Annotated in this window: 56 protein-coding genes (2 of these 56 cut by a window edge); 44 read left to right on the top strand and 12 right to left on the bottom strand. The window is 41.5% G+C overall.

What is annotated here, in order from left to right; all coding sequences use genetic code 11:
- From pseC to HLM86_RS16280, 30 genes are all read left to right on the top strand, one after another.
- Nucleotides 1–705, top strand: the 3' portion of a protein-coding gene (pseC, locus tag HLM86_RS16425; protein WP_170883218.1) for a UDP-4-amino-4,6-dideoxy-N-acetyl-beta-L-altrosamine transaminase. 471 nt of this gene lie to the left of the window's left edge; 705 of the gene's 1,176 nt are visible here — the last part of the coding sequence; its start codon lies beyond the left edge, outside the window; it ends in the stop codon at nt 703–705.
- An 11-nt stretch (nt 706–716) separates the two neighbouring features.
- Nucleotides 717–1,871 (top strand): N-acetyl sugar amidotransferase, encoded by a 1,155-nt coding sequence (locus tag HLM86_RS16420; protein ID WP_170883220.1) that lies wholly within the window; start codon nt 717–719, stop codon nt 1,869–1,871.
- Between the two features lie 19 nt (nt 1,872–1,890).
- Nucleotides 1,891–2,505 (top strand): imidazole glycerol phosphate synthase subunit HisH, encoded by a 615-nt coding sequence (hisH, locus tag HLM86_RS16415; protein WP_170883222.1) that lies wholly within the window; start codon nt 1,891–1,893, stop codon nt 2,503–2,505.
- A gap of 3 nt (nt 2,506–2,508) precedes the next feature.
- A complete protein-coding gene (hisF, locus tag HLM86_RS16410; protein ID WP_170883224.1) occupies nt 2,509–3,264 on the top strand; it encodes an imidazole glycerol phosphate synthase subunit HisF in 756 nt (251 codons plus the stop codon).
- Nucleotides 3,265–3,269: 5 nt separating this feature from the next.
- Nucleotides 3,270–3,953 carry a pseudaminic acid cytidylyltransferase gene (gene pseF / locus HLM86_RS16405; RefSeq protein WP_170883226.1) on the top strand — a complete coding sequence of 228 codons (684 nt, stop codon included), beginning with the start codon at nt 3,270–3,272 and terminating at the stop codon, nt 3,951–3,953.
- Between the two features lie 7 nt (nt 3,954–3,960).
- Entirely contained in the window at nt 3,961–5,457 is a 1,497-nt protein-coding gene (gene pseG, locus HLM86_RS16400; RefSeq protein ID WP_170883228.1) for a UDP-2,4-diacetamido-2,4,6-trideoxy-beta-L-altropyranose hydrolase, read from the top strand.
- A gap of 10 nt (nt 5,458–5,467) precedes the next feature.
- On the top strand, nt 5,468–6,520 hold the full coding sequence (gene pseI / locus HLM86_RS16395; protein WP_170883230.1) for a pseudaminic acid synthase: 1,053 nt from the start codon (nt 5,468–5,470) through the stop codon (nt 6,518–6,520).
- A 132-nt stretch (nt 6,521–6,652) separates the two neighbouring features.
- Nucleotides 6,653–7,657 carry an acyltransferase family protein gene (locus HLM86_RS16390; protein WP_170883232.1) on the top strand — a complete coding sequence of 335 codons (1,005 nt, stop codon included), beginning with the start codon at nt 6,653–6,655 and terminating at the stop codon, nt 7,655–7,657.
- 31 nt (nt 7,658–7,688) lie between these two features.
- The gene (locus HLM86_RS16385) at nt 7,689–8,324 is read left to right on the top strand and encodes a LicD family protein (protein WP_170883234.1); all 636 of its coding nucleotides are present in this window, start codon (nt 7,689–7,691) and stop codon (nt 8,322–8,324) included.
- Nucleotides 8,317–9,396, top strand: coding sequence for a pyridoxal-phosphate-dependent aminotransferase family protein (locus tag HLM86_RS16380; protein WP_170883236.1), 1,080 nt, complete (start codon nt 8,317–8,319; stop codon nt 9,394–9,396). Before HLM86_RS16385 ends, HLM86_RS16380 begins: the two co-directional genes overlap by 8 nt.
- On the top strand, nt 9,393–10,115 hold the full coding sequence (locus HLM86_RS16375) for a phosphocholine cytidylyltransferase family protein (protein ID WP_170883237.1): 723 nt from the start codon (nt 9,393–9,395) through the stop codon (nt 10,113–10,115). Before HLM86_RS16380 ends, HLM86_RS16375 begins: the two co-directional genes overlap by 4 nt.
- A 235-nt stretch (nt 10,116–10,350) precedes the next feature.
- Complete coding sequence (locus HLM86_RS16370; RefSeq protein WP_170883238.1) at nt 10,351–12,129, top strand: ABC transporter ATP-binding protein; 1,779 nt, start codon at nt 10,351–10,353, stop codon at nt 12,127–12,129.
- The gene (locus tag HLM86_RS16365) at nt 12,119–13,657 is read left to right on the top strand and encodes a capsular polysaccharide export protein, LipB/KpsS family (protein ID WP_170883240.1); all 1,539 of its coding nucleotides are present in this window, start codon (nt 12,119–12,121) and stop codon (nt 13,655–13,657) included. Before HLM86_RS16370 ends, HLM86_RS16365 begins: the two co-directional genes overlap by 11 nt.
- Entirely contained in the window at nt 13,650–14,510 is an 861-nt protein-coding gene (locus tag HLM86_RS16360; RefSeq protein WP_170883242.1) for a glycosyltransferase, read from the top strand. The genes HLM86_RS16365 and HLM86_RS16360 overlap by 8 nt, the downstream gene beginning before the upstream one ends.
- Nucleotides 14,507–15,694: a hypothetical protein gene (locus HLM86_RS16355; protein ID WP_170883244.1), complete on the top strand. Its 1,188-nt coding sequence runs from the start codon at nt 14,507–14,509 to the stop codon at nt 15,692–15,694. Before HLM86_RS16360 ends, HLM86_RS16355 begins: the two co-directional genes overlap by 4 nt.
- A gap of 172 nt (nt 15,695–15,866) precedes the next feature.
- Nucleotides 15,867–16,736 (top strand): alpha-1,2-fucosyltransferase, encoded by an 870-nt coding sequence (locus tag HLM86_RS16350; RefSeq protein ID WP_170883246.1) that lies wholly within the window; start codon nt 15,867–15,869, stop codon nt 16,734–16,736.
- 21 nt (nt 16,737–16,757) lie between these two features.
- Nucleotides 16,758–17,558, top strand: coding sequence for a glycosyltransferase family 2 protein (locus tag HLM86_RS16345; RefSeq protein ID WP_170883247.1), 801 nt, complete (start codon nt 16,758–16,760; stop codon nt 17,556–17,558).
- A gap of 79 nt (nt 17,559–17,637) precedes the next feature.
- Nucleotides 17,638–18,762 carry a GDP-mannose 4,6-dehydratase gene (gmd, locus tag HLM86_RS16340; protein ID WP_170883249.1) on the top strand — a complete coding sequence of 375 codons (1,125 nt, stop codon included), beginning with the start codon at nt 17,638–17,640 and terminating at the stop codon, nt 18,760–18,762.
- A gap of 17 nt (nt 18,763–18,779) precedes the next feature.
- Nucleotides 18,780–19,739, top strand: a complete 960-nt coding sequence (gene fcl / locus HLM86_RS16335) for a GDP-L-fucose synthase (protein WP_290312416.1) — start codon at nt 18,780–18,782, stop codon at nt 19,737–19,739.
- Nucleotides 19,740–19,825: 86 nt separating this feature from the next.
- The gene (locus HLM86_RS16330; RefSeq protein ID WP_170883254.1) at nt 19,826–20,284 is read left to right on the top strand and encodes a GDP-mannose mannosyl hydrolase; all 459 of its coding nucleotides are present in this window, start codon (nt 19,826–19,828) and stop codon (nt 20,282–20,284) included.
- A gap of 35 nt (nt 20,285–20,319) precedes the next feature.
- A complete protein-coding gene (locus HLM86_RS16325; RefSeq protein WP_170883256.1) occupies nt 20,320–21,744 on the top strand; it encodes a mannose-1-phosphate guanylyltransferase/mannose-6-phosphate isomerase in 1,425 nt (474 codons plus the stop codon).
- Between the two features lie 9 nt (nt 21,745–21,753).
- The gene (locus HLM86_RS16320; protein ID WP_170883258.1) at nt 21,754–23,130 is read left to right on the top strand and encodes a phosphohexomutase domain-containing protein; all 1,377 of its coding nucleotides are present in this window, start codon (nt 21,754–21,756) and stop codon (nt 23,128–23,130) included.
- 22 nt (nt 23,131–23,152) lie between these two features.
- Complete coding sequence (gene rfbB / locus HLM86_RS16315) at nt 23,153–24,217, top strand: dTDP-glucose 4,6-dehydratase (protein ID WP_170883260.1); 1,065 nt, start codon at nt 23,153–23,155, stop codon at nt 24,215–24,217.
- Nucleotides 24,218–24,221: 4 nt separating this feature from the next.
- Nucleotides 24,222–25,109: a glucose-1-phosphate thymidylyltransferase RfbA gene (gene rfbA, locus HLM86_RS16310; RefSeq protein ID WP_170883262.1), complete on the top strand. Its 888-nt coding sequence runs from the start codon at nt 24,222–24,224 to the stop codon at nt 25,107–25,109.
- Nucleotides 25,109–25,993, top strand: coding sequence for a dTDP-4-dehydrorhamnose reductase (gene rfbD, locus HLM86_RS16305; protein WP_170883265.1), 885 nt, complete (start codon nt 25,109–25,111; stop codon nt 25,991–25,993). Before rfbA ends, rfbD begins: the two co-directional genes overlap by 1 nt.
- Before the next feature lies 1 nt (nt 25,994).
- Entirely contained in the window at nt 25,995–26,543 is a 549-nt protein-coding gene (gene rfbC, locus HLM86_RS16300; RefSeq protein ID WP_170883267.1) for a dTDP-4-dehydrorhamnose 3,5-epimerase, read from the top strand.
- 2 nt (nt 26,544–26,545) lie between these two features.
- Nucleotides 26,546–27,457, top strand: a complete 912-nt coding sequence (locus HLM86_RS16295) for a glycosyltransferase (protein WP_170883269.1) — start codon at nt 26,546–26,548, stop codon at nt 27,455–27,457.
- Nucleotides 27,457–28,377: an NAD-dependent epimerase/dehydratase family protein gene (locus tag HLM86_RS16290; protein ID WP_170883271.1), complete on the top strand. Its 921-nt coding sequence runs from the start codon at nt 27,457–27,459 to the stop codon at nt 28,375–28,377. The genes HLM86_RS16295 and HLM86_RS16290 overlap by 1 nt, the downstream gene beginning before the upstream one ends.
- Nucleotides 28,361–28,909: a sugar transferase gene (locus HLM86_RS16285; RefSeq protein ID WP_170883273.1), complete on the top strand. Its 549-nt coding sequence runs from the start codon at nt 28,361–28,363 to the stop codon at nt 28,907–28,909. Before HLM86_RS16290 ends, HLM86_RS16285 begins: the two co-directional genes overlap by 17 nt.
- Before the next feature lie 40 nt (nt 28,910–28,949).
- Entirely contained in the window at nt 28,950–30,887 is a 1,938-nt protein-coding gene (locus tag HLM86_RS16280; protein WP_170883275.1) for a polysaccharide biosynthesis protein, read from the top strand.
- Between the two features lie 29 nt (nt 30,888–30,916).
- On the opposite strand, the gene pssA is transcribed toward HLM86_RS16280, so the two are convergent.
- Nucleotides 30,917–32,257 carry a CDP-diacylglycerol--serine O-phosphatidyltransferase gene (pssA, locus tag HLM86_RS16275; RefSeq protein WP_170883277.1) on the bottom strand — a complete coding sequence of 447 codons (1,341 nt, stop codon included), beginning with the start codon at nt 32,255–32,257 and terminating at the stop codon, nt 30,917–30,919.
- A gap of 96 nt (nt 32,258–32,353) precedes the next feature.
- Complete coding sequence (locus HLM86_RS16270) at nt 32,354–32,788, bottom strand: GNAT family N-acetyltransferase (protein ID WP_170883279.1); 435 nt, start codon at nt 32,786–32,788, stop codon at nt 32,354–32,356.
- A 59-nt stretch (nt 32,789–32,847) separates the two neighbouring features.
- On the opposite strand from HLM86_RS16270, the gene murB reads away from it, so the two are divergent.
- The 6 genes from murB (at nt 32,848) to groL (ending at nt 38,983) form a co-directional block, all read left to right on the top strand.
- Nucleotides 32,848–33,894, top strand: a complete 1,047-nt coding sequence (gene murB, locus HLM86_RS16265) for a UDP-N-acetylmuramate dehydrogenase (protein ID WP_170883281.1) — start codon at nt 32,848–32,850, stop codon at nt 33,892–33,894.
- Entirely contained in the window at nt 33,891–34,853 is a 963-nt protein-coding gene (birA, locus tag HLM86_RS16260) for a bifunctional biotin--[acetyl-CoA-carboxylase] ligase/biotin operon repressor BirA (protein ID WP_170883282.1), read from the top strand. The genes murB and birA overlap by 4 nt, the downstream gene beginning before the upstream one ends.
- A 281-nt stretch (nt 34,854–35,134) precedes the next feature.
- Nucleotides 35,135–35,467 carry a DUF3135 domain-containing protein gene (locus tag HLM86_RS16255; protein WP_170883284.1) on the top strand — a complete coding sequence of 111 codons (333 nt, stop codon included), beginning with the start codon at nt 35,135–35,137 and terminating at the stop codon, nt 35,465–35,467.
- A gap of 110 nt (nt 35,468–35,577) precedes the next feature.
- Nucleotides 35,578–36,729 carry an LPS O-antigen chain length determinant protein WzzB gene (locus HLM86_RS16250; RefSeq protein WP_170883286.1) on the top strand — a complete coding sequence of 384 codons (1,152 nt, stop codon included), beginning with the start codon at nt 35,578–35,580 and terminating at the stop codon, nt 36,727–36,729.
- Nucleotides 36,730–36,973: 244 nt separating this feature from the next.
- Complete coding sequence (locus HLM86_RS16245; protein ID WP_076588984.1) at nt 36,974–37,267, top strand: co-chaperone GroES; 294 nt, start codon at nt 36,974–36,976, stop codon at nt 37,265–37,267.
- Between the two features lie 69 nt (nt 37,268–37,336).
- Complete coding sequence (gene groL, locus HLM86_RS16240; RefSeq protein WP_076588985.1) at nt 37,337–38,983, top strand: chaperonin GroEL; 1,647 nt, start codon at nt 37,337–37,339, stop codon at nt 38,981–38,983.
- Nucleotides 38,984–39,622: 639 nt separating this feature from the next.
- On the opposite strand, the gene glpX is transcribed toward groL, so the two are convergent.
- Complete coding sequence (glpX, locus tag HLM86_RS16235; RefSeq protein ID WP_170883288.1) at nt 39,623–40,609, bottom strand: class II fructose-bisphosphatase; 987 nt, start codon at nt 40,607–40,609, stop codon at nt 39,623–39,625.
- Nucleotides 40,610–40,907: 298 nt separating this feature from the next.
- Between glpX and zapB the strand changes: the two genes are divergently transcribed.
- A complete protein-coding gene (gene zapB, locus HLM86_RS16230; protein ID WP_076588976.1) occupies nt 40,908–41,150 on the top strand; it encodes a cell division protein ZapB in 243 nt (80 codons plus the stop codon).
- 64 nt (nt 41,151–41,214) lie between these two features.
- Here zapB and metF read toward each other — a convergent pair whose 3' ends face one another.
- The 3 genes from metF to HLM86_RS16215 all read right to left on the bottom strand — a co-directional run bounded on the left by metF (nt 41,215) and on the right by HLM86_RS16215 (nt 45,904).
- A complete protein-coding gene (gene metF / locus HLM86_RS16225) occupies nt 41,215–42,105 on the bottom strand; it encodes a methylenetetrahydrofolate reductase (protein ID WP_076588975.1) in 891 nt (296 codons plus the stop codon).
- A 221-nt stretch (nt 42,106–42,326) separates the two neighbouring features.
- Nucleotides 42,327–44,738, bottom strand: a complete 2,412-nt coding sequence (locus HLM86_RS16220) for a bifunctional aspartate kinase/homoserine dehydrogenase II (RefSeq protein WP_170883290.1) — start codon at nt 44,736–44,738, stop codon at nt 42,327–42,329.
- On the bottom strand, nt 44,735–45,904 hold the full coding sequence (locus HLM86_RS16215) for an O-succinylhomoserine (thiol)-lyase (RefSeq protein ID WP_170883292.1): 1,170 nt from the start codon (nt 45,902–45,904) through the stop codon (nt 44,735–44,737). The genes HLM86_RS16220 and HLM86_RS16215 overlap by 4 nt, the downstream gene beginning before the upstream one ends.
- Nucleotides 45,905–46,124: 220 nt before the next feature.
- Here HLM86_RS16215 and metJ point away from each other — a divergent pair, with 220 nt between their 5' ends.
- The gene (metJ, locus tag HLM86_RS16210; protein WP_076588972.1) at nt 46,125–46,442 is read left to right on the top strand and encodes a met regulon transcriptional regulator MetJ; all 318 of its coding nucleotides are present in this window, start codon (nt 46,125–46,127) and stop codon (nt 46,440–46,442) included.
- Between the two features lie 85 nt (nt 46,443–46,527).
- On the opposite strand, the gene HLM86_RS16205 is transcribed toward metJ, so the two are convergent.
- Together HLM86_RS16205 and rpmE are read right to left on the bottom strand one after the other, a co-directional pair.
- Nucleotides 46,528–47,805: a malic enzyme-like NAD(P)-binding protein gene (locus tag HLM86_RS16205; protein ID WP_076588971.1), complete on the bottom strand. Its 1,278-nt coding sequence runs from the start codon at nt 47,803–47,805 to the stop codon at nt 46,528–46,530.
- A 223-nt stretch (nt 47,806–48,028) separates the two neighbouring features.
- Complete coding sequence (gene rpmE, locus HLM86_RS16200; protein ID WP_076588970.1) at nt 48,029–48,247, bottom strand: 50S ribosomal protein L31; 219 nt, start codon at nt 48,245–48,247, stop codon at nt 48,029–48,031.
- A 291-nt stretch (nt 48,248–48,538) separates the two neighbouring features.
- Here rpmE and priA point away from each other — a divergent pair, with 291 nt between their 5' ends.
- From priA to HLM86_RS16170, 6 genes are all read left to right on the top strand, one after another.
- On the top strand, nt 48,539–50,740 hold the full coding sequence (gene priA, locus HLM86_RS16195; protein WP_170883294.1) for a primosomal protein N': 2,202 nt from the start codon (nt 48,539–48,541) through the stop codon (nt 50,738–50,740).
- A 244-nt stretch (nt 50,741–50,984) separates the two neighbouring features.
- Entirely contained in the window at nt 50,985–51,992 is a 1,008-nt protein-coding gene (cytR, locus tag HLM86_RS16190) for a DNA-binding transcriptional regulator CytR (protein ID WP_076588968.1), read from the top strand.
- A 116-nt stretch (nt 51,993–52,108) separates the two neighbouring features.
- Nucleotides 52,109–52,651: an SPOR domain-containing protein gene (locus HLM86_RS16185; protein WP_170883296.1), complete on the top strand. Its 543-nt coding sequence runs from the start codon at nt 52,109–52,111 to the stop codon at nt 52,649–52,651.
- Nucleotides 52,652–52,884: 233 nt separating this feature from the next.
- On the top strand, nt 52,885–53,427 hold the full coding sequence (gene hslV / locus HLM86_RS16180; RefSeq protein WP_076588966.1) for an ATP-dependent protease subunit HslV: 543 nt from the start codon (nt 52,885–52,887) through the stop codon (nt 53,425–53,427).
- A 37-nt stretch (nt 53,428–53,464) separates the two neighbouring features.
- Nucleotides 53,465–54,796 (top strand): ATP-dependent protease ATPase subunit HslU, encoded by a 1,332-nt coding sequence (gene hslU, locus HLM86_RS16175; protein WP_076588965.1) that lies wholly within the window; start codon nt 53,465–53,467, stop codon nt 54,794–54,796.
- Between the two features lie 175 nt (nt 54,797–54,971).
- Nucleotides 54,972–55,655 (top strand): nitroreductase family protein, encoded by a 684-nt coding sequence (locus HLM86_RS16170; RefSeq protein ID WP_170883297.1) that lies wholly within the window; start codon nt 54,972–54,974, stop codon nt 55,653–55,655.
- 53 nt (nt 55,656–55,708) lie between these two features.
- On the opposite strand, the gene frdD is transcribed toward HLM86_RS16170, so the two are convergent.
- The 4 genes in view from frdD to frdA are tightly spaced (at most 10 nt apart) and all read right to left on the bottom strand, a layout consistent with a single transcriptional unit that may run on beyond the window.
- Complete coding sequence (gene frdD, locus HLM86_RS16165) at nt 55,709–56,083, bottom strand: fumarate reductase subunit FrdD (protein WP_076588963.1); 375 nt, start codon at nt 56,081–56,083, stop codon at nt 55,709–55,711.
- 10 nt (nt 56,084–56,093) lie between these two features.
- Nucleotides 56,094–56,477, bottom strand: a complete 384-nt coding sequence (gene frdC, locus HLM86_RS16160) for a fumarate reductase subunit FrdC (RefSeq protein WP_170883299.1) — start codon at nt 56,475–56,477, stop codon at nt 56,094–56,096.
- On the bottom strand, nt 56,474–57,238 hold the full coding sequence (locus HLM86_RS16155) for a succinate dehydrogenase/fumarate reductase iron-sulfur subunit (RefSeq protein ID WP_076588961.1): 765 nt from the start codon (nt 57,236–57,238) through the stop codon (nt 56,474–56,476). The genes frdC and HLM86_RS16155 overlap by 4 nt, the downstream gene beginning before the upstream one ends.
- Nucleotides 57,238–57,671, bottom strand: the 3' end of a protein-coding gene (frdA, locus tag HLM86_RS16150; protein ID WP_170883301.1) for a fumarate reductase (quinol) flavoprotein subunit. 1,369 nt of this gene lie beyond the right edge of the window; only the last 434 of its 1,803 coding nucleotides appear in the window; the start codon falls outside the window, past its right edge; its stop codon occupies nt 57,238–57,240. The genes HLM86_RS16155 and frdA overlap by 1 nt, the downstream gene beginning before the upstream one ends.

The following is a 57,671-nucleotide window of genomic DNA, read 5'->3' as shown; positions in this document are numbered from 1 at the left end:
ATTATTGAAGACGCTTCTCATGCTATTGGAGGGCGGTATCATGATAAACCGGTCGGAAATTGTGAATATTCTGATATTACGGTCTTTAGTTTTCATCCCGTCAAAATTGTCACAACAGCGGAAGGTGGTGCAGCACTTACGAATAGAGAAGAGCTCGCTAATAAAATGATGCTGTTGCGTAGTCACGGTATTACTCGAGAATCAGACTTGATGACAGAGCCTTCTCATGGGGGATGGTACTATCAGCAAGTTGAATTGGGATTCAACTACCGAATGACAGAGTTACAAGCAGCTTTGGGTGTTAGTCAAATGCGCAGGCTTGATAAATTTGTTGCAGCTCGTCATGAACTTTCTGAGCGATATACCCAACTACTCTCCGGGCAGCCTGTTATTCTACCTCACCAATTGGAGAATACTTATTCAGGGTTGCACTTATTTGTAGTGAGGTTAAAGCTGAATGAAATTTCCTTAAGCCATCGTCAAGTCTTTGATGAATTACGCGCCAGTGGTATAGGGGTTAATTTACACTATATACCGGTTCATATCCAACCTTATTATCGAGATATGGGTTTCTCTATAGGCGATTTTCCCGAGTCGGAACGTTATTACCAAGAAGCGATATCATTGCCAATGTTTCATGGAATGACTAAAGCTCAGCAAGATATAGTTGTTAATACGCTAAAACATATTTTGAACAAGAAATAGCAGGCTAAGTAATGAAGAAAATAAAATATTGTAATACATGTATGTACCCAGAAACTAAACCAGACCTTTGGTTTAATGAAGATGGTAAGTGTAGTGCTTGTATTAATTATGAAGAACGCTCAGAGATTAACTGGGCTGAGCGAAAAAAAGAATTCAATGAAATAACAAATCGCTATAAGTCTATTGATGGTTCCAATTATGATTGTATTATTCCAGTCAGTGGAGGGAAAGATAGTACATTTCAGGTAATTCGGGTTCTACAGTCGGGTTTAAACCCACTATGTGTCACTGCTGAAACCGATTCCTTGTCAGAAATCGGTCGTCGTAATTTAGAAAATTTGAAAAAACTGGGTGTTGATCACGTCAATGTGACGACCAATCCTAAGGTACGTCGAAAGTTATCGAGATTGGCTTTGCGTGAAGTCGGTGATATTCAATGGGCTGAACATGTGACTATATTCACGATTCCAATTCAGGTCGCTGTAGAAAAAAACATCCCACTAATAATTTGGGGTGAAAACTCTCAGCATGAGTATGGAGGCCCGGCTTCTGCCGCAGAAAATAATGTCCTAGACCGCCGTTGGTTAGAAGAGTTTGGTGGGATGTTAGGTATGCGTATTACGGATCTTATTGGACAGGATGGTATTACTCGTAGTGACTTAATTCCATACTTTTATCCTTCAGATGAGAGCCTCAAACGAGTTGGTGTGACGGGTGTTTTTCTGGGTTATTACTTTCCTTGGGATGGTTACAACAACACGTTACTTGCTCAAGCCTACGGTTTTGAAACGTACCCAACGCCTACGGAAGGCAGCTTAGTCAATTACGAAAATTTGGACAATTTCTATCACCGGATCCATGACTACTTTAAATATATTAAGTATGGATTTGGTCGTTCTACTGATCAGGCCAACAATCATATTAGGCGTGGGCGCTTAGAAAGAAATGATATCGTTGATTTCTTAAAAGAAAATGATGGTAGTTATCCTTCTGTCTACCTTGGGCGATCATTGGAGAGTGTACTGGACGAAATTGATATCTCTAAGAGCGAGTTTGATGAAATCTGTGATCGATTCACGAACAAGAAACTGTTCAAAGTCGACCGCAAAGGTAACCTAGTGCGAGATAAGAAAGGGAACCTAATCAAACTCAACTACGATAACTAACATTAGTGAATAAATTTTAATGACAGTGTCAATAGTCGATTACGGAATGGGTAACATAGGCTCGGTAGTCCGAGCCATCAAAGCGTGCGGGTTTGAATCGTCAATCGCATCCACTGCAGAAGATATAATGCAAGCTGATAAGCTTATCTTACCAGGGGTTGGTTCTTATACTAGAGCCATGCAAGAACTAAGATCCAGAGGATTAGTGGATGCGATTGTTGAGTCCGCTTCCGTTGATGATATTCCAGTACTAGGAATATGTCTTGGTATGCAGATCTTATCAACCCTAGGGCATGAGCATGGCGAAACTAAGGGCTTGAACCTGATACCTGGAGAAATTGTAAGGTTATCGCCCAATGACAAGAGGTCACGAGTACCTCATGTTGGGTGGAATACGGTTAGTTCTGTGTGCAAATCTCCACTTTTCGAAGATGTTCCAGATGAAAGTGATTTCTATTTTGTGCATAGCTATCATTATGTTGTAGAAGATAAAAATCATATTCTAGCTTATTCAGAGCACGGCGGTGACTTTGTCTGTGCAGTGCAAAAAGGAAATGTTTTTGGTACTCAGTTCCACCCTGAAAAAAGCCAAAAATTGGGTCTAGGGTTACTAAAGAATTTTTTGGAACTGTAAGTAATGTTAAAACGTCGAATTATTCCTACTATGTTGTATGCGGATTTTGGTCTCGTTAAAGGGGAAGGATTTAACTCTTGGCGTCGCACAGGATCGGTAATACAAACAGTTAAAATCTACAATATGCGCAATGTGGATGAACTTGTATTTTTTGATATCAAAGCGACAAGTGAAAACAGAGAGCCTGACTATAAGTTAATTCACGATATTGCAGATGAGTGTTTTATGCCTCTTTCTGTAGGTGGCGGAATTAAAACTGTAGAGCAAATCAGAAAAGTTCTCTTGGCCGGTGCAGATAAGGTTGTCCTCAATACATCGGCAATTGAAAATCCAGAGCTAATTAGAGAGGCATCAGAAACATTTGGCTGCCAATGTATCATCGTTTCTCTTGATGTCAAAAAAGAGAACGGTTTATATAAAGTATTTACTCATTCTGGAAGTAAAGAGTCCTCTTATTCATTTTTAGAAGCGGCCAAACTAGTCGAAGCTCATGGTGCTGGTGAACTATTAGTTACGCGAATAGAGACTGATGGATGCCTTTCTGGATATGATTATGATTTATTTAAAAGAGCTGTTGAATTGGTGAATATTCCGGTCATTGGGAACGGAGGCGCTAAAGACTATCAAGATATGTGCGATGCTTTTGATGAAACAGGCGTTGATGCGTTAGCAGCAGCGGCAATATTTCATTTTACGGAGCAAACTCCCAATGAAGCTAAACGCTTTTTAGCTGGTAAAGGAATCAAAGTAAGGAATTGAGCATCTTGAAGATTGCAATTATCCCGGCGCGAGGAGGTAGTAAGCGGATCCCTCGTAAAAATATTAAGTATTTTCATGGGAAACCTATGATTGCCTATTCGATTGAAGCCGCTTTAGCCTCAGAATGTTTTGATCGAGTTATTGTTTCGACAGACGACCCTGAGATTGCTCAAGTAGCACGAAGTTATGGTGCCGAGGTTCCTTTTACAAGACCAGATGAATTTTCAGATGATTATGCGACTACGATGGATGTCATTCATCACGCTATAGGGTGGTGTAATGATAATGGGTGGCCGATTGAAGATATTTGCTGTCTTTACGCAACGGCACCGTTCGTGAAAGCGGAATCCTTACGCGAAGGCTACAGGATACTTAAAGAACATCAGTGTGAATTTGTATTTAGCGCAACTACTTTTCCATTTTCAATCCAACGTGCGATTAAGCTTTCTTCTAGCGGCGCTGTTTCTATGGTGACACCGGAGCACGAGCAAACTCGATCTCAGGATTTAGAAGAAACGTACCATGATGCGGGTCAGTTCTATTGGGGAAAGAAAGTGGCTTTTTTTGAGAAAAAGTCAATATTTTCTCCTCACTCTCGAGTTGTCTTATTACCTAGATGTCATGTTCAAGATATTGATACACCAGAAGATTGGGCTTTGGCAGAAGCACTATTCGCGGTGATGAATTAGATATAGTATGAAGATAGTTTTTCGAGTTGACGCTTCCAGAACGATAGGTAGTGGTCATATGATGCGTTGTCTCGTACTTGGCGAGGCTTTGAAGGACAGAGGTGCTATTGTTGAATTCGCTTGTTTGGAGCAGCAAGGGGATATGATCGCCTACGTAGAAGAACGTGGTTTCTGTGTCTTGCGGCTGACGGTACCTACTGATGTATTAACGGCCAAATATGAAAATGATTACGCTGCTTGGTTATTGAGACCAGCGTCAGAGGACGCTTGGGATTTCGTCAATGTTGTTGTGTCTGCAGATATTGTAATCACTGACCATTATGGAATAGATGCTGAGTGGCAACGCTACGTAGCTCAAAAATTGAACTGCTTCATGGTTGCCATTGACGATTTGGTCCGTTATCACTTTGCAGACATGGTTATCGATCAAACTCTGGGTCGGAAAGTTTCTGAATACGCTAGGGGTCCCCTCGTCCTTACAGGCAGTGACTATGCGATTTTAGGTCGACAGTTCTTGAGACAGAGACCACTCGCGCGAGATCGTGTATTTCCTATTGATTCCCCAAGCATTTTGGTATCAATGGGGGGGATTGATAATCCCAATGCTACACTGAGAGTTTTAAAAGCTTTACATGGGCGTGTTAATGCACGATTTACTGTGCTGCTAAGTCAAAGAGCCCCTCACTATAATGAAGTAAAAAAATGGTGTGCGCAGCACGGAAATGTTTATCATAAAGATTTTGAGCGAGATATGGCGAGTCTTATGCTTAGGCATGACGTAGCAATTGGCGCTCCCGGTACCACGTGTTGGGAAAGAGCTTGTCTTGGGCTTCCTAGCATTTTGATTCCACTTGCTGACAATCAAAAAACGATTTGTTGGCAGCTTGTTGAATATTCTGCCGCGGTTAAAGTTTCTTTGAATGAAATCGAATCAAAGTTATTAGGTACATATGAATACCTGTTGGAGGAATGGAAAGCCTTTTCAGAAACGAGCTTTAAGCTTTGTGATGGACGGGGAACAGATAGGCTGATATTGGAGATGAAACAATTGGTAGAAATTGGTTTAACAGATTTTAAATTGAGATTTGCGACCGACTCCGATATTAAAACAGTATACCAGTGGCAGTGCCATCCGAAAACTCGTCAATACGCAGTTTCGCCAGAGATACCGTCATGGCAAACTCACAATGCTTGGATGATGAAAAAACTAGAGAGTACGACCGATTACTTTTACATTATTCTCGACAGTCACTCTGATCAAAAGCTTGGTGTGGTGAGGCTAGACCATTTGGAATTTGAGACCTACCTAGTTTCCATTTTCTTAGCTCCTGAGTGTTACGGAAAAGGTGTAGCGACGTCAGCTCTTTCCCTCATTGATAAACTACATCCAGATCTGACTTTAAAAGCGACTGTACTTAAAGCCAATGTAGCCTCACAAAATCTATTCAAAAAAGCACATTACGTTAAGATAGACACTGAAACGTTTGTACGAAAACCTATTTAGCGAGACTTATATGCAACCATATATTTTAATTGATGGTAGAAAAATTGGCCCCGAATTTACTCCCTACATCATTGCTGAGCTATCCGCTAATCATAATGGTGATATTAATCGAGCATTCCAAATTATGGAAGAAGCTAAGAATGCGGGTGCGGATGCAATAAAACTACAGACTTACACTCATGATACGATTACGATGGATTGCGACAACGAGGAATTTCAAATCAAAGGTGGGCTATGGGATGGTCAAAGTTTGTACAACCTGTACAAAAATGCTCACATGCCATGGGAATGGCATAAGCCATTGTTTAAAAAGGCAAAAGAGTTAGGGATAACGATTTTTAGTTCACCATTTGATTTTTCGGCAGTCGATTTATTGGAAGAGCTCGACGCTCCGGCATACAAAATAGCATCATTTGAAGTCATCGATCTCCCACTGATAAAGCGTGTAGCTCAAACAGGGAAACCCATGATCATTTCAACGGGAATGGCTAATAAAAAGGAAATTGCCGAAGCGATAGATACAGCGAGAGAGAATGGATGTGAGGAGTTAGTTGTTCTTCACTGTGTTAGTGGCTATCCCGCACCAGCAGAACAATATAATTTAAAAACGATCACCGATATTAGCGAACAATTTGGTGTACTTTCGGGACTTTCAGATCATACGATTGATAATGCAACCGCGGTCGCTGCCGTGGCTATGGGAGCATGTTTGATAGAAAAGCATGTTACGATGGATCGAAATGGTGGTGGTGCCGATGACAGTTTTTCACTCGAGCCTATGGAGCTAAAAGCGCTTTGTAAAGATACTGCTACGGCTTGGAAAGCCTTAGGTTCAATTAACTATGAACGAACTGAAGCGGAAAAAGGTAATGTTCAATTTCGACGCTCGCTCTATATTATTAAAGATATACAAGCTGGCGAAGCTTTAACTAAAGAGAACGTCAAAAGTATTAGACCGGGATTTGGATTGGCTCCAAAGCATTATGAAGAAATTTTAGGAAAAAAAGCTAAGACATATTTGAGTAGAGGAACCGCGTTGTCCTTTAGCGTTATAAAGGAATAAAGGAATAAAGGAATAAAGGAATAAAGGAATAAAGGAATAAAGGAATAAAGGAATAAAACATAGCAATGAGAAAATAACATGGCATTATAAATCAAAGACTTAAAGTTAAAAATAAAGTGAGGAAATAAATCTATGAGAATAGAAAAAATTGATATCGTAAAAGGAATTGGAATGTTATGTATTATACTTTCACATTGCTTTATTTCAGGAACCCTACTTCATAAATGGTTATACTCCTTTCATATACCGCTATTCTTTTTTGTTTCTGGGCTTTTTTACAAACAGAGAAGTATTAAAGAGTTAACCAAAACGAGATTCAACACATTAATAAAACCATATTTTTTCTTTTCATTGGCATCCTTAGGTTTACTCATATTATTTAGTTTCATTAGTAGCTCCATTGTACTTTCTCAGCAAGATTTAATCGACAAGTCAATAGGATTATTTTATGCGAATGGATATGGTGAGTGGATGTTTAATATCACGTTATGGTTTCTTCCATGTTTGTTTGTTTTAGAGTCTCTATATAATGCTATAAATCGTGTAGCTTTAGAAAAGTATGTGCATATAATCGTTGTAGTGGCCGTCTTACTCGGGTATCTAGTAAGTAAATATTCAGCCCTCAAGCTCCCAGTAAGCATTGACATTGCTTTCGTCGCTTTGGGTTTTTATCATTTTGGCTGTGTAGCCAAAGATTTTATTTTGAAAAGTAACTCATTGGGAGTGGTTACATTTTTAATTACTTTCACTCTCTCTTGGTATTTGATCAGTTACTCAGAACTCGTCAACATGTCACATCGTGAGTATGGAGAATTGCTTGAGCTCTACATTCAGGGTGTAATTGGGACAATAATGATAATTTCATTATCTAATATAATCGCAAAGTCCTCTTTACTTTCTTATATCGGAAGGAACTCTCTTGTTATTCTTGGTACGCATACTGTAATCATTTCTTTATTTATGGGAATCTTGCCAAAGATAGGAATTAGTTACTCTAGTGATATTGAAAAATCCATACAAGCGTTTCTATTGTGCACATTTACTCTTCCTATCGTAATATTTGTTCTCAACAATAAGTTTGGTTACTTCCTTGGGAAAAAAGAAGTTAATAGAGGAAAGTGCGTAGAATGGAAATGACATTACAAGTTATAATATTATGAGAAATGCAATGATAAAAAAGTACGTTCACAGTGCAATGTTTTTTATTAAAAAAATATTTAGCAATCAATTTATTGAGTACCATTTCTTTGATTTTGACATAAATAAGCCACTACCAGAAAATTCGTATATTGTTATGGATGAATGTTGCGAGATCTTGTCAAACCTGAAAATAAAGTACCGTCTTACTGACGGGACGGTACTTGGTTTATATAGAGAAGGCTCGTTTATTGCCCATGACAATGACATTGATGTGGATGTTTTCGATATTGAAGTGGGAGATGTATCTAGAATCGTAAACGAGTTTAAACAAAGTGGATACAAAATAGGAAGAATTGCTAGACATTTAAATCTTACACAGCAAATAGTTTTTTATAATAAAGAAAATGTAATTTTTGATATCTTGTTTTGGTATCAAAATGATGACTTATATGAAAACCACTCGGAAAGAGGGTACGTAAGAAAGCAGGAACTAAGATATTTCCAAAAACTAGATGTCATTAAGTTTAAATCTAAAAAGTACTTTATTCCAGGAGATATTGAAGACTGGCTTGTGGCTAGATATGGACCAGATTGGAAAGTCCCAAAGACCTATAAGGGAGATTGGAAAGACGACTGTTTTGACTTGGAACTAATCGATGAATAATAAATTTTATAATTTCACACCGGGTCCCGTACCCATGGAAGAGTCAGTTAGAGAGGTCCTTACACATGAACTTCCCTATTTTAGGACAAAAGAATTCTCTAAGCTCACGTTAAAGTGTAAACAGAATCTGTTGAAGATGTTTAATGCGGGTCCAAACTCAGATGTTATATTTTTGAGTGCGACGGGCACTGCCGCAATGGAAGCTTCTATTTTGAACTTAGTCCTCCCAGAGCATAACAGTCTAGTAATTAATGGGGGAGGTTTTGCCCAACGATTTATAGATATACTAAATAGGCACAAGAAAAGTGTTCAAAGTATAAGTCTGAACTGTGGAGATGCGACTGTACCCGTTGGCTTAGATCTAGATAATGTAGATAACCTTATTGTCAACGGACACGAAACGACAACTGGTGCTCTTTACAACCTTTCTGACTTGGGGGCTCTTTGTAAGCAGACAAACTGCAAGTTTATTGTCGATGGGATAAGTATGGCAGTAACGGATGAAATTGATATTCTCCGTGACGGTATAGACTGCCTAATAATTAGCTCGCATAAAGCTTTTGGTCTCCACCCTGGAATGTCTTTCATAATATTAAGTGAAGGTGTCATACCTACTATCCAGCAGAGCGAAGGTGTACCCCTATATTTTGATTTTTCCCTATACCTTAGAGATATAGATAGAGGGCAATTACCATTTACGCCGTCGATCAGCGTGTTAATTCAACTAAACGCATTTTTTGATGACTGGTTTGATAAGGGCAATGACTTCTACATTGAAAGAGCAAAAGAGTTATCTTTATACTTTAGAACTCAAATTTTGGAAAAGAAATTACCTTTGTATGAATATGCTAACCGATTGCCAAATGCAATGACTTCAGTCGAGGTAGGAACTGGAATGAATGCACGCGATATTGTGGAGCGGCTGATAGAAAAAAATATATTTGTTGCCCCTTCAGGAGGAGAGTTAGAAAGTAGAATATTTCGAGTTTCTCATATGGGAAATCAAACGAAAAAAGATATTGATGTTTTGATCCGAGAACTTACAGTTATTACCAAAGGAATAAATGAATGAAAGCAATATTAATGGCAGCTGGCGTTGGTAGTAGGATCTCAAGACATATTGATGGAAAACCAAAGTGCTTACTAGAAGTAAATGGAAATACTCTAATTGAGCGGACGTGTAGGTTATTAAGAGAGTTTGGTGTTTATGATATCTCAGTTGTTGTTGGCTATCGGTCAGAGCTGATAGTTGAATGCTTAGGGGATGGCGTAAAATTTTACAAGAATCCATTCTATCGCGTTACCAATTCGATTGCCTCACTTTGGTTCGCGAAGCAAGAATTGGAAACTGATGAGGATGTTATTGTATTAAATGCAGATCTCTTTTTTGAAAGGAACGCACTGGAAAGGTTGATAAACAATAATAATAAGAGCAATAACAGTATACTATTAGCTGATAGTAGTCGCATTGAAGATGCAGATTATCGTTTTAATTACCAAGGTAATCATCTGTTAAAATATGGAAAAGAACTCTCAGTGGAAGAGACTACTGGGGAATATGTAGGTATTGGCCTCCTAAGTGGAACTATGATAAAGAAATTCCGAGAGAGTCTAATTGAGCTTGTTGAGGTAAAAGGAGATAATGGTCTCTGGTGGGAAAATGTGATATATAACTTTGTACCTAATGAATCCCTCATTTATGTGGAAGATATTAAGGGAATTTTTTGGGCTGAAATGGATTATATTGAAGACTACGAACGTACATTAGATTATGTTTCAAAATATGACTGACTCTTATGTTATAATACTAGGTTCCATGATATAAAGAGTTTAAGTTTAAGTTTAAGTTTAAGTTTAAGTTTAAGTTTAAGTTTAAGTTTAAGTTTAAGTTTAAGTTTAAGTTTAAGTTTGAGCCAAATACATGTGATTTTTCTATCTTCTGTTTTAATATTATAAAATATATTAAGTTTTATTCTATGATAATCTATTGATCTTTCTAGGCCAATTGATTTTTAAGGGTCGGTAAATGCTCGCAATAATTAGAAATGTTTTTTCTATTCTGTTAGTAAATAAAAAGAAAGATTTTTATGTCCTAGTAGTTCTCATGTTTCTACTATCAATTCTCGAACTCATTGGTTTGGGGGTTTTAATTCCTGTGATTAGTACGCTGTCTGATCCAGGTAAAATTAATAATAATGAATATTTTGTCTTGATTAATGAACTGCTTGGATTTTCTGGAGAGCATAGTGCTATATTTTTAATGCTGTTTTTTTTGGTTGCTTTCTATATTTTAAAAGCCATATCTACACTGGTTATTATATTTAAGCAGCAGGTTTTTGTTAATCGAATGTTTACAGACTTGTCCGTGAATATTTTATCCCATAATATGTCCTTAAAGTTTTCTGAGTTTAAGAATAAGGATACATCTAGCTATCTTAAGGATATAGTGAGTAGTAGTGCATATCTTTCCTTGTGTACTTTTAATATTCTTCAACTCGTAACTGAGACATTTGTTTTACTCTCTATAATAGTGTTCCTTTATTTCTATGTTGGTCTAGTTAAGGTTCTATATTTATTAAGTGCTGTTCTGGTTTTAGGTTGGTTGTTTAAGTCTGTTACCAGAAATATATCTTTTTATGGTCAGCAGAGAGACAGTGTAATGCATGAGATTACTAAGTCTGCAACTGAAGCATTAAATGGATATAGGGAGATTCGTAATAATGACGTTCTTGAAAATGTAATTGGAGATTACGAGAAGAAAGCAGACCCGTATGTAGATATATATGCAAAATTTGGCACTATGATATATGTTCCAAAAGTGACGTTAGAATCTTTGGCCGCTTTGGGTATCATTGTATATATTTTCTATGTGTTTTACATGGGGCTACCTATGGCATCGGTTATGCAAAATTTAATTATATTTTCGTTTGTAGGATTACGAACGATTCCAAGTTTTTCTAAACTATTAAACGCCCTAGCCCAAATTAGATATTTCGGAAGCGAATCTGAAAAGTTTAAAACACTATTTTTGGATTCAGGAAGTAAGTACGTATATAATGGTAGTGTCGATGATTTCTCAGAAAGTATTGAATTTAAAAATATCTCATTCAAATACCCGGGCAGCGTAGATAAAACATTAGACAGATTGAGCTTTAAGATTGAAAAGAACAAAAAGTATGGTTTTGTTGGGCAATCTGGAAGTGGAAAGAGTACTTTATTTGATATTATTTTGGGGCTTAGCTCTCCTGAAAGTGGGACGATTTGTATCGATGGACATCATTACAGCACACTAGAAGATATCAATGTAACAAAACTAGTCGGTGTTGTATCACAGGACTTTTTTATCCTAGATGGCAGTCTGAAAAGCAACGTTCTATTTTTCAGTGAGTATGAAGACAAGGAACTTTTTGATTCGGCAATAGAGGGCGCTCAATTAAGAGAGTTTGTTGAAAAGAATAAAGATGGGCTGGTTGGTGAAAACGGTAGCAACTTATCAGGAGGACAAAAACAGAGATTAGCAATTGCAAGAAGCTTATACGCCAACAAAAGTATACTATTACTTGATGAAGCTACGAGTGCACTAGATAATAGTACTGAGAGGCAGTTTATCAACTATCTAAATAATAAAAATGACCACACGGTCTTAACAATTGCCCATAGACTTACAACAGTTAAAGATTGTGACGAAATATTCGTATTTAAAAATGGTCGCATTGTCGATGCAGGTAATTTTATAAATTTGTCAGAAACTTCAGTTGAGTTCAAACGGCTTCTAAATAGTGGAGATGTGATTTGTGATGAGTAGTCTTTTTCAAGAGATGATCGATTCAAATAAGATTTTTTGGTTAGATGTTAACAAAAAGAACGATAACGATGGTTACTTACTGTATGAGATGTTCCATTCGGATCCTAGATTAATCTATGGAATATCTAAAGTGGCGTTATCTATTGCAAAGAGTAAAGGTTTGAAACCTATATGTATTGATGGGCTCAGAGGAAGAAAAGAGCGTTTTTTGCTTACTAAATCAATGAATGATTGTAGTATAGGAAACTTTTCAAATTTTTTACTTTCTTCTGTGAGTAGTTGTCCCGCAATATTTAGAATGCTTTTTTCTATACATAATAAGGCTCAGCTACTTGCTATTGAAATCGATGGTTATCACATTGGGCCATATATATATGATGCAGCTCTTAGAAAATTAAACTTGTCTGAAATAAGTAATATAACTAGCGCGGTGAAAAAAGTTATACTTTTAGAGTTGTGCTATTTTTATTTTTTCAAGAAACCTATAGAAAACCTAGAAATAAAAACTATAGTACTTGGTGATAATGTATATCGATGCGGTTTACTCTTTGAATTGGCTAAAAAAAATAATATTGAGTGTATCACGCCAGTTCATCTCAATGGATTTTCAATGTGTAGGCATGTAACAGAAAGTGATTTTGAGCATCATGACCGAAAACCGGATGTTAGAGTATTAGAGCAATTGGATACTAATCAGATTAATAAATACCTTGAATCTTATTTTTCTAAAAGGTTTTCTGCATCTCTGGAGCAGCATGATGTCATGAAGGCATTCTCCGACGAGAAAACTATCTTTAACCGTTCAGAGATCATTGAATCTTATAATCTTAAAGATAACCTCCCTATTGTTATTGTTATGAGCCATATATTTTGTGATGCACCTCATGCTTATCCTGGAATGTTATATAACGATTATCGTGATTGGTTGGTTAATACAGTTAAAGCTTTAAAATTAAACCCAAATGTCAACTTTTTGGTCAAAGAGCATCCTTCCGCCGACCTTTTTAACGAGCGAGGGATTATCAATGAAGTTTTAAGAGATTTGGGTTGTGAGTCATCCCTATTGCAGGATAATGTGCACAATCTTACAATACTCAATGAATTTGATATAGTGGTTACCTGTGGTGGAACGATAGGGCAAGAGTTTTCATACAAAGGGAAGCCTGTTGTACTTGCTGCTAAGCCTCCTTATAGCGGTTTTGGGTTTACAACAGAGCCACATGATAGATCATCATATGAAGCCCTTATGTGTTCTGGTATTGAGAATCTTCGGCGTCTCGACGACCAACAAAGATTGATGGTGAATAAGGTTATCTACCATGACTTTGTCATGCTCGATAGCTACTCTGATGAACTTGAGATTGGTGGACAAAGATTCTACATGGGCCGGGAGTTTGACGATGAGAGTTTTTATGGACGAGTTCTCACTTATAATGAAGTCCCGTTGGAAGAACAGTTTATGTATAAAAAGATCTCCAGCTTTATAAATTCCAATGAAAAACACTTGCTGAGAGGTAGGTATGACTAAAAAATTATCAATAGTAATTGTTACCTATAATAGCAACGATGTAATACGAGAGTGCTTGAATTCGATAGAAACCTATAATGATATTGGGGACAGTTTGGAAGTTATCATTGTAGATAACTCTCCAGTGTTCGAAGTCGAACATGTAGTAAATGAATTAAAATTGAAGATTGATGTCCGACTCATTCACAACAGCGATAATGGCGGATTTGGCCAAGGTAATAACATAGGAGTAAAATCATCAAATGGTGAGTTGATATTTATCTTAAATGCCGACACTATTTTAATAGAGCCAGTCTTTAAATTTATGCTTAAAGAATTTGAAGATGACAAAGTAACAGCTGCTGGATTTAGATTAGTTGATCGAAAAGGAAAGTTGAATAACTCATTTGCACTCTATCCAGAGTATAATTATGTTTATTTCTTCTTGCCAATTTCGTTTGTTAATTTCGCTGTCATTAATCTTGGCTTGTTATCAAAGTACATTTTTCCTTGGGGAGCTGATTTTGTCGTTAGAAGGAAAGATTTTGTTAAGGCTGGTATGTTTGATGAATCAATATTTTTGTGTAATGAAGAGCCAGACTTGACAAAAAGGCTAAATGTCAAAAAAGTGAAAATATTTCATAAGCCTATAGTTCATCTAGAGGGGCACACAACCGAAATAGAAGCACTTCGGTTTGACCAATGGATAATTAGTACTCGCTACTACTTTTCAAAATATGGTTTGGATTTTAATAGATTTATATCTAACGAAGTTAGAATTAGTAAATTGAAGATAAAAGTAAAGAAAGCACTAGGGCTTGATGTTAAAAAACTAATTTCTTACGTTAACATGATAGAAGATAGAGTAAAGTGACTTATAATTCAGACATAGATAAGATAGCAAAAAGTAGGCTGTCACTTTTCAGCTTTTCTGAATTTTACTACTTTTTTTTCTTAGTAACGTTCTCTGTTATTATTTTTTCAAATTTACTTCCAGCTAGCTGGGTAGTTATTGTACGCCCTTTTTCTATTGTCTTAGGGCTTATGTCAGTTTTTTCTGTTAGTAGCCGAGCTAGTATAATATTCGTTATTTTTCTCTATTCTTTTTTGCTCATATACTCATTGCTTCCTTTGATTTTTGGTGGTGCTAATTTAGAGTACTTAGTGAAAAATACGTGGTACATAATATACTTTTTGTTTTTGCTTGGATTGGCTAATATCATGAGAAGCATCGATGTAAATCGTCTTCTTTATAGTTTGTCAAGAATATTCGTTGCAAAGCTATTCGTTGTCGCTTTGATTAGTTTTAATATGAATTTTTCTGGTGGTTTGTTCTCTTCTATTATTTTAGATGTAATGTCATTGTCGGTTCATAAATTGTTCGGCGCATATCGTGTTTTAGATGTATATCTATTTCTTTTCCCATTGGCGTTCGTTTATGTCGAGAATAAAAGATGGAGAACAAAGGTTATTATACATTCATTGCTTCTTTTTAATGTCATTTCTTCTCTGACTATTGGTATAATTTTCGCCTATATTATCATAATGCTTTTGAAATATAGCTTTCTTAGAGTTCCTTTGGCTTTATTGATATTTTCTTTGTTTTCTATCTATTTTAATGAATTTTATGATCTCTACCAAAATTTTCTTGATGAGAAAAGTGTATCGATTGATGTTAAATTAAATCAAGTGTTCTTTATCTTTGACAATCTAACGATATTCGGGCAAGGGCTAGGTAAAGCTATATCTATTCAAGGCCGAGTAGACTCGACTCTTGAGAATGTATATATATATTGGCTTGTAGTATATGGCATTGTTGGCTCTTTATTCATGATTTTTATTTTCGTTATGGTGCCACTTTTTATTTGCTATCGATTTAGACATTATAATGGAATGACTTCGCTCTTTTATCTACATCTTTCTATTCTGCTTGTCTCTGCATCCAATCCTTTTTTGGAGTCCGTAGTTGGTATTATTCCGATGATGTTAATATTGTCCTTTGGCATTAGTAGGCTAGGCCGAAAGTCTTATAATAAAATTAATATTAATACTGCGTAATTTATAGAGCAATGGTCCAAGTTCTATAGATTTTGGACCTTCATGAAAATGAAGCGTTAGTGTTTATACTTTTTATTTATTATAACACTATCTATTGCACTATTTTTCTGGTGCTATGTTCTTTATACGCCATGTCTGTACGAAATTTTTTATGAATCCCTAAAGGTTTTACATGAAGATAGTTAATATAAATAGTGGATTGGGCAATCAGATGTTTCAATATGCCTTTTACCTTTCCTTGAAGAATATGAATAAAAATCAGAAAGTTAAGGTTGATATAACTTGGTTCGATAATGAAAAATTTCACAATGGTTTTGAGTTGAGTAAAGTATTTGGAGTGAGTCCAGATTTCGCAACGTACCCTGAGGTCAAAGCATTATCGCACGTTGGTTATAGTTTTTTATCAAGAGTTAAGAGAAGATTATGCCTTCGTAAAGATGAGATCGTTGAACCTAAAATTTTACAGTTTAAGTATAGTCCTTCACTTTTCGGACAAACAGATGTGGATAATTTTTATCGCGGTTACTGGCAAAGCTACAAGTACTTTGATTCCGTTGAACATGAGGTTTTGCGAGAGTTTTCCTTTCCTATTTTTAGCGATAGAAACAATCTTGAAATGGAAGAATTTTTGAAGGAAAATATAGGCCGGACAGTCTCTATTCATGTTCGCTTGGGTGACTATTTGAAGGATAAAAGACTTTCTGGATTATGTTCTTTGGAATACTATACGGAAGCTATTTCTAAGGTTAGGGAACGTGTAGAAGACCCAATATTTATTGTTTTTTCGGATGATATAGATTGGTGTAAATCTAACCTAGATTCTATTGGTGCGAAATTTGTAGACTGGAATATATCAAAAAACTCTTTTCGTGATATGCAATTAATGAGTCTATGTAGTAACAACATTATCGCTAATAGTAGTTTCAGTTGGTGGGGAGCTTTTTTAAACAAAAATGAATCAAAGTTGGTTATTGCTCCAAAAGTATGGATGCGTGATGTTAATACAGATGATTTAATTCCTGATTCATGGGTTAGGTTATAACACATAAGTGAAAGAAATATTATGGTTTTATCTATAGTCATTCCAATGTATAACGCTGAGTCGACGATTGTTTCAGCCCTTGATTCTATATTGAGACAAAGTTATCAAGGTATTTTCGAAGTAATAGTTGTTAACGATGGTTCATCTGACGGTTCTCGAGAAGTTGTCAAACAATATACTAAAAATTTGAGTGGGAATGTGCCCGAGATTCATCTCATAGATCAACCAAACTCAGGCGTCTCTGCTGCTAGAAATCGGGGAATCAAGGTAGCAAAAGGAGATTGGGTTGCTCTCTTGGATTCAGATGACGAATGGTTGCCTGATAAATTGGAAGAGCAGCTTAATGTTGTTAGGAATAATAAAAAAATTAGATTTATTGGATGTAACCGAAATGGCGAAGTCTATCCTTACTTTGGTAAAAAAAATCAAAGTACTTTTGAGCTGACTGCACATCAAATCTTAATGAAGTGGTACCCTCAGACATCTACAGTATTGATGTCTAAAGAACTCTTAAATGAATGCCTTTTTGACGAAAACCGTTCTCATGGTGAAGATGGTGATCTTTGGTTGCGTGTTCTAATGTCTGATAGTATTTTTGTTTTGAATCAAAACTTGGTCCATACAGGAGGAGGTAAAAGGCACTTTGGGCAATCGGGTCTATCAGCAAACTTATCGAAGATGTTCTATGGGGAGATAAGAAACTTGAATGATGCCTTGAGAAGAAATCAAATTAATCTTCTAAGTTACATTTTTTTTCTTCCATATATGACTCTAAAATATGTTCGAAGAATTATAATTACAAAGTTCTCCAGTGGTCGTTGATTTTTTCGTAATGAAGCATTAATGGCTTTTACTGGTTATTTTTTACTTTTTCCTTAGTCTTTTATATTAAAGGATATTTATGAATCGCAAAGTTGCTTTAATTACTGGTGTTACAGGCCAAGATGGTTCTTATTTGGCAGAGTTTTTGTTGGGCAAAGGCTACGAAGTTCATGGTATTAAACGTCGTTCATCTTCTTTCAACACGGAGCGAGTTGATCATATATACCAAGATCGACATGAGGAGAACCCGAAATTTTTTCTACATTATGGGGACTTGACGGATACCTCTAACTTGACTCGTATTTTGAAAGAGGTTGAACCAGACGAGGTATACAATCTTGGTGCACAATCTCACGTTGCAGTTTCATTTGAGTGCCCTGAATATACAGCTGATGTTGACGCCATCGGGACGTTACGACTTTTGGAAGCGATACGTTTTTTAGGTATGGAAAAGAAAACAAAGTTTTATCAGGCTTCGACGTCAGAACTGTTTGGGGAAGTTCAAGAAATACCTCAACGCGAAACTACGCCTTTCCATCCTCGTTCTCCTTATGCCGTCGCAAAAATGTACGCGTATTGGATAGTTGTAAACTACCGTGAGTCTTATGGCATGTATGCTTGTAATGGGATTTTGTTTAATCATGAATCTCCGAGACGTGGTGAAACTTTTGTAACTAGGAAGATTACGCGTGCTATTGCCAACATTTCTCAGGGACTTGAAAAGTGCTTGTACCTAGGTAACATGGACGCTCTTCGTGATTGGGGACATGCAAAGGACTACGTACGCATGCAGTGGATGATGTTGCAACAGGATCATGCAGAAGATTTTGTTATTGCTACGGGCAAACAGATATCGGTGCGTGATTTTGTTCGAATGACAGCTAGGGAGTTGGGCATTGAACTCGAGTTTTCAGGAGAGCAACTTGAAGAAATTGCGACTGTAAAATCCATATCTGGTGATAAGGCAACTTCTCTTTCTGTTGGAGATGTTGTGGTTCGAGTCGACCCAACATATTTTCGTCCTGCAGAGGTTGAAACCTTGCTTGGCGATCCTTCAAAGGCGAAAACTAAGTTGGGTTGGGAGCCTGAAATTACAGTGGAACAAATGTGTGCTGAAATGGTGCGCTGTGATTTTGAGAAAGCGAAGCAACATGCCTTGCTCAAAGACAATGGGTTTGACGTTTCGATATCTTTAGAGAGTTAAAAAGTATGTCTAGTCGTTTGAAAAATGTTTTCGTAGCCGGTCACAGAGGAATGGTTGGTTCCGCGATATCAAGGCAGTTGTCTACCGATTCTACAGTTAGAGTTATTACTGTCTCTCGTGATGAGTTGGATTTATTAGATACACAAGCAGTGTATGATTTTCTCTCTAAGAATCAAATTGATCAAGTCTATTTAGCCGCCGCTAAAGTCGGCGGTATCGTTGCAAACAGCACGTATCCAGCCGAGTTTATTTTCGATAATCTTACAATTCAAAATAATGTGATTCATGGTGCACATCTAGCAGGAATTCAGGACCTACTGTTTTTAGGTTCCTCGTGTATATACCCTAAGCTTGCTCATCAGCCAATGACAGAAAACCTATTACTGACTGGTGCCTTAGAGGAAACAAATGAGCCGTATGCGATAGCTAAAATCGCAGGCATTAAAATGTGCGAATCTTACAATCGTCAATACGGACGCAATTATCGCTCTGTAATGCCGACGAATTTGTATGGTACACATGATAATTTCCATCCCAAAAACTCTCACGTTATTCCAGCATTAATTCGGCGATTCCATGAAGCAAAACTTAATCAGAAAGAAGAGGTGATTGCTTGGGGAACCGGAAAGCCGATGCGTGAGTTTTTGTATGTTGATGATATGGCATCTGCAAGTATTCATGTTATGAATTTAAGTGGGGATGTATATTGTGAACATACCGAACCGATGCTTAGCCATATCAACGTAGGTTCCGGGCTAGATTGTAGTATTCGTGAGTTGGTTGAAACAATTGCGCGAGTTGTAGGTTATCAAGGTCGTGTAGTTTTTGATGCTACTAAGCCTGACGGTGCGCCGCGTAAGTTAATGGACGTTTCACGCTTATCGAAACTGGGCTGGACCGCCAAAGTGTCGTTAGAAGACGGTTTAAGAGAAACCTATCGGTGGTTTTTGGAGAGTCAGAATGTTGTAAGGTGGTAGTTACTTCAAGGAAACCGCAGATGATGCCTTTTTCAAACTTAGATCGCTTTATTGGGTTTTAGTTTAGTAATATTTATTGGGTTTTTATGTATCTAGATAAGTCGACTTTCTCCTCAGTGATCGAACATACTCCTCTTGTTTCAATTGATTTAATTGTAGAAAATGAACAAGGGCTAATTCTTTTAGGAAAGCGCCTGCTTAAACCGGCGCAAGGTTTTTGGTTTGTTCCAGGTGGTCGTATTCAAAAAAATGAAACACTTGATGAAGCGTTTGGTCGATTAACGCATAGTGAATTGGGGACAAGTTATTGTCGTCAGCAAGCTAATTTCAAAGGCGTGTATACACATCATTATGATGATAGTGTGTTTGATGAGGACTTTGGTACTCACTACGTGGTCATTGCTTATCATTTGTTGGTGACCCACACTGATCTATCTTTGCCAGTGGGTGACCAGCATGGCAACTATCATTGGTATGATCAAGCGCTTGCTATTGAATCTTCTGATGTGCATTCGTATACGAAGTGGTACTTCCAACCACATTAGACTCCCAATCGTAAGATAGAACTGACGGATTTTATATGATACACCCTATTATTATGGCCGGCGGGACTGGCAGTCGTTTGTGGCCTTTATCTCGAGAGCTATTTCCCAAACAATTCCTTACTTTGGGTTCTGATCTCTCCATGCTCCAAGAAACATTCGCAAGATTGTCTGGTATAGAGCATAGTCCGCCTACGCTCATTTGTAATGAAGATCATCGATTTATTGCTGCAGAACAGTTACGGGTTTCGGGGACTCCATATTCTGGGATTATTCTTGAACCTGTTGGCCGCAATACAGCTCCTGCTATTGCATTGGCTGCCCTGCACACTTTACAGGTAAGTGGGGAAGAAGACCCCATATTGATGGTGTTAGCCGCGGACCATCTCATTGAAAATAAGTTAGAATTCGAAAAGTCGATTTCAAATGCTTTACCTTATGCTGAGTTAGGTAAACTAGTGACGTTCGGTGTTGTACCAACGTCAGCTGAGACGGGATACGGATATATTAAAAAAGGTGAACAAGAATCGCTTGGCAAGTATGGGTTTAAAGTCGCGAGCTTTGTCGAAAAACCGGACCTTGCGACTGCTCAGATGTACGTTGAATCAGGTGACTACTATTGGAATAGTGGAATGTTCATGTTTAAAGCTTCCGAATATTTGACGGAACTTGGTAAGTTTCAACCAGAAATTTTGAATGCTTGTAAGTTAGCCTTATCCAATGCTCAATCAGATATGGATTTTGTGCGAGTGGACAAAACTTATTTTTCGGGATGTCCGAGTGAGTCTATCGATTATGCTGTCATGGAAAAAACAAAGCATGCCATCGTTACTCCGATAGATGCAGGCTGGAGTGATATCGGCTCATGGTCAGCTCTATGGGATGTTTCTAAAAAAGACATCAATAATAATGTCTGCAAAGGCGACATCATAGCTCTAGACTCCACAAGTAGTTACCTACAATCAGAATGTAAACTTGTCGCAGCTGTGGGAGTTAAGGACTTGATTGTTGTAGAGACTAGAGATGCTATTTTGGTTGCAGATAAGACGCAAGTTCAAAAAGTAAAGATGATAGTGAATGATCTCAAGAGTAATAATCGTAGTGAATATAAAGTCCATCGAGAGGTTTACCGACCTTGGGGAAAATATGATTTAGTGGATTTAGGTAAACGTGACCAAGTGAAACGGATAACAGTAAAACCTGGAGAAAAACTTTCAATCCAAATGCATACTCACCGTTCTGAACACTGGGTTGTCATTTCTGGCACCGCAAAGGTAACAAATGGCGAGAAAACTATGTTGCTGACAGAAGACCAGTCTACCTACATTCCCAAAGGTACTGTACACGCACTGGAAAACCCAGGTGCGATCCCTCTGGAGATAGTTGAGGTGCAAACAGGTAGTTATCTAGGTGAAGATGACATTGTTCGTTTTGAAGACCGAAATGTTCTAATTAATAAATAAGAGAGTTTCATGGCTATATTGACGTGTTTTAAGGCCTATGATGTTCGAGGAAAGTTAGGAACAGAACTAAATAGTGATGTTGCTTATCGTATTGGGCGGGCGTTTGGGGTTCATTTATCATTACCTGACGATAAATTAAAAACGGTAGTTATAGGTGGTGATATTCGATTAAGCTCAAATGAACTGAAGCAAGCCCTTATATCTGGCTTACTTGATTCTGGTGTTAATGTTATAGACATTGGTGTTACAGGTACTGAAGAAGTCTATTTTGCCACCCATTTTCTTCAATTGGATGGAGGGGTTGAAGTTACCGCTAGCCATAATCCGATTGACTACAACGGTATGAAGTTTGTTCGCGAACGGGCACAGCCAATAAGTGGTGATTCAGGTTTGAATGAAATTAAGCATTTGGCCGAAGAAAATGATTTTCCTAAAAATAAATTACGCGGCTCGTTAACTAAAAAATCAAACCTGTCTAGTTACACTGATCACTTAATGTCCTATATATCTCCCGGTAATATACGCCCTATGAAGTTGGTTGTAAATTCGGGTAATGGTTCTGCGGGTCATGTTATTGATAGTATTGAGGAGCGATTTAAATTACTCAGCGTTCCCATTGAGTTCATAAAAATACATCATAAAGCTGATGGTAATTTCCCAAATGGAATTCCTAATCCTCTTCTTCCCGAGCGTCGAGCCGACACAGCGCAGGCTGTTATTAAATATAAAGCCGACATGGGTATTGCTTGGGATGGAGATTTTGATAGGTGTTTCTTTTTTGATGAAAATGGTGAGTTTGTTGAAGGTTACTATATCGTTGGCCTATTGGCTGAAGCATTTCTTCGGAAGAAAAAAGGTGAAAAAATAATCCATGATCCGCGTTTAATTTGGAATACTATTGACGTTGTAAAGGAAGGTGGTGGTATTCCCATTATGTCTAAAACTGGGCATGCTTTTATAAAAGAGCGTATGCGTCGAGAGGATGCTATTTACGGTGGAGAGATGAGTGCCCACCATTACTTTAGAGATTTCGCATATTGTGATTCAGGAATGATACCATGGCTTTTAGTTGCAGAGATTATTTCCATAAATAGAGCTAAGCTCTCTGACACGGTTAAGCATCGCATGGCTTGCTATCCGTCATCTGGTGAAATTAATCGAAAAGTAGAGAATCCAGACTCTGTAATTAAAAAAGTATTACGTTTATATAGCGTTCAAGCTTTTGAAATTGATCATACAGACGGTGTCTCGATGGATATGGGAGAGTGGCGTTTTAATTTGAGAAAATCTAATACTGAGCCATTAATACGCCTAAATGTCGAGGTTAAAGGAAACAGTGAGTTATTGAAATTGAAAGTCCAAGAGATTTTGGATCTTCTTAGTTAAATAGATTTTACGAGTAAAAAATATGAAAATTCTAGTAACGGGTGGTGCTGGTTTTATTGGTTCTGCTGTGATTCGAAATATAATCAATAACACTAGTGATTCTGTTGTAAATGTTGATAGTTTAACTTATGCCGGAAATCTGGAATCCTTGGAAGGCATTGACGTTAGTACGAGGTATGACTTTGAGTATGTTGATATATGTGATCGACTTGCTCTTGATAGAGTCTTCTCTGTACATAGACCTGATGCTGTGATGCACCTTGCTGCTGAATCACACGTAGATCGTTCGATTGATGGTCCATCTGCTTTTATTCAAACCAATATTGTCGGCACTTATAACTTATTGGAAGCTTGTCGAACGTATTGGAGCGCTTTGCCTGACAAGAAAAAACAAGCGTTTCGCTTTCACCATGTGTCAACAGATGAAGTGTTTGGAGATTTATCAGGTACTAAGGAGTTATTTACAGAATCAACGTCATACGAACCAAGTAGCCCCTACTCTGCGTCTAAGGCTTCTAGCGACCATTTAGTCAGAGCATGGCAACGAACTTACGGTTTACCGACGATAGTCACAAATTGTTCGAATAACTATGGTCCATGCCATTTTCCGGAAAAGTTAATTCCCTTGATTGTGTTGAACGCTCTTGAAGGAAAGCCTCTTCCTGTATACGGTGATGGGATGCAGGTTCGTGACTGGCTTTACGTAGAAGACCATGCGAAAGCACTCTATACAGTTGTTACTGAAGGAAAAGTCGGGGAGACCTATAACGTCGGCGGCCATAACGAAAAAACAAACATTGAAGTGGTTGAGTCGATTTGCTCACTATTGGAAGACTTCGTTCCTGAAAAACCAGAAGGGGTGGTGAGCTATAAAGACCTGATTACTTATGTATCTGATAGGCCTGGTCATGATGTTCGTTACGCTATCGATGCTTCCAAAATTGAACGTGAATTAGGTTGGGCCCCAGAAGAAACATTTGAATCAGGAATCAGAAAAACAGTGGAATGGTATTTGAATAATCGCCAATGGTGGACTCGTGTATTAAATGGTTCTTACTCCCTTGAGCGTCTAGGTATAGGAGAATAATGTAATGAAAGGTATCGTCCTTGCTGGAGGTTCTGGAACACGACTCTATCCTTTGACTCGGGGAGTGTCTAAACAACTACTCCCTATTTATGATAAACCTATGGTGTTTTACCCTATATCTACATTGATGCTAGCTGGGATCAGAGATATTTTGGTGATCACAACACCTGAGGATAATATTGGATTTAAACGTTTGTTAGGTGATGGTTCTGCTTATGGTATTAATCTGACTTATGCGGTTCAAAATAGCCCTGAAGGTCTAGCACAAGCCTTTACTATTGGTGAGAGTTTTATAGATGGGGACTCTGTCTGCCTAGTGCTGGGGGATAACATTTTTTATGGGCAATCTTTCTCACAAACGCTACAAAATGCGGCTTCTAAAGAGAATGGAGCTACGATTTTTGGTTACCAAGTAAAAGACCCTGAGCGCTTTGGTGTAGTTGAATTTGATACGAATATGAAAGCAGTTTCTATCGAAGAAAAACCGATGGTACCTAAGTCAAATTATGCCGTAACAGGCCTCTATTTCTATGATAATCGAGTTGTAGAGTTTGCAAAAAAAGTGAAACCTTCAGCACGAGGTGAATTAGAAATTACTTCGATTAATCAAATGTATCTCGAAGATAGTTCCTTGAGCGTTGAATTATTAGGGAGGGGGTTTGCGTGGTTAGATACAGGTACGCATGAAAGCCTTCATGAGGCTTCTTCGTTTGTCCAAACTATTGAGAATGTTCAAGGCTTAAAAGTTGCTTGTTTGGAAGAGGTAGCTTGGCGAAATGGATGGCTTTCAACTGAGAACGTGGTGGATCTTGCTCAACGCATGATAAAAAATGAATATGGCCAGTATTTAATGCGTCTGGTATCGGATCAACAGATTAAAGAGGGCTATTAATGCGTGTTCTTGTTACTGGAGGCAACGGTCAAGTGGGCTATTGTGTATCAGAGCAGCTTTCACATAGGCCAGATGTAACACTACTTGTTCTTGATAAAGAAGGTTTGGATGTGACCAACCCGGATTCTGTTCGTGAAGCGGTGTTAAAGTTCAGCCCTGATGTCATTATAAATTGTGCAGCTTATACGGCTGTCGATAAAGCAGAACAGGAACTTGAACTAGCCTATGCGGTGAATGCCAAAGGGCCTAAATATTTGGCAAAAATGGCGCAGACGTTGGACGTTACTTTGATCCATATTTCAACAGACTATGTGTTTGAAGGAAATATGGATATTGAGCATCTGGAAACTGATGAAACAAACCCTCAGGGTATTTATGGTAAAAGCAAACTCGCTGGAGAACAAGCGGTAATAGAAGAATGCGATAAGCATATTATTCTGCGTACAGCGTGGGTTTTTGGAGAGAAAGGCAATAACTTTGTCAAAACAATGTGTCGCTTGGCCGAAAAAAATGATTGCCTAAGTATTGTCGGTGATCAATTTGGAGGGCCCACTTATGCTGGAGATATTGCCTCAACCTTGATAAGAATTGCTGATAAAGAGATATATGATAAAGATGTTGAATATGGTATCTACCACTTCTCAGGTTTGCCTCACGTTAGCTGGTTTGAGTTTGCACAAACTATTTTTTCTAAAGCCAAAAAGTTGGGAATCTTCACGGCAACACCCACTTTGAAGAATATCACTACGGAACAATTTCCGACACCAGCCAAACGGCCAGTTAGTTCAAAATTGAGTACTGATAAAATTGAAAGAGCCTTCTCGATAAAAGCAAGTGACTGGAAGTCTGCATTAGATAATGTTCAAATTTACACAAGGTCATAGAATGAAAGTAATTGACACTAATATTGCTGAAGTAAAAATCATTGAACCCACTCTTTTCGGTGATGAACGTGGATTTTTTATGGAAACGTGGCAGCAAAAGAAATTTGATGAACTTGTTGCTGGAAAATCAACAGTTTTTGTTCAAGATAATCATTCAAAATCGAAGAAAGGTATTTTACGTGGTTTACATTATCAAAGTGAAAATACTCAAGGCAAACTCGTCCGTGTCATTTCTGGTGAGGTGTATGATGTTGCTGTAGATATCAGGCGTGGTTCGGCTACCTATGGACATTGGGTCGGAGAATATCTCTCGGATAAAAACAAGCGTCAATTATGGATTCCAGAAGGTTTTGCTCATGGTTTCTTTGTAACTAGTGAAGAAGCAGAATTTGTATATAAGTGCACAGATTACTATAACCCGAATTCAGAGGTGTCGATAGCTTGGGATGACCCGAGTCTTAACATTAGTTGGCCGCTAGAGCTTAATATGATACCAACGTTGTCCGTCAAAGATCGTAATGGTTTAAGTCTCGATGAGTGTGGGCTTTAAATATGGCTCCAAAAGTATGTGTGTTGCTGGCTGCGTATAATGGTGAACAATTCTTGGAAGAGCAACTGGAATCAATACTGCTTCAGCTTGATGTTTCGGTTGATGTTTATGTGAGTTTAGACCTTTCAATTGATGGCAGTTTTGACATCATATCTAAATATGTGGGCAAAGCAAATGTCTACTTACTCCCCTATGGGGCTAGTTTCGGTAGTGCGGGCCAGAATTTTTTCAACCTATTGATTAACGTTGAATTCAATAATTATGACTATATTGCATTTTCTGATCAGGATGATATCTGGCTCCCTCACAAGTTACACTACTCCATAGAGCTAATGCTAGCCAAAAACGCGTATGGGTATTCTGGTAGTGTTTCCGCATTTTGGGAAGATGGCAGACAATCACTAATAAAAAAAGACTATGCGCAATCAGAATTTGATTATCTATTTGAATCAGCAGGGCCCGGCTGCACATTTGTCCTCAACCAAATTTTGGCGTGTGAGATTCAGAGTTTTTTAATTTCTAACAAAGATAATATTAGTCAGCTGTGGCTACATGATTGGTTTTGTTACAGTTTTTCTCGTGATAGGAAATATAAATGGGTCATTGGAAGTGAGCCATTAGTGCTATATCGTCAACATGACAATAATGCCGTAGGTGCTAATAATGGTATAAGAGCTAGTATTAATCGCGCCGCAATGGTCTTAAATGGCCAAGCCTTAGAAAAAGTAAAGAGCCAGAGTCAATTCCTTGAACAGCATGAAAACCCTATTCAGCTTATAAGGTCAGGCAGTCCCGCAGACTTTTTGAGGTTATCACTAATTGGGCACAAATGCCGGAGGCGAACAAGAGACAAAGTTATTTTTACTGTAGCTATGTTGTTACTGTCAGTTAGGCGCTTTTTGGGGAGAGACTAATGATTTTGTTGACTGGAGCCAGCGGCTTTGTTGGGAAAGAGATATTAAAGTCTCATCGCAAAGTTAAATCGCTATACAGAAAGGACAGCGATCATAAGAAAGCGCCCTTTTCATGCATTGAAACACTTGATAAAAATACAAACTTTGGTAACGCTTTCGATGGTGTTAAGACAGTTATTCATCTTGCCGGTATAGCTCACTCTAAGGGGGCGTCGGTAAATGATTATCGAAGCGTCAATGTTGAGGGTTCTTTGAATCTTGCGATTCAAGCGGCTAATGCAGGTGTTGTACGTTTTGTTTTCGTAAGTTCAATAGGTGTTAATGGCGCTTATACTTGTGGCGAGCCATTTTCCTGGAAAGACCAACCCTCTCCTCACAATGATTATACACAATCTAAATTGGATGCTGAGCTTGGTTTACAAAGGATAGCTGAAAAAACAGGGATGGAGCTTGTTGTCGTGCGGCCTACACTTGTGTACGGTAAAAATGCTCCTGGTAACTTTGGTTTATTAACCCAGTTAGTCTCAAAGGTACCGATATTACCTTTTAGGTTGATAGATAATAAAAGAGATTTTATAGCGGTACAAAATTTAGCGGATCTATTGATAACGTGTACTGAACACCCAAATGCCGGAGGAAAAATTTTTCTAGCCTCTGATGGTCAGGGGGTTTCAATCAGACAGTTCACTGATGCTATTGCCAAAGGTTTGAACAAAGGCCTTTTGCAATTTCCCATACCCAAATTATGTCTCCAACTTTTCGCTTCTTTGACTGGACGTTCCATGATGGCTAAACAGTTGATTCAAGACTTAGAGGTTGACTCAACGAATACTCTTGATGATTTAGGTTGGGTAGCACCTTTGACAATGGAGCAAGCAATGTCTTTGACTTTTGGGGGTAAAAATGATTCGAATATTTGACTTTGTGGCAGCTCTAATCGGACTTCTTATTTTATGGCCTATTTTGGGCCTCGTGTATTTAATAGGTCTTGTTGATACTGGCTCGCCTGTCTTTGTGCAAAAACGCGTTGGTATGCATAAGAAGCCATTTAATTTGGTTAAATTTCGCACTATGTCTGTCGATACAGAGTCCGTAGCGAGCCACTTAGCGAGTACTGCCGCCATTACAAAATGGGGAGGATTTCTACGTAAAACTAAACTTGATGAACTGCCTCAGTTAATTAACGTTCTAAAAGGTGAAATGAGCCTCGTCGGACCCCGCCCCAATTTATTCAACCAGAAAGAACTTATTTCAGAGAGAGATGCTCTGAGGATTTATGATGTCCTTCCAGGAATCACGGGTTTGGCTCAGGTGCAAAATATAGATATGTCTAAGCCAAAGCTTTTGGCGCAAACAGACAAAAAAATGATCGAAAATTTGACGATTACCACCTATCTTAAATACATACTCAAGACAGTTACTGGTAGTGGAGGAGGGGACGCTGTAAAGTGAGAGTGTTGAGGTAGAAAATTGATGTATCAAAGAGAGTATTATGGCTAATCTAAACTTCATCTGGAATTTGTCACGTTTCAACAAACGTTTAATAAGTGTTGCTGTAGATATTGTTTTTGTTATTGCATCATTTTACATCGCTTACTGGTCTAGACTTGGTTCGGTGATGCCAATTGATAGTCAAGTTGTGCAATTTGTTATTGCTGGGACCTTAGTTGTTACGATTACTGCTTTTACTCGCTTGGGTTTGTACCGAGCAATATTACGCTATCTCACATTCCACGCGCTAGCAGTTGTGAGTTTAGGAACATTTATTTCAGCATTGTCCGTTGCGGTTTTGGCTTTTTACGTTGATGCCCCCATTCCTCGTTCTATCCCTATCATTTACGGCGCTTTTTTATGTCTGTTATGCGGAGGGTCTAGGCTAGTTGTACGTGTTTTGGTTAATCAAGCTAGTGCAAAAGGTTGCAAAAGAGTGCTTATCTATGGTGCTGGTTCTGCGGGACGTCAACTAGCATTAGCATTACGCAACTCTGAAACGCACAAGGTTGTGGGTTTCGTTGACCTCGATAAAACTCTTGAGAAAACGATGATAATGGGCCTCCATGTTTGTGATATTGAAAAAGCCTCACAATTGATTGATAAGCATAATGTTAGCCAGATTTTACTTGCAGTCCCGAGTGCCACAAGAGCCCGCCGTAAAGAGATATTAGACTCATTGGTACCTTTGTCTGCTGAAGTGCTTACTGTTCCAGATATGAAGGATATCGTGGAAGGTAAAGCTAAAATTGATGAATTTAAAGATGTTGCAATAGAAGATTTACTCGGCCGAGACCCTGTGTCACCTCAACCTTTATTAATGGAGTCCAACATCAGAAATAAAGTGGTTATGGTGACTGGGGCCGGCGGCTCTATTGGTTCAGAGTTATGTCGGCAAATAATGAGTCAAAGCCCAAAAGCGCTGGTATTGTTTGAAATTTCTGAATTCGCTTTATATCAGATAGACCGAGAGTTATCTGCTTACCAAGAGAAAGCTTCCTTTGCAGTAGAGATAATTCCACTCCTTGGATCTGTTCAAAAAGAGAATCGTTTAGCAACTACAATGAAAAGTTTTAATGTTCAGACGATTTATCATGCAGCGGCATACAAGCATGTTCCTCTAGTAGAATACAATGTAGTTGAAGGGGTGAGAAACAATGTATTTGGTACTTACTATACAGCGAAGGCGGCTATAGAAGCGGGTGTCGAGTCTTTTGTACTTATATCCACTGATAAGGCAGTTCGTCCAACGAATGTTATGGGGACGACGAAACGTATGGCTGAACTCGGATTGCAAGCTTTGTCCGAGCAGGAAAATGTCAGGGAAAAAGGGACTCGCTTTTGCATGGTGAGATTCGGCAATGTTTTAGGTTCCTCTGGTTCCGTTATCCCTTTGTTTAAAAAACAAATTGAAAGTGGCGGTCCAGTGACAGTGACCCATAAAGACATCATACGTTATTTTATGACAATTCCTGAGGCTGCTCAGCTCGTTATTCAAGCAGGGGCAATGGGTAAAGGTGGAGATGTGTTTGTGTTGGATATGGGAGAGCCTGTACGAATTACTGATTTAGCTGAGAACCTGATCAAGCTTTCCGGTCTTGAGGTAAAGAGCGAAGACAACCCACTCGGGGACATTGAAATTCAGTTCTCGGGACTTCGTCCTGGAGAAAAATTGTTTGAAGAACTCCTCATTGGGGATAATGTTAATGACACTGCACATCCAAGGATAATGACTGCAAATGAGCGCTACTTGCCACTTGAAGAGTATCAACCCTTGGTTGATGAGCTTGATAGAGCGTGTCACAACTTTGAGCATGAGAAAATCAGGCAGTTGTTACTTGATGCCCCTACTGACTTCAACCCTACCGATGGCATTGGCGACCTAGTTTGGCAGAAGCTCAAGGACAAGGATCTCGTCAAAGAAAAAACTATTCATTAATAATGGGTAGGGCTTATTTCTGTTGTTTGTTAAAGTATCTGTTTTAAAACGCTGTCTGCTTTGACTCTGGTGATTTTTCGCATTAACTTTTTGACAACTAGCGGGTAATCTTCAAACTTTTCTATTTGCTTATAAGTGCATATCATTTGTGTGTGTTGAAGAATATTCGCCACCTCTTTTTCGAATTGTTGACAAAGATGTTGGTGGTTGTCTTGAATCAAAATAGCGTTTTCCAAGTCGAGTTTCCATGCTCTAGGGTTCAGGTTGTTACCCGTGATTAACATATATTGCTTATCAACCCAAACACCTTTCAAGTGAAAGCTGTTGTCATCATGTTTCCAAAGATGAATAGAGAGATTTCGGCTCGCAATATTCGCTTCATTTGCTTTGGCGAACTGGCGGAGGTTCCGTTCATACAGATAAGGTAGCCCACCAATGGTTTTAAACTCGGCTTCAGGTGGAATGTAAAAATCATTTGCAGTTTTATCTCCTACGACAATGGTAACTTTCACACCTCGTTTGATGGCTCTTTTTACTTGCTTTGCTACGCTGTGTGGAAGATTGAAATAAGGGGTACAGATAAATATTTCTGCTTTGGCTGTAGCTAGAAGTTGGTCAATGCATTGGTTAAGCTTATTTCTTTTCTTGCCTACTCCGATCAAAGGTGTAACGGCGACCTGATCCTTTGACACCAGTTGTGACTCAAATTGATAGGATGACCTTTCTAAGCTAGCTCGAAGCTGCCTAATAGAGGATTTTATGGCTTTTGTTGAAGGTCTATCTTCAAGGTTTAAGTCATTGACTGCTGGATGAGTAATAATCTCTTGTTGAATAAATTTGACCATGCTGTCAGCTAAGGTGGAGTTACCTAATATGTGATAGCGATCAAATCTATATTTGTCATTGTAACTTAAGTAAATATTATTTAGGCTCGCTCCGCTGTAGATGACGGTGTCATCAATGATAAAGCCTTTGAGGTGAAGTACACCGAATACCTCTCGTCCACGAACGGGAACGCCATACACAGGAATCTTGTGTTGATGACTATCAGCGAATGTCTGATACATGGTCGCGTTTGTAGAGCCTGATCCCGAACCGATGAGGCCGCGTTGTGCTCGGTGCCAATCAACACAGACATTGATCTCTAGACCAGGGTTGCGCTGCTTTGCCTGATAAAGTTCGGTTAAAATCTCCCGACCGGCCTCATCATCCTCAAGATATAACGCAACAATATAAATTCGCTTGCTTGCTCCCTGAATGGCTTTAATTAGTTGGCCTCTAAAATCTTGAGCGTCGCAGAGCGTCGTAAATTGGGCCGGGTCTTGTGCCAAAGTCGGAAGTTGCTGGAATAAATTCCGGTTTGTCATCATGGTGGATGCAGTACCTTTGCAAAAAGTGGATCAGGAGTTTAGCAAAATCGCGGATAACTGCATAGTAATCCAGATAAAGGTTAGAAGTGAATGCGTTTACTTTCTATATCCTTTGTATTGCATAGGAATGAGGGCCTTCCCACTGCGGGTATATCGTGTGAACAACGCTTGCAACGTGTTTGGTAGCTCGCTGTTGCTAACAGTATGAAAATCGAACTGTTGGTAGAGTGAAATTAAGTGCTTATATGAAAAGCAAAAATCACCCTCTCTCAATTCATAGGAATGGCAATGCTTGAGTAGCTGATGACCTAGACCATATCCTTGATGTTCAGGAATGACTAACATTCCAGTCAACAATCTATACTCTTCAATTGTTCTGAAACGAACGACCGCGACGATACTTGAATTTAAATAGCCAACAATAGTTAGCTCGTCCTTTTTCGCTTTGCCTGATGGGTAGTGCGCTTTGTATAAACGAGTCACCAAAGGCAGTTTCATTGGGGGTAAAGTTTCTATTGTAAATTTGTCCATTATCACCCAGCATTTAAATAAGTTAGAATGGGCGAAGTTTAGTTTATCTAAGAAAGCCAATGCAAATACTCTCGAATGCCGACCTCAGTCATTACCATACGTTTTCTCTTCCACAGTCTTGTGATTACTTAGCTGAAGTTAGCTCAATCGAAGAGCTGAAGCAGTTATACCAACATTCTGATTATTTTGAATTACCAAAGTTAATACTTGGACGAGGAAGTAATGTCTTGTTCACAGAAAGGTTTGAAGGTGTCGTCATTGTAAACAGAATCATGGGTAAACAGGTGACAGAATCTAAACATGATTGGCATCTGCACATTAACGCTGGTGAAGACTGGCCGTCATTGGTGCTTTGGTCGATCGAACAAGAGTATTCTGGTTTAGAGAATTTAGCCTTGATTCCAGGTTGTGTGGGTAGCGCGCCGATTCAAAACATTGGTGCCTACGGCATGGAGTTAAAGGATGTATGTGAATATGTTGATGTCTTAAATCTAGAGAATAATCAGATCGAGCGTATGACCGCATCTGAGTGCCAGTTTGGCTATCGCGACTCTATTTTTAAACATCAGCTTTATCAAAAAGTTGTCATCGTTGCTGTTGGCCTTAAACTTGCCAAGACGTGGCGCCCTAATACTGCCTATGGCCCACTCCAATCCTTTGATCCAGAGTCAGTAACGGCGCAGCAGATTTATCAACGAGTTTCTGAGGTGAGGATGGAGAAACTCCCCGACCCACAGAAAGTCGGCAACGCAGGTAGCTTTTTTAAAAATCCAGTGCTGTCTAAAGCACAACATGATTTGCTGAAGGCAAAGCTTCCAAACTTGGTCTCTTATCCAACCCAAAATGGAATGAAGATAGCCGCCGGTTGGCTTATTGAACAGTGCGGATTGAAAGGGACAGTTGTAGGTGGTGGGCAAGTTCATCCTAAACAGGCATTAGTGATTGTGAATAAGAGACAGGCGAGCGCATCGGATATCGTTCAGCTCGCTGTTCTCGTTCGTCAGACAGTCGAGGCTGAATACGATGTGAAGTTAGAGCATGAGGTGCGTTTTATCGGAAAATATGGCGAGACGAGCTTAGATGAGATTCTTCAGGTGGCGCGATGAAAGAACACAAGATAAAACTGTCGATTCTCAAGATTTTGTCTGATGGTTGCTTCCATTCTGGTGAGGCATTGGGGGATCAACTTGGTGTATCACGGGCTGCCATCAGCAAGCACATTCAAGGTATTCAGAAGTGGGGAGTGGATATTTTTCGGGTTCAGGGCAAAGGCTACCAATTAGCTCATTCCTTTCAATTGCTAGATGAAAAGGCGATATGTAGGTTAGTTTCTACACCCGTTGAGCTTGTCCCCATTATTGATTCTACCAATCAGTATCTTATCGATCGAGGGGAGTCGCTTCAATCTGGGGCTGCGTGTGTGGCTGAATATCAGTCTAAGGGGCGAGGCCGGCGAGGCAGGGAATGGGTATCTCCGTTTGGTTCAAACCTCTATTTATCGATGTTTTGGCGATTGGAAGCAGGTATGGCGGCTGCGATGGGGTTAAGTTTGGTCGTGGGTGTGGCGATTGTTGAAGCATTGTCGGATTTCGGTATTAAAGGTATTAAGCTTAAGTGGCCTAACGATCTTTATTATCAGGATCGAAAGCTAGCTGGGATTTTAGTTGAATTATCAGGGCAGGCAGGTGGTGCGGCGAATTTGGTCATCGGAATGGGAATGAACCTAAACATGCCTCATATCATGGGTGACATCGACCAACCTTGGTCTAGCTTAGCGCAAGTCACAAACGGTGAGGAGATGGATAGAAATCAGCTAGCGGCTGCCATGATACGTACATTAAATAAAGCGATGCTTGCTTATGAAGTGGACGGTATGGTTGGATTGGTCGAGCGTTGGAATTGTCTGGATAACTATATTGATAGACCGGTCAAATTGATGCTCGGGTCAAAAACAATTTCGGGGATTGCAAAAGGGATTAATGACCAAGGTGCCATATTACTTGAAACTGGCAATGGGATTGAAAGTTACATTGGCGGGGAAATTTCTTTACGTGGTAACGATTGACCCACCTCCTGCTGACAACCAACGAAAAGTGGATGATAAAAGTGCAAGGGTTAAATTTAAGCTGTTGACTTTTTATTCCATTAACTGTCATTCGCAACAAGCGAAGGGAACGAAATGTAAACGTATCGGTTATTGGGCGCTGAGCGGGTGAGAGGCCAAATCAAATGACAGCGGTGAAACTTTCTTATAAATGAGAAAAGGCTCATTTATGCCTTCACATTTTTCTGCTCTCATCTAAGCTTTCCTTATGGTGATATAACTATCATTAAAGGCAAAGCCCAATGAATGCGACATTAATAAACCAAACCTTACCGTCTTTCGATGAGCTAATGATACTCGCTCAAGACAACCCAGACGCCTTCAATCGTTTTAAAAAGAATATGTGTGAGGAGATGATCAACTCCGCTTCCGTGGATATGCAGGAAAGGTTGTGGGCACAGCAAAGTCATATAGATAGAGTCGTGGGTCGTTGTAAAAATCCTAATCACACTAATGTCGTTCTGATGAGAGAATTGGTTGGGCAGGTGGGTAAATTCCATGAAGCCCTAGAAGGTGATGTTCCAGAAAAATCAGGGCATAATGCTGATGTAATTGCTTTTGAAAATTGGCGATAGATAGCATTTAAAATGCTCCCTCTGGTCACCCCATAGTCGCTATGGTAAACTCTCGCGCTACAAATTGTTTCATAAACAAACAGGCGTATCCGCCTTAGAAAGGGTTAGTTGTGAGCGAGAAAAACCAAAACTCAACCACTGAACATTACGTACCTCCCTCGCCAGAGTCACATTCAAGACATGATGAAATTGATCTTAGAGAAGTGGTTAAAGCGCTTTGGAACGGAAAATTGACGATTTCCATTATTACGTTTGTCTTTTTCTTAGTTGCTCTTTTCTACTCATTAAACGCACAAGAATGGTGGTCGTCTCAAGCTAAAGTTGGGCAAGCTCAAGAACAAGATTTGGCCGCTTATCGACAACAAGTCAAACAGTATCAACCGATCTTTGACATTTACCAAGATGATGGAAGCGTTTTAGTTAATGAAGAACTGGATGATCTGATTGACCCAAAAGTGCTCTTTAAGCGATTCATGGGTGCTTTCAATTCGAGTAACAATAAAAGAGTTTTCTTAGATTCTAGTGATGAGTTTAAAAAATTTAAAGAAAAGCTAAATGAGGATCTTGCCCCAGAAGAACTGGAGATTGCTAGGCGTGCATTGTATTCGGGGTGGTTTACTAAGATCTCTGCGTCAGCGGAAAGGGTAGTTAAGGAAACGGAAAAAAATGCAGTTCCTTATGATATCGCTTTTCAGTCAACATCCAGAGAAAGTAGCTTTCTGTTACTCAAGCAGTATATAGATGTGATCAAACACAAAGCGCATCAGGATGCACTTAATAATTTAGACGCGATCGTAAGTTCAAAGAAAAATGAGCTAAGTCAGCAAAAACAAATTCTAATGAATCAAGCCAAACATCGCTTAATGGATGAAGTTGATAAAGCGGAATATGCTTTGGGTATTGCCGAGGCAGCCTCAATAACAGAACCCATTCAACTCAACTCCAGAAAAGAACTATTTGATATTTCTTTTGGGGCTAAGGCATTAGCGGCGAAAATACAAGCTCTCAAGTCTGTCAAAAATCTAAATGTTATCGAGCCTAGAATACAAGAAATTAATGCCAAGTTAATGATGCTTGAAAGTCTCAAGATAAATAGAAAGATTGAGTTCCAGACCTTCCGTTTTATCGAGAATATCGAACCGCCAATTACTAGAGACAGACCGAAGCGGGCTTTAATCGTCGTTCTAGGAACATTACTGGGAGTTATGCTGAGTTTTGCTATTGTGCTCATGTTGTATGCATTTAGGAAAGAAAAATTGTAAATAATGGTCGGGTGCTGGCAGAGTAGCCGAGCTGACATTTTCTTCTGGGCGAGTGACGTTCAAACTTAAAAAATTGTACTCACTCGTTTTCATTTCTTAGGTTACATCACAAAAATCTTCTCTTCCCCCTTGGGTTTACTCTTTCTGTCCCTCATATAGTTATCACAAGATTTTTATAGCTCTAGGCACTGGTTGCCTAGAGCCCTCATCAAACTATATAGACACTAATCAGGAGAGACGACCGATGAACATTCGTCCATTACATGACCGAGTTATCGTAGAACGCCAAGAAGTTGAGTCAAAATCAGCGGGTGGTATTGTTCTGACTGGTTCTGCCGCAGAGAAATCAACGCGTGGCACTATTCTGGCCGTAGGCAAAGGCCGCATTCTAGAAAGTGGTACTGTGATGCCACTGGATGTAGAGGTTGGTGATACGGTGATCTTCGCAGAAGGTTACGGCACAAAAACTGAAAAAATCGATGGCAAAGAAGTTTTGGTCATGTCAGAAAGCGACATCATGGCTATCGTTGAAAAATAGCAATCATTGAGTAATTTTTTGCTCATATTCAAATATAAACCCAATAGAATTTAGAAAAGGAAACTAAAAATGGCTGCTAAAGACGTTAAATTTGGTAATGACGCACGTGTAAAAATGCTTGAAGGTGTAAACGTTCTGGCTGATGCAGTAAAAGTAACGCTGGGTCCAAAAGGCCGTAATGTAGTACTGGATAAGTCATTTGGCGCACCAACCATCACTAAAGATGGCGTATCTGTTGCACGTGAAATTGAGCTGGAAGATAAGTTCCAGAACATGGGTGCACAGATGGTTAAAGAAGTGGCTTCTCAGGCGAATGATGCTGCTGGTGACGGTACCACAACAGCCACTGTTCTTGCTCAGTCTATTGTTAGTGAAGGGCTTAAAGCCGTCGCGGCGGGTATGAACCCGATGGACCTAAAACGTGGTATCGATAAAGCAGTTGTCGCTGCAGTTGAAGAGTTGGGGCAACTATCTGTTGACTGTAAAGGCAGTAAAGAAATCGAACAGGTAGGTACTATCTCGGCGAACTCTGACTCAAGTGTCGGTAAAATTATCGCAGAAGCGATGGAAAGAGTGGGTCTTGATGGTGTCATCACTGTTGAAGAGGGGCAAGCATTACAAGATGAGTTGGATGTCGTTGAAGGCATGCAATTTGATCGCGGTTACCTATCTCCTTATTTCATCAACAACCAAGAAGCGGGTTCAGTTGAGCTGGAAAGCCCATTTGTTCTACTCATCGATAAAAAAGTTTCTAATATTCGCGAATTGTTGCCAACTTTGGAAGCGGTAGCAAAAGCTTCGCGCCCTCTTCTTATCATTGCTGAAGATGTTGAAGGTGAAGCCCTTGCAACACTTGTTGTAAATAATATGCGTGGGATTGTAAAAGTGGCGGCTGTTAAAGCCCCTGGTTTTGGTGACCGTCGTAAAGCTATGCTTCAAGATATTGCTATCCTGACGGGTGGTACGGTTATCTCTGAAGAAGTAGGTTTGGAACTTGAAAAAGTGACGTTAGAAGATTTAGGTCAGGCGAAGCGAATTGCTATCACTAAAGAAAATACCACCATCATTGATGGTGTTGGTGAAGAAAACATGATCCAAGGTCGTGTGGTTCAAATTCGTCAGCAAATCGAAGAAGCAACATCTGACTACGATAAAGAGAAGTTGCAAGAGCGTGTTGCAAAGCTTGCTGGTGGTGTCGCCGTGATTAAAGTAGGCGCTGCAACTGAAGTTGAAATGAAAGAGAAAAAAGATCGTGTCGAAGACGCTCTTCACGCAACGCGCGCAGCTGTTGAAGAAGGTGTTGTTGCAGGTGGTGGTGTCGCCCTTATTCGTGCTGCTTCTAAGATCACTGAACTTCAAGGTGATAATGAAGAGCAGAACGTCGGCATCCGTGTTGCGCTGCGTGCAATGGAAGCGCCACTGCGCCAGATCACAATGAATGCAGGCGCCGAGGATTCTGTTGTGGCGAATAATGTTAAAGCTGGTGAAGGTAGCTATGGCTACAACGCGGCAACAGGTGAATATGGTGACATGCTAGAGATGGGTATTTTAGACCCAACTAAAGTGACTCGTTCAGCACTTCAGTTTGCCGCATCGGTTGCAGGTCTGATGATCACAACCGAAGCAATGGTCACTGACCTACCACAAAAAGATGCACCAGCGATGCCTGATATGGGCGGCATGGGTGGTATGGGTGGTATGGGCGGCATGATGTAGTGCGACGAGAGTCGCGGAGGTCTCTAACCTCGAGGGCTATGGCCAAAGTAAATACTAACTTTTAGTCAGTATTTACTTCCCACCCTCGCAAACTTAGTAGTCGAAATCCGTTGGTCGGATCGCACAATCCGATCAACGGCATTCCTTTACGGGAGTGTTCGCCTGATCGCATCTGTGCGATTAGCTTAAAATTGGCGCATTCGCTGCCGTTCAAAAGTCATATCTAGGAAAGCCATATTGTGCTAATGGCAAAAAGCGGCGGTTCGCCTGCCGATCAAACGCCAATCCGAAATATTGCTGTTAAGCATGATCAACGTGATTCATTACTGTAGCGTCCTTCGGGCGTAAGCTATTGTAATTATTGTTTCAGCATTCGAGCTTGCTCTTATGCAGCGAGCCCTGCTATACGACTGGCAGTAGCCTAGGGGTAGTGCATGGCTGGTAACGGTCTTGTGCGAAGCTCCCTGACAATGTACCTCTACGAAAGTAGCTCTAAATCCGTGAGGATGAAGAGGGATCCATAAACAATGTATGGGTTGAGGGCTAGGTTAAGCCAGTAATGGTTCTTCACTATTGCGGCATTCACTGAGTACTTATCTTCATCATGGAGACTTTCATGTCGACTATTGAACCATGGATTTATGAGCCGTTATGATCAAGAGAGTGTGTCGATTGCATGCGGCGAATTGTTCGGCACTTGCCGGTGATCAGCAATGTCTCTGTTGTGGCGGTATTATTGTTGCGAGTAATTCCGTCAAGCAGGTCGCCTTTTGTGATCCCTGTTGCGGAAAATATCACATTGTTACTGCGGGCCATTGATTTTAAAGGAAGGACAACGTTGGCTTCGACCCCCATTTCATGGCAACGTTTCAATTCTTCAGCGCCGTAAAGACGATTTTCGTCAGTGTCCCCTTTGACTTGATGGCGCGGAAGTAAACGCCCTTGCATGTCGCCGTCCAAGGCTCGTATTACCGCGGCCGAAATGACCCCTTCTGGGGCGCCACCAATACAATACATGACATCGACGTCACTATCGGGTATGCAAGTGAGAATCGAGGCTGCGACATCCCCATCTGGAACGGAAAATACGCGAACACCCCAGGCTTGCATATCAGCAATGATCGCTTCATGGCGTGGTTTGGCCAGCGTTATAACGGTTAATTTATTCAGTGGTTTATTGAGCGCTTGTGCAATACTGTCCAAGTTTTCTTTAAGAGGCTTATTCAGATCGATACAGCCTTTTGCTTCGGGGCCAACAACGAGCTTTTCCATATACATATCAGGTGCTTTGAGAAAGCTGCCTTTTTCGCCAGCGGCAAGAACGGCCAGCGCATTCGATTGCCCCATAGCGGTCATTCGGGTCCCTTCAATAGGGTCTACGGCAATATCGACGTGTTCACCGCCTAATCCCACACGTTCACCAATATAGAGCATGGGCGCATCGTCAATCTCGCCTTCCCCAATCACAATCTCACCTTGAATATTGGTGTCATTAAGCAAGTTCCGCATGGCAGTGACTGCTGCGCCATCAGCGGCGTTTTTATCGCCGCGTCCTAACCATTGATGGCCGGCTAAAGCAGCCCCTTCTGTGACACAAGCGAATGCCATTGCTAAATCACGTTTCATGATGACTCCGTAGGAAATAATAGGTAAGAGTAAAGTAAATGGGATTTTATCATACTCCACGAGTTTGATGATGGGTTTGTCTGATGGGTGACAAGTGGCTCAACAAAGCAGCAAACATTCACAATTTATCTGCGATGGCTGTACTTTAGTTAGCGTATTGTCAATGTGTGTCGTTTTTTTAATCGAATAGTGCAAAATATCGAATATAGGGCGTGTTTATCATTCTCTGCCTGAGTAGAATGAGGGCATAAGGTGGAGAAGCCCTTCACGATCAGCGAATAATACAAGGTAGGCGAAAATGTCTTTTGAAGTACTGGAAAAATTAGAAGCAAAAATCCAAACCGCAGTGGATACGATTGCACTTCTCCAAATGGAAGTCGAAGAACTTAAAGAAGAGAAAGACAAGCTGGCTGTAGAGGCTGGTGAATTGCGAACTAGTCGTGAGGCTCTTGAGCAGCAAACTGAGCAGATGCAGCAGGAGCATACTGTTTGGCAAGAACGTATTCGCAATCTTCTAGGTAAGATGGATGAAGTCGAGTAAATGTGACACCCTCTGATTATAAAAGGGTTGGTCATTTGCCAACCCTTTATAGTCATTGGTGGTTCTAATTTCTTGGGCGCACACCTAAGGTATGGCAAAGTGCGTACGTCATTTCTGCACGATTGAGAGTATAGAAGTGAAAATCTTTAACGCCTTCGCGGCTCAAGACTCTGATCATATCGATGGCTTGACTTGCGCCCACAAGCTGTCGTGTTGTTGGGTCATCTTCTAACCCTTCAAACTGCTTAGACATCCAGCTGGGCACTCTCACATTATTTTGCAAAGCGAAGCGAGAGGCTTGTTTAAAGTTGGAGACTGGTAAGATGCCCGGCACGATTTCCACATCAATGCCTGCGGCTACGCAGCGGTCACGAAAACGAAGGTAGCTCTCGACATCAAAGAAAAATTGAGTAATGGCTCGATTAGCACCGGCCTCAACTTTGCGTTTTAAGTTGATTAGATCGGCTTGTGCACTCTTCGCTTCAGGGTGAACTTCCGGAAAGGCCGCGACTGATATATCAAAATCATGACGCTCTTTAAGAAGAGTCACCAAATCGGAAGCGTACATTTCTGGTTTTCCCCCACCAGCTGGAATGTCCCCACGAAGTGCCACAATACTTTGAATCCCACTTTGCCAATAATCATCAGCGATAGTAATCAGTTCTTCTCGTGAGGCATCAATACAAGTTAGGTGAGGTGCCGCGATTAAGTCGGTTTCATCTTTGATGGCTTTTATAATGGAATGGGTTCGGTCTCGCTCGCCAGAATTAGCGCCATAGGTAACGGAAACAAATTTAGGTTGAAGTTCTTTTAGTCGATGAACGGAGCTCCAAAGAGTTTCTTCCATTTTTTGACTACTTGGTGGAAAAAATTCAAATGACACATTGATGTTGTCAGAGATGTCAGCAATGTTTTGATTTAAAGCGTCTATGTGACTTGCGTGTGTGTATCCCATCTTACTCTCTCCATGCAGCCACAATGACCACGAAAACTCAAATTCCAATCGACGTTTAGACGTCTATATGTCTACAGAATGTAGTGAATACGCTTGAAAGTCAACGCTACAATTATGAATTATATTCAAGTTAAAGATTAGATGTTTTCAAGTGAGGTTGAATATAAAATGAAAGTGGTAAGCGCAGCCCTAAACTGCGCTGATAAGGTGAGCGTAAAAGGCTAAAGGGAAGCGGTCAGTAAGTTGAGATCAGACTGAATTGCGCCCGCTGTGACTTCTCGCCCAGCACCAGGCCCTCTAATGACCAATGGGTTATCTTTGTACCACTTACTTTCAATGGCGAAGATATTGTCGCAGGGAAGTAGGTTCGCCAGTGCATGTTCTTTGCTTAGGGCTTCAACGCCAACCGTCGCTGTGCCATTTTTCTCCAATCTGGCCACGTAGCGAAGGACTTTATCCTCTTGCTGCGCTTTTTCCAACCTCTCTGCAAGTAATTCGCTAAGTAATGTGCTTTGGTCTAGGAAATCATCCAGTGACATATTGGATAGCTCGGCCGGCACTAGGCTTTCGACTTTCACCGCTTCGGGCTCTAGATTAAGACCGGCTTCACGAGCCAAAATGACCAGTTTTCGCATCACATCAGATCCGTCAAGATCACTGCGGGGATCGGGCTCGGTCAGTCCTTGCTGCCAGGCTAATTCAATCAGCTCTGAAAATGGCACCTGACCATCGTATTGTTGGAACAACCATGAGAGTGTTCCCGAAAAAATGCCCGACAGCGCCTGAATGTCATCACCACTTTCTCGCAGGTCTTTGACGGTGTGATTGATGGGTAGGCCCGCGCCAACGGTCGCATTGTAGAGCCAATGACGGTTTATTTTAGAAAAGGCACCCTGAATCTGATGATAGTAGAGACTGGAAGACGATCCTGCGACCTTATTTGCGGAGATAAGATGCATGCCTTGCTCTGCAATCTCTAGGTACCGCAGGGCGAGTTGTTTGCTTGCCGTGACATCGATCACCACTGCATCATCATACCCTTTCATTGCGCCCAGAGTTTTTACCCACTCATCACTTTGATATTCAGTGGCTTCATCATCGTAGCGTGCATCGACCGTGCTGGCATCAATACCTTGGGGATCAAACCAGAACGTTTGACTAGTGACTACCGCGACCAGTTCAAAACTCATCCCTCGGCGTTTTTCCAGTTCCGATTTTTGTTTGGCAAACAGCTCAAGCCAACTGGATCCAATATTGCCTTTGCCACAAAGAGCGATCGCAACACGCTTCTGGGCCTGAAATAGTTGGTTGTGTACTGAATTGACTAAAGCGTCAATGTCAGTATTGCGTAGGACGGCAACTAAGCTCAAACCAGACTGTGATTCTGAAATGAATTCCACCGGAGATAGCTTGAGTTGTTGGTAGAAACCATAGCAATGGTTGGGGTTTTTTGTGACGCCCGCACCAACTGCCGCTATCACAGAGTATCCTTCCTTAAGTTTTATTTCCGCATCAATGGCGGAATCTTGCAGGTACTCAAGCGCACCGCCCACAATTTCTGCTGTGTAGGCGAGGCGCAGACAGTGTTGATCGCCTAATGACTCGTAAGTGAGTGGCTCCAATTGAGCGCGTTTTAAGCTGGCTAATGTCTCTTTCTCCAGACGATGAAAGTCGTGGCCCGATGAGAAGTTAAGTTGGATAAGTAAGATGTCTTTGAGCGAGGTGATAATTTTCGCTCCTCTACCTGATGCGAGAACGCGTTCAATATGAGTTGAACCGCCTTCTGGTTCAAAGCTGCACCGTAAATGAAGGTCCATGGTGCTTTGTGAGACAGGTTGAAGAGTACGGCTATGTAAAACAGGGGCGGCAAGGCGCGCCAGTTCATTGGCTTCATCGAGGCGGAGTAGAGGCAGCAGACATGCGTCTGAAACCAACCTCGGATCAGCGCTATAAACGCCCGCTACATCACTCCATATTGTGACTCTATCAACTTCAGCAAGTGCACCAATGACGGTTGCTGAGTAGTCTGAACCGTTGCGTCCAAGCAGTACAGTTAGACCAAGGTCATCTTGTGCCATAAAGCCGGTTATCACCAAGCGATGGTGAGCATGTTGGGCTAAAACTTGTTTGACTAAAGGGTAAGACGATCCTCTATCTATCTCCGGTTGGGTTCCGTTTTGTGTGCGAAGAAAAGCACGAGAGTCTTGGGCGACCGATTTTAATTGAGATTGATTGAGTAATGCGGCTAGTAGGCGTGAAGACCAGACTTCCCCATGGCCGAGTACGGCTGACCGTTGTGCAGCGTCGATTGGTGTTGTGAGGGTACCAAGCGTACTGAACTCATCGTTTAAGGTGGCTAAAAGTTGTTGTTGCACTTCGCCAGTCAGTAACTCTTCAATTAATTGTATTTGGAATTGGCGCAATGACTGAAGTTCTTCATGGGCTAAACGGCCATCTTTATTGAGCAGATCAAGAAATGCAATCAAACGGTTGGTCGTTTTCCCTGCTGCAGAGACAACGATTAAGTCCTCTTCTGATGAGTACTCTTTGAGGATATTGGTTACGCGACGGTAGCATTCAGCATTGGCCAAGCTGCTTCCGCCAAACTTGTGAAGCTGACGTTGAACACTCATACAAACGCTTTCTCCGTGTTTTGAAAAGCTTGTTCCAGATCTGAAATTAAGTCTTCCACATCCTCCAATCCGACAGATAGGCGAAGAAGTTTTTGGGAAACCCCAGCGTCAGCCAGAGCGCTTTCGCCCATCGCTCTATGTGTCATGGACGCTGGGTGGCAGATGAGACTCTCTACGCCTCCCAAGGATTCCGCTAGGGAAAACAGTTCCAGTTGATTCACGAAATATTCCAATGTCTCTGCGCTGCCAGCGAACTCGAAACTCAGCATAGCACCAAAACCAGACTGCTGTTTCTTGGCGATGTTATGCCCCGGATGTTGCGGTAGACTAGGATGATATATCTTTTCTACCAATGATTGGGCTTGAAGAAAAGTGAGTATTTGCTTGGCGCTTTCTTCGTGGATTTTCATCCTTGCTCCCAACGTTCGAATACCACGCAAAGTCATGTAGTTATCAAAAGGCGTCCCTGTCGCGCCTATACAGTTTCCCCACCAAGCGAGATCGTCGGCGTGCTGCTGGGTTTTGGAGATAACAACACCACCGATAACATCAGAGTGCCCATTGAGGTATTTGGTGGTCGAATGAACAACAAAATCGGCGCCGAGCTCGAGTGGTTGCTGGAATACGGGTGTCAAAAAAGTATTGTCGACAGCGACAAGCGCACCTACCTGATGAGCTCTCTTGCAAAGGTCAGCGATGTCGACCACTCGGACAAGCGGGTTTGACGGTGTCTCCAACAACATTAACTTTGGCTTTTGAGCCAAAGCTTGTGTTAAGGCATCATCATCAGATTGGTCGATAAATAATACTCGAAAGTCACCTTTCTGAGCTCGGGTGTTAAATAATCGAAAGGTACCACCGTAGCAATCATGCGGAGCAACGATGAGGTCATCGGGCCCCAAAAATGCCGAAACCCAAAGATTTAACGCGGATGTGCCGCAATTGGTTACCACCGCGCCTTGGCCCTTCTCAAGCCCATACAGCGTTTTTTCTAGTAAACCACGGTTAGGGTTACCTGAACGGGTATAGTCATATTGCGGTACTTCACCAAAGGCAGGAAAACTATAGTTAGTCGAGAGATAGATAGGGGGTACAACGGCATGGTGTTGAGTGTCTGACTCGATACCAGTACGTACCGCGATTGTCGCTGACTTGCGGGCGCTCATAAATGTTTCCTTTCGAACTGTGGTGAGTTGGTCGAAATAACACTAAACCATGTTGGTCTGCATTGGATAGCGATTATCCCAACCCCAGATAGCTTCACTTTACTTCTCATTTTTTAAGACGTCAATACTTCTGGATGTCTATATGTCTTTGCTTGTGGCCATAAATGCCGCTAAAATTACGTTTCCGAACTTTAAACACAATAAATGATAAAGGTGCGCAATGGCAGATTGGAACGGCGAATACATTAGCCCGTACGCTGAGCATGGGAAGAAGAGTGAGCAAGTAAAGAAGATTACCGTTTCTATTCCACTGAAAGTATTAAAGGTTTTGACGGATGAGCGTACCCGTCGTCAGATCAATAACCTGCGCCACGCAACGAATAGCGAATTGCTTTGTGAAGCATTTTTGCATGCTTATACTGGGCAGCCTTTACCAACGGATGAAGATTTACGTAAAGATCGTCCAGACGATATTCCGACGGAAGTCAAAAAGCTGATGACTGAGATGGGTATTGAGTTTGAGGCGTATGATGAATAGGGTTCCCCCGCAGGTGAACCGATTTTTCTTTAAAAGCATAAAAAGCCGCTGACGATGTCAGCGGCTTTTTATTAAAGGTTGGGCGTTAAGCGTCCATATAGTTGTCCGGCATGTCAATCCGTGCCACGCCTGAATCGACGGCGGCCTGCGCAACCGCTTTTGCAACTCGTGGGAGTAAACGAGAATCCATCGGTTTTGGAATAATGTAATCGGGCCCAAATGTTAGCTTATCGACGCCAGCGGCTTTCAGGACATCGGCGGGGACGTCTTCTTTAGCCAAACCTCGAATGGCATCAACGGCGGCGAGTTTCATTTCATCATTGATTTCGCTAGCACGTACATCCAGAGCTCCCCGGAAAATGAACGGGAAACATAATACATTGTTGACTTGGTTCGGATAATCGCTGCGACCTGTGCCCATGATGAGGTCACTGCGAACTTCATGAGCAAGCTCCGGCTTAATTTCTGGGTCAGGGTTTGAGCACGCAAATACGACTGGCTTATCCGCCATGAGCTTCAGGGACTCTGGGGCGAGCAAGTTTGGACCAGAGACACCGAGGAACAGATCTGCACCCTCAATGACATCTTCCAAAGTGCGCTTGTCGGTATTATTGGCAAAAAGCTGCTTATATTCGTTCAGATCGTCGCGACGAGTATGAATCACGCCCTTACGGTCGAGCATATAGATTTTCTCTCTCATGGCACCGCACTTAATCAGCAATTCCATACAGGCGACCGCGGCCGCTCCAGCTCCAAGACAAACAATAGTGGCTTCTTCGAGTTTCTTTCCTTGGAGCTCGATTGCATTGAGCATACCTGCGGCCGTAACAATGGCTGTGCCATGCTGGTCATCATGAAATACTGGAACGTCACAACGCTCAATAAGCTGTTTTTCAATTTCAAAGCAGTCCGGTGCTTTAATATCTTCTAAGTTGATACCGCCGAATGTGTCCGCAATATTGGCAACCGTATCAACAAATTCTTCAATTGTGCGATGTTTTACTTCAATATCAATCGAATCTAGGCCTGCAAAACGTTTAAAGAGAAGAGATTTTCCTTCCATAACAGGTTTAGAAGCGAGAGGGCCTAGATTACCTAAGCCAAGAATCGCCGTACCGTTCGATATGACGGCAACCATATTGCCCTTTGCGGTATACTTGTAGGCGTTATCCGCATTTTGAGCGATTTCACGAACAGGCTCTGCAACACCTGGGCTGTAAGCTAATGCGAGATCTTTTGCTGTTTCTGCGGGAGTGGTTAGGGCAACAGCAATTTTACCAGGGGTAGGGTATGCATGGTAATCAAGTGCTTGTTGACGGAATTGCTCTTCACGGGAAAGCTCTTGGCGATTGTCATCGGACATAGGTGTAGGTACTCGTTAATAATAATTAGAACAGGGGGCAACCATTCTAGTGTAACTCAGCCATGCTGCCTAGGTCAGAATACGAGCAAAAACGATAAAATGTGTCAATAGGTATGAGATAAGACCAGCTTGGAAGGGCATGGATATCTTAATTGGTGGTGACGAAAATCGGCCAATAAAAAAGGACGCGTTAGCGTCCTTTTTCACAGCTTCTAGAAAGTCATTACTTCTTAGAAGATAGTGCACCAAAACGCTTGTTGAAGCGATCAACACGGCCACCTGTATCAACGATACGTTGCTTACCTGTGTAGAACGGGTGGCATTTGTCACATACGTCTAGGTGGATAGACTCTTTAGTCAACGTTGAGTTGAATTCAAATGAGTTGCCGCAAGAACAAGTTGCATTAACGGCTTTGTATTCTGGGTGGATACCAGCTTTCATGGGAGAACCTCTAAAATAGGCCGTGTCGCTATCCGATGCTATGCCGAACACCACACGTAAGTTAATAAAATGTTACCTTGTGATACCGCTGTTCAAAAACAAGCCATACCACTGAGGCGCGATATAGTAATGAATACCCACCCTGTGATCAACTCATTTACAGAAAAAGTTGCTACTTTTTTAGCCTTGAAATTTTATGGAAGAGTTTTATCGACCGTTAGGCTTCTCTTTCGCACCCCTTCATTTTCCCTTAGACTGGTGAGGTTCTTTTTTCTTTTATCTTAAGCCTATATGCGACCAACGATTGCCCGAGTAGCGTTACCCGTCCCTTTAGACAAACAATTTGATTATCGGATCCCGGATAACGTGTTTCCTATTATTGGAGGGCGTGTGTCTGTGCCGTTTGGTCAGCAAACATTAATTGGTGTCGTGACGGCTTTGGTGAATGACTCAGAATTCAGCTTGGAGAAACTGAAATCAATCAAACAGGTATTGGATTCTAAGCCTTTATGGCCAGCCCCGCTGTACGCACTTTTGCAGTGGTGTAGTCAATATTACCATCACCCTTTTGGGGAGACGCTGATTAATGCGATGCCGGGTCCATTGCGAAAAGGAAAAAGGGCGGACTTTTCGACTCTGCTTGAATGGCAGTTGACCTTTTTAGGGCGCGATCAACTGATGAGAAACTTTGGCCGAGCGGTCAAGCAAGCCAAAGTAATGCAGATGCTTGAACAGGGAGCTTTATCGCACCAACGCTTTGTTGATGAGGGTATCTCCGTGTCCGTTCTCAAGGCCTTGTCCGAAAAAGGTTGGGTGGAATCTGTTGAAAGGAAACCGGATATTTGCGATTGGTCTCAGGATGTGGAAGCCGAAGTCGACAAACCCAAACTTAACTCAGAACAAGCGATTGCTATCGCAACGGTGAACAGCCATTCAGGGTTTGGTTGCTATCTACTTGAAGGCGTAACAGGCTCGGGTAAAACCGAAGTCTACTTGAATCTGATAAAGCCTGTACTTGAGCAAGGTAAACAAGCGTTGGTATTAGTACCAGAGATAGGCCTAACGCCGCAAACCATTAACCGTTTTAGAAAACGCTTTAATGTCCCTGTTGAAGTTATCCACTCAGGGTTAAATGATACAGAAAGACTAAATGCTTGGCTGAGTGCACGAGATAATGCCGCTGGGATTGTAATAGGAACACGTTCAGCCCTCCTTACACCGTTTTCTCACCTTGGTATTATCATCGTTGATGAAGAGCATGATGTTTCGTATAAACAGCAAGATAGCTTGCGCTACCATGCTCGTGATGTTGCGGTGATGAGAGCGAATAAAGAGAACATCGCGATCGTGCTGGGATCGGCCACGCCGGCATTGGAAACCTTGCATAACGCATTGACAGGAAAATACCACCATTTACTGCTGTCATTGCGAGCGGGCAATGCGGTCCCTACCACCAATAAGGTTTTGGATGTCAAAGGGAAGTATCTGGAAAGTGGGTTATCAGCCGCATTGATCGCTGAGATGCGCCAGCACCTAACGGCAGGCAATCAGGTGATGCTTTTTCTCAATCGACGCGGTTATTCCCCAGCCTTGATGTGTCATGATTGCGGCTGGATAGCAGAATGTGAACGTTGTGACGCCTATTATACCTATCATCAACAGAGCAACGAAATTCGTTGCCATCATTGTGGTTCTCAGCAACCGACCATTAATCAGTGCAGAGGCTGCGGATCTTCTCAGTTAGTCACTGTGGGCGTTGGCACCGAACAACTCGAAACCCAGCTATCGGCTCTTTTTCCTGAGTACAATACGATTCGTCTTGATCGTGACAGTACTCGCCGCAAAGGGAGTTTGGAGTCGGCATTAGGGGCGATTCGAAGTGGTCAGTATCAAATATTGATTGGAACACAAATGCTGGCGAAAGGGCATCATTTTCCAGATGTCACCTTGGTTGCGCTCCTAGATGTTGATAGCTCATTGTACAGCAGTGATTTCAGAGCTGCAGAACGCTTAGCTCAACTATTTATACAAGTGGCTGGTCGTGCTGGGCGGGCGAGTAAACCTGGTGATGTCATTTTACAGACTCATCATCCAGAACATGCCTTGGTACAGACGCTGCTTCAGAAAGGTTATCGCTATTTTGCTGAGGCCGCGTTGCAAGAGCGAAAATCCTCGATGTTACCACCCTATACGTATTTGACCTTGTTTCGTGCTGAAGCAAATCAATCTCAAAATGTCGAAGAGTTCCTGCGTCAGGTTCGCCATACCCTAGCGGTCCATCCTTTGTTTGAGGGTTATTGTCAGGTGCTGGGGCCCACTCCAGCACCGCTACCCAAAAGAGCGGGTAAACATCGTTGGCAGTTAATGCTGCAAGCTCAATCTCGCTCTGTAATGCAACAGTTGCTCGCCAGCGCTAAACCCGCTATTCAGATTTTACCCAGTGCTAAGAAAGTGCGCTGGTCTTTAGATATCGAGCCTCAGGACTTAAGCTAAATTACACCTTTTTCATTTAATTGTGATTCATATCTCTTTGATAGACTGATTTTTGTTAATCTCACCGTAACTTTATGTTTCGAAATGAATAAAATAATAGCTAGTTAAAGAGTCAAATTGAATGATATTGAGTAAGTTAACGATTGCTTTCGTCAATAAATATTAGAATGAGCGGCAACTCATCTGGTTAGGTTTTAGTGGCATTAACGCTACTATGTTTAGGAATCAAGAGGGTAATTAAACTATGGCGACAATGAAGGATGTTGCTCAACTGGCAGGTGTATCAACGGCGACGGTCTCACGTGCGTTGATGAACCCCGAAAAAGTGTCTTCAGCCACAAGGAAGCGGGTTGAAGATGCGGTATTAGAAGCGGGATATTCTCCTAATTCTCTCGCGCGTAACTTACGTCGAAACGAGTCGAAAACCATCATAGCAATCATCCCGGATATTTGTGATCCTTATTACACAGAGATTATCCGAGGTATTGAAGATGCCGCGATGGAGCATGGCTATATCGTATTGTTGGGTGACAGTGGGCAACAGAAAAAACGAGAGAGCTCTTTTGTCAATTTGGTTTTCACCAAACAGGCAGATGGTATGCTGTTACTTGGGACTGATCTCCCTTTTGACGTGAGTAAACCAGAGCAAAAGAACCTACCACCTATGGTGATGGCTTGTGAGTTTGCACCAGAGCTAGAGTTACCTACGGTTCACATTGATAATCTCACTTCGGCGTTTGAGGCGGTCAATTACTTGACAGGATTAGGTCATAAAAGAATTGCACAAATTTCGGGACCAAGCTCTGCGGCTCTATGCCAGTTTCGTCAGCAGGGTTACCAGCAAGCACTTCGCCGAGCGGGGATCACCATGAATCCCAATTATTCTGTTTGTGGTAATTTCTCTTTTGAAGATGGGGCGAAAGCAGTGCAACAACTGCTGTCTCTGCCTGAGCCTCCAACGGCCATTTTCTGCCACAACGATACGATGGCGATCGGTGCCATTCAAGCGACGAAAAAGCTTGGTTTGCGTGTCCCTAATGATTTGTCAGTGGTCGGTTTTGATGACATCCAGTTTGCTCAGTACTGTGATCCACCATTGACAACAATTTCCCAACCTCGTTATGAAATTGGCCGTCAGGCCATGTTGATGATGTTGGATTTGTTGCGGGGGCATGATGTTAGAGCTGGTTCGCGTTTGCTGGAAACCAAGTTTATTTGCAGAGCGAGTGCAGCACCACCAAGAACGCTCTAATTTCCCCGTTAATGGGAGGCGATGATTTTTTGATGTGTCGCTTCCACTTATGCTCTGTAAACGAAAGCCATTCTGCATTACCATAGCGGCAAGACAATAAACGTTGATGTACGACAGTGGCCAATAGAGATTATGTAAAACGCGGGCGTGGCAACAGTGCCCGAAAAACCTCACGTAAAAAGTCAGCTCCGAGAAAAAAACCATGGCGCAGTGCTTTACTGGCGGTGTTCATGGTTGGCGTATTTGGTTACGGACTTTATCATTTAAGCAATGATCCGCAACCTGCGCAGCCGCCTGTCCAACAAACACAGTCCAAACCTAAAATTAAAAAACAAATCCCTCCACCACCAGAAGAGAAGTGGGATTATGTCGATACGCTGCCCAATCGTGAAATCGAAGTGACCGCCAAGGAGCAAGTGGTCTCAGAGATACCCTACGTGATGCAATGCGGTGCGTATAAAAGCGATGCTCAGGCGCAAGCACGTAAATTGGATATCGCGTTTCAAGGTCTCAATAGTAAGGTTCGTAAAAAAGAAGGCAGCAGTTGGTATCGTGTTGTCTTGGGGCCTTATAAATTTAAACGTGACGCTGAACGTGATAAGCACAAGTTGCAGCGAGCTAAGATAGAACCCTGTGCTATCTGGAAGGAAACTCAGTGAAGGTGTTAAACAGCGGACTGATACTGTTCGCTTTTTTTTCCGTGTTTGTGACGTCAGTTTCTTCTGGCGGGAAACGTTGAGTCGATTCCACATGGGCGGCCTTTTAATCGGTGAACTAAGAGGTTTATTCTTCGTATTTGTTTGTACCTCTTCGATGCCCTTGAATTTTTCTCAAATGAACCTCATATACTTTTTAACTAAAAAATTAAAGTGCTAATAATGAGGCCTGATTCGTGACTACAATCGTATCCGTTCGTAGAAATAATAAAGTCGTTATCGCAGGTGATGGGCAAGTCTCTCTGGGTAACACCGTGATGAAGGGCAATGCAAAGAAAGTACGCCGTTTATACAATAATAAAGTGTTAGCAGGATTTGCTGGAGGGACAGCAGATGCCTTCACTCTATTTGAACGTTTCGAAAGTAAGCTGCAAATGCATCAAGGGCATTTGACCAAAGCCGCGGTTGAGTTAGCCAAAGACTGGCGTAGTGATCGAGCTCTACGTAAGCTTGAAGCTTTGCTTGCGGTTGCTGATGAGACGGCCTCACTTATCATCACGGGCAACGGTGATGTTGTTCAGCCAGAAAATGATCTGATTGCTATTGGTTCGGGTGGGAATTTTGCTCAAGCATCCGCTACGGCATTGTTGGAGAATACTGAATTGGATGCGCGAGAAATCGCAGAGAAATCGTTAAAAATTGCTGGTGATATTTGTGTCTTTACGAATCACCACCACACTATCGAAGAACTAGAAATTTCAGTGGATAACGCGGAATAAAACCAGATAGTGGTAACCGACCTTAAGGAAATTGATTATGTCTGAAATGACGCCTCGCGAAATCGTACATGAACTTAACCGCCATATTATTGGTCAGGAAAACGCCAAGCGTTCAGTTGCTATTGCGCTGCGCAACCGCTGGCGTCGAATGCAGCTTGAAGAAAGCTTGCGAGTTGAAGTTACGCCTAAGAATATTTTGATGATAGGCCCGACGGGGGTAGGTAAAACGGAAATTGCTCGCCGTCTGGCAAAGCTTGCCAATGCCCCTTTCATTAAAGTTGAAGCCACAAAGTTCACCGAGGTGGGTTATGTTGGTAAGGAAGTTGAAACCATTATTCGTGATTTGACCGATGTGGCGTTGAAGTTGACTCATCAACAGGCGATGGAAAAAGTACAGTTTCGTGCTCAGGAGCAAGCAGAAGAGCGGGTTCTAGACGCATTGTTGCCACCAGCCCGCGACGCTTGGGGACAGAACGAACAGCAAGAGGACAACTCAAGTACTCGCCAAGTTTTTCGTAAGAAACTGCGTGAAGGCCAGCTAGACGACAAAGAAATTGAAGTCGACGTGGCTGCGCCACAAATGGGGGTAGAAATCATGGCTCCCCCTGGCATGGAAGAAATGACCAATCAGCTTCAAGGCATGTTTCAGAATCTAGCGGGCGACACTAAGAAAAAGCGCACATTGAAAATTAAGGATGCGTTGAAGGCTTTAACTGAAGAAGAGGCAGGAAAACTCGTCAATCAGGAAGAGCTGAAAGAACAAGCAATCTATAATGTTGAAAACAATGGGATTGTGTTTATTGATGAGATCGATAAAATCTGCAAGCGCGGGGAAAGTTCTGGTCCTGATGTTTCACGTGAAGGCGTACAGCGTGATTTGCTGCCTTTGATCGAAGGCAGTACGGTTTCGACAAAGCATGGCATGGTGAAAACGGATCATATTTTGTTCGTCGCATCCGGAGCCTTTCAGGTGGCGAAACCGTCTGATTTAATCCCTGAATTGCAAGGTCGTCTGCCTATCCGGGTTGAATTGGAAGCACTATCAAGCAATGACTTCAAACGTATTCTGACTGAGCCCAAAGCCTCTTTGACCGAACAATACATCGCTTTACTTAAAACAGAAGATGTCGATGTTGAGTTTACCGAAGATGGAATTACTCAAATTGCTGAGGCGGCTTGGACCGTCAACGAAACAACAGAGAATATCGGCGCTCGCCGTTTGCATACCGTGATGGAACGTTTAATGGACGAAATCTCGTTTGATGCGACAGATAAAGCGGGCGCTAAGCTGACCATTGATGCGGATTATGTCACGACACGTCTTGGTGAGTTTATTGAAGATGAAGACCTGAGTCGTTTTATTCTTTAATACCACCATCAATGCGTTACAGTCACAATCAATAGAATGATACCGGCCTTGATGGTCGGTTTTTTTATGAAAATTTGTTTTCCCTCTCAATATGAAGTTTAGTGTTTAAAGTACCCAGTTTCCGTCCATGATCTCGTCTATATTGGTGGAAGGATGCCATAAGTAGGGTAGCAATATGTCGGAGAGTGAAAATCAGGTTCTGTTAAGCGACTTTATCGAGTATTCACATAAAGAGATGGCCGCACGTTCGGTACAAAACTATCTACAGCTCAAGAGGCGACATTCTATCCGAGACTTTTCAAATCGAGATGTCCCTAAAGAAGTGATTGAGAACTGCATACGTGCGGCTGGCACAGCGCCAAGTGGCGCGAATCATCAGCCATGGCATTTTGTCGCGATTAAAAACCCCGATCTGAAAGGCAATGTCCGTCAAGCGGCAGAAGAACTTGAACAATCATTTTATCAGGGGCGGGCAGGACAAGAGTGGCTTGATGCACTCCGGCCACTTGGCACCAGCGCGAGTAAACCTTATCTAGACAACGCACCTTGGTTAATTGCCGTCTTTTCACAAAAACGCGGTGGGATGCAAAATGATGGTGAGCAAACCAACTATTACGTGCATGAGTCGGTAGGTATCGCAACGGGTTTCTTAATTCAAGCGTTACACCACGCAGGGTTGGGTACGCTGACTCATACTCCAAAACCCATGAGTTTCCTCAGTGCGATCTGTGGTCGAGATAATGCGGTCGATCGGCCATATATGTTGATTGTGACGGGGTACCCCAGCCAAGAAGCGATCATTCCAAGCCATGCGACTTACAAAAAGTCACTGGATGAAATTGCCACTTTTTTGGAGTAACAATGACGTGGTGCTGAGCTGAGCATCCGATGGTTTGCGCGTAAGGCAATGAGCTAAATGATTAGAACACAGACAAGTGAGAGCGCAGAGATAATACCTGCAAACATGTAGCAAGCGACTTTCCCTGCAAGACCAGAGTGATACCTCAAGTCATGCATACCATGATGCAACCTGTGCATCGCATGCCACATTGGAAGGGAAATAGTCGCAATGATAAACATTGCCCCGATAAAGCTTTGGGCAAATTCGGTCACTCGCATGTAGCTGAGCGCTTGGGCATCAAATATACCAAGTGGGACAAGCACACCTAACACTAAAATGGTCACGGGTGTCACTATTGCAAACCAAGTTCCACCGATGGCGAAAAGCCCCCACCAGATTGGCTCATCAGAACGTTTGGGAGTTTTGTTTATCGAATAGGAAGTCATAGAGTGCTCCTTAAATAACTAATAGCACGATGAGTGACACCAAGGTGACCATGGACCATTGGGCCAAGACGACAATGCTCTTTGTGACCAATTTCCCTCTTAAACGAATTGGCATAACCTGAGGCATCATGCTGAAAAAAGTGTGGGCATGCAGCAGGCTGGCAAAGAGAGCGATCATATTCATGGTGATGACAATGGGGTGGGTCATAAAGGTCAGCCAGCCTTGCCAAGTGTTCGACCCTAATAAAAAGGCGATCAATCCATATGTCAGAAAGAGGGTGAACGTAATCAAAGGGAGGATCGTCGCTTCACGTAACATGTAAAAGCGGTAAGCGGGGCGTTTCAACCACCAAGTGCGTTTGACTGGCCTCATGTAAGGCTTACGATGGCTCATTCTAATGTCTCCTGGTTTTTAGGTCGGTCATCAGGCTTGAACATTGCGATAACAAAGTCTAATGAAGAGTGCACTTTGCCTTGATTAACGGCGGCTGCTGGGTCCACATTTTTGGGGCATACGTCAGAGCAGTAGCCGACAAACGTACAACCCCAAGCGCCATGTTCACCGTTGATAAGGGGCATGCGTTCTGCTTTGCCGTTATCTCGGCTGTCTAAATTATAGCGGTGGGCGAGCGTCAATGCGGCGGGGCCAATAAATTCGGGGTTTAATCCAAATTGAGGGCAAGCGGCATAGCAAAGACCGCAGTTAATACAGTTCGCAAACTGCTTGTATTTCTTCATTTGCTCAGGAGTTTGTCTGTTGACGCCGCTTTCTGGTGTACGTTCATTGCCAATAATATAAGGTTTAATCGCCTCTAAACGTTCGATGAAAGGCGTCATGTCAACGATCAGATCTTTTTCAATAGGAAAGTTCGCCAGTGGCTCGACCTTGATACTATTGGGGTAATCACGCAGGAACGTTTTGCAGGCTAGTTTTGGTTGGTCATTGACCATCACACCGCACGAACCACATATCGCCATACGACAAGACCAACGATACGAGAGCTTATTGTCTAGGTTGTCTTTGATGTAGCCGAGCGCATCGAGTACAGATGTGGTGTCGTCGTAGGGGACGCTAAAGGGTTGTCTATGTGGATGTGCGTCTTTTTCAGGATCATACCTAAGAATGTCGATGTGTTTAACACGGTTGGTTGGCATTATGCTTGTCCCTCAACGCATTGGTTTAACGTTTGTTGTGCTTGCTCTTCAGCTTGACCATATAGACGGACGTTGGGAGGGGACTTAGTGATCTTGACACGACTATATTCAATCGATGGGGCAGCATCCATTTTAAAGAAAGCGAGCGAGTGTTTGAGAAAATTGACATCGTCACGTTCAGTGCAGTGGTCATCGAGTCGTTGATGTGCTCCACGGGACTCTCTTCGAAGGATAGCGCAGTTGACCATAGCTTCAGCTATATCAAGAGAGTAGCTGACTTCAAGTGTGCACAGAAGGTCGGTATTGAATACTTTTCCTTTGTCTTTGATGTTGATTTCTTTGACGCGTTTTTTGAGGTCAGTGAGCTTATTTATGGTGGCTTTCATCAAATCCTCCTGACGATATATGCCGCATCCTGCTTCCATTGTGTGGC

The organism is Vibrio ostreicida (assembly GCF_013074385.2).
Classification (GTDB): Bacteria; Pseudomonadota; Gammaproteobacteria; order Enterobacterales; family Vibrionaceae; genus Vibrio; species Vibrio ostreicida.
The sequence above is the reverse complement of the archived record's forward strand: the minus strand, read 5'-3'. Positions and strand labels throughout refer to the sequence as shown.

Coding starts and splice junctions, on each gene's coding strand:
- HLM86_RS16245 (WP_076588984.1), top strand. CDS start 36,974: ATGAACATTCGTCCATTACATGACCGAGTTATCGTAGAACGCCAAGAA.
- groL (WP_076588985.1), top strand. CDS start 37,337: ATGGCTGCTAAAGACGTTAAATTTGGTAATGACGCACGTGTAAAAATG.
- rpmE (WP_076588970.1), bottom strand. CDS start 48,247: ATGAAAGCTGGTATCCACCCAGAATACAAAGCCGTTAATGCAACTTGT.
- pssA (WP_170883277.1), bottom strand. CDS start 32,257: ATGATGACAAACCGGAATTTATTCCAGCAACTTCCGACTTTGGCACAA.
- hslU (WP_076588965.1), top strand. CDS start 53,465: ATGTCTGAAATGACGCCTCGCGAAATCGTACATGAACTTAACCGCCAT.
- HLM86_RS16270 (WP_170883279.1), bottom strand. CDS start 32,788: ATGGACAAATTTACAATAGAAACTTTACCCCCAATGAAACTGCCTTTG.
- HLM86_RS16350 (WP_170883246.1), top strand. CDS start 15,867: ATGAAGATAGTTAATATAAATAGTGGATTGGGCAATCAGATGTTTCAA.
- metJ (WP_076588972.1), top strand. CDS start 46,125: ATGGCAGATTGGAACGGCGAATACATTAGCCCGTACGCTGAGCATGGG.
- HLM86_RS16205 (WP_076588971.1), bottom strand. CDS start 47,805: ATGTCCGATGACAATCGCCAAGAGCTTTCCCGTGAAGAGCAATTCCGT.
- rfbD (WP_170883265.1), top strand. CDS start 25,109: ATGCGTGTTCTTGTTACTGGAGGCAACGGTCAAGTGGGCTATTGTGTA.
- rfbA (WP_170883262.1), top strand. CDS start 24,222: ATGAAAGGTATCGTCCTTGCTGGAGGTTCTGGAACACGACTCTATCCT.
- HLM86_RS16325 (WP_170883256.1), top strand. CDS start 20,320: ATGATACACCCTATTATTATGGCCGGCGGGACTGGCAGTCGTTTGTGG.
- frdC (WP_170883299.1), bottom strand. CDS start 56,477: ATGAGCCATCGTAAGCCTTACATGAGGCCAGTCAAACGCACTTGGTGG.
- rfbB (WP_170883260.1), top strand. CDS start 23,153: ATGAAAATTCTAGTAACGGGTGGTGCTGGTTTTATTGGTTCTGCTGTG.
- rfbC (WP_170883267.1), top strand. CDS start 25,995: ATGAAAGTAATTGACACTAATATTGCTGAAGTAAAAATCATTGAACCC.
- priA (WP_170883294.1), top strand. CDS start 48,539: ATGCGACCAACGATTGCCCGAGTAGCGTTACCCGTCCCTTTAGACAAA.
- pseI (WP_170883230.1), top strand. CDS start 5,468: ATGCAACCATATATTTTAATTGATGGTAGAAAAATTGGCCCCGAATTT.
- HLM86_RS16215 (WP_170883292.1), bottom strand. CDS start 45,904: ATGAGCGCCCGCAAGTCAGCGACAATCGCGGTACGTACTGGTATCGAG.
- hisH (WP_170883222.1), top strand. CDS start 1,891: ATGACAGTGTCAATAGTCGATTACGGAATGGGTAACATAGGCTCGGTA.
- glpX (WP_170883288.1), bottom strand. CDS start 40,609: ATGAAACGTGATTTAGCAATGGCATTCGCTTGTGTCACAGAAGGGGCT.
- HLM86_RS16255 (WP_170883284.1), top strand. CDS start 35,135: ATGAATGCGACATTAATAAACCAAACCTTACCGTCTTTCGATGAGCTA.
- hisF (WP_170883224.1), top strand. CDS start 2,509: ATGTTAAAACGTCGAATTATTCCTACTATGTTGTATGCGGATTTTGGT.
- HLM86_RS16280 (WP_170883275.1), top strand. CDS start 28,950: ATGGCTAATCTAAACTTCATCTGGAATTTGTCACGTTTCAACAAACGT.
- gmd (WP_170883249.1), top strand. CDS start 17,638: ATGAATCGCAAAGTTGCTTTAATTACTGGTGTTACAGGCCAAGATGGT.
- HLM86_RS16345 (WP_170883247.1), top strand. CDS start 16,758: ATGGTTTTATCTATAGTCATTCCAATGTATAACGCTGAGTCGACGATT.
- HLM86_RS16290 (WP_170883271.1), top strand. CDS start 27,457: ATGATTTTGTTGACTGGAGCCAGCGGCTTTGTTGGGAAAGAGATATTA.
- cytR (WP_076588968.1), top strand. CDS start 50,985: ATGGCGACAATGAAGGATGTTGCTCAACTGGCAGGTGTATCAACGGCG.
- birA (WP_170883282.1), top strand. CDS start 33,891: ATGAAAGAACACAAGATAAAACTGTCGATTCTCAAGATTTTGTCTGAT.
- HLM86_RS16330 (WP_170883254.1), top strand. CDS start 19,826: ATGTATCTAGATAAGTCGACTTTCTCCTCAGTGATCGAACATACTCCT.
- HLM86_RS16295 (WP_170883269.1), top strand. CDS start 26,546: ATGGCTCCAAAAGTATGTGTGTTGCTGGCTGCGTATAATGGTGAACAA.
- HLM86_RS16380 (WP_170883236.1), top strand. CDS start 8,317: ATGAATAATAAATTTTATAATTTCACACCGGGTCCCGTACCCATGGAA.
- HLM86_RS16285 (WP_170883273.1), top strand. CDS start 28,361: ATGATTCGAATATTTGACTTTGTGGCAGCTCTAATCGGACTTCTTATT.
- HLM86_RS16170 (WP_170883297.1), top strand. CDS start 54,972: ATGTCGGAGAGTGAAAATCAGGTTCTGTTAAGCGACTTTATCGAGTAT.
- HLM86_RS16390 (WP_170883232.1), top strand. CDS start 6,653: ATGAGAATAGAAAAAATTGATATCGTAAAAGGAATTGGAATGTTATGT.
- HLM86_RS16385 (WP_170883234.1), top strand. CDS start 7,689: ATGATAAAAAAGTACGTTCACAGTGCAATGTTTTTTATTAAAAAAATA.
- HLM86_RS16155 (WP_076588961.1), bottom strand. CDS start 57,238: ATGCCAACCAACCGTGTTAAACACATCGACATTCTTAGGTATGATCCT.
- frdD (WP_076588963.1), bottom strand. CDS start 56,083: ATGACTTCCTATTCGATAAACAAAACTCCCAAACGTTCTGATGAGCCA.
- HLM86_RS16420 (WP_170883220.1), top strand. CDS start 717: ATGAAGAAAATAAAATATTGTAATACATGTATGTACCCAGAAACTAAA.
- pseG (WP_170883228.1), top strand. CDS start 3,961: ATGAAGATAGTTTTTCGAGTTGACGCTTCCAGAACGATAGGTAGTGGT.
- HLM86_RS16320 (WP_170883258.1), top strand. CDS start 21,754: ATGGCTATATTGACGTGTTTTAAGGCCTATGATGTTCGAGGAAAGTTA.
- HLM86_RS16220 (WP_170883290.1), bottom strand. CDS start 44,738: ATGAGTGTTCAACGTCAGCTTCACAAGTTTGGCGGAAGCAGCTTGGCC.
- metF (WP_076588975.1), bottom strand. CDS start 42,105: ATGGGATACACACACGCAAGTCACATAGACGCTTTAAATCAAAACATT.
- HLM86_RS16360 (WP_170883242.1), top strand. CDS start 13,650: ATGACTAAAAAATTATCAATAGTAATTGTTACCTATAATAGCAACGAT.
- murB (WP_170883281.1), top strand. CDS start 32,848: ATGCAAATACTCTCGAATGCCGACCTCAGTCATTACCATACGTTTTCT.
- HLM86_RS16375 (WP_170883237.1), top strand. CDS start 9,393: ATGAAAGCAATATTAATGGCAGCTGGCGTTGGTAGTAGGATCTCAAGA.
- HLM86_RS16370 (WP_170883238.1), top strand. CDS start 10,351: ATGCTCGCAATAATTAGAAATGTTTTTTCTATTCTGTTAGTAAATAAA.
- zapB (WP_076588976.1), top strand. CDS start 40,908: ATGTCTTTTGAAGTACTGGAAAAATTAGAAGCAAAAATCCAAACCGCA.